This is a genomic window from Campylobacter massiliensis (assembly GCF_014253065.1).
Taxonomy (GTDB): Bacteria; Campylobacterota; Campylobacteria; order Campylobacterales; family Campylobacteraceae; genus Campylobacter_A; species Campylobacter_A massiliensis.
Genome location: NZ_JACLZK010000001.1, coordinates 115,343 through 172,134, shown reverse-complemented (window position 1 = coordinate 172,134; position 56,792 = coordinate 115,343). Strand labels below are relative to the sequence as shown.

Here is a 56,792-nt window from a genome sequence, read left to right as displayed (position 1 = left end):
GATCGAGCTAGCACCGCTGGTCGGGCTAGCCGACGCTATCGTGGACGTCGTAGAAACGGGCACGACGATGAAGCAAAACGGGCTAAGAGTCGCCGAGACCATCATGCATAGCTCTGCGCACCTCATCGCAAACAAAAATAGCTTTATCATCAAAAAAGACGAAATTTTATCGCTCTACGAAAAGATCAAGGCGCAAATTTAAGCTAAATTTTACTTACGACATATATTAAACGAGCCGTGCGCGATAAACATCGCTCGCGCCTCTTTTGTTTATATCAATTTCAACAATCTTACTTGGGCTGCAAAACTTATTGCCACAACAAATTTGACAAAATTTGAGCTTAGCGCGTAGTTTATAAGTGCATTACAGATGAGTGGGCGCAAATCAAACAAGAATACAGCACTGCGTAATTTTAGGCGCTTTAAATATACCGCCAACTCCATTAAATCAACATCAAGGGTGTTTAAATTTAGCCACTTTCCGCCAAACGAGCTTATTTTTGCCTCATCAAATTTACCTACACTCACCGCGCTACGCCAAGTCAAATTTGCAAAATCTGCGCATTGAGATAAATTAGTCCACAACTCGAATTCCTCACCAAATTTAGCGATAAAATTTAATCCGCTCCGTATTTGCGACTATTTGCAAGGAGTAATTTAATAAACTCCAAAGCCAGGCTTTAGCGCAGGCTATCGCTAGGTTCGCCCAGATAAAAGCCCTGAAATTCATCCACGCCAAGCTCCACGCAAGTATCATAGACCTCTTTTGAGCGGACGAATTCAGCGATCACCGTGATATCAAGCTTCTTTGCAAATGCGATGATAGCGCCCGTTATGACGCGAGAGTCCTCGTTCGTGTCGATATTTTTGATGATGGAGCCGTCGATTTTGATGTAGTCTGGCTTTAGTTTTAGGATATACGAGAAGTTGCTGTATCCAGAGCCAAAGTCGTCTATAGCGATCTTTGCACCCATCCTGCGCACGCGGTCGATAAATACTCCGATGCGCTCGATGTTTTCGATATTTTCATCTTCCAAGATCTCAAATATCACGCGTCCGGCGACTTTATATTTGTTCATTTTTTCGATGATAAACACGCTCACGTCGCCGTCGGTCATATCGCGTCCGGATAAATTTATCGAAATCATCGCATCAGGCCTCTCGGCGATCAGCTTAAAGCTTTTTTCGATCAGCATTTTTTCGATATCGGTGTAGCGTTTGATGCGCTTTGAAACCTCCAAAAAGACGCTCGGAGAGATGATTTCGTTACTGTTTTGGATGCGGATTAAAGTTTCATACTTTACGATTCGCTTTTCTTTATTAAATATCGGCTGATAAAACGGCACGATCTTGTCGTTTATGATGGCGTTTCGTATCATATTTGAGCGAGTGATCTGCTCGGCGTATTGCGGCGTATCGTCGATGTTTTTAAAGTAGCAAAAATAATCCTTACCGCTTTGCTTAGCAAACTCAAGCGCCGTCATCGCCTTTTTAAGCGTGTCTGATTCATCTAGCGCAAAGCCCACCGTACAGTGGATCTCGATCTCGCTTTGTTCGCCGTCCTCGGCTATCACGTCGATGACTAGGCCTTTGATGTTATCTAAAAGCTCGTTTGCCAGATCCTCGTATCTATCGATAAAGAGCTCCGCATCCTCGACCAGCGCAAACTGATCTGGTCCGACGCGGTAAACGGTCATGCCGTTATCCTCGGCGAATTTTTTCGAGACTTCCGTCATTTTTATCAAAATTTGATCGCAAACCGAGGCGCCGAAATAGTTATTCATCTTCCTAAACTCATCGATATCCATGACGATGACTTTAGGATTTTTCATATCCGCCGTATCGCGCTCGAGGGCTACTTTATTTGGCAAGCCGGTAAGATCGTCGCTATAAAGACGCCTTTGCATTTCGGCATTTTTTTCCAGGAGCTTTTCGTTGCTTTTTACTAGCGAAATTTGATTATCACGGATACCTCTATAAAAGAGAAAATACTGAAAAATACAAATGAACGCCATAACGCCCGTCACGATGAACGTATTTTTCATATTTACGATAAACCACTCTCCAAAAAGCGGATCGTCCAAGCCTGAAATTTTGACGTTGTGAATCATGTTGTAGCCAAGGATCACGTCGCCTATTTTCTTAAAATAGCAAACCTCGGCCTTGTTGTCCTGTATGAGATTTATGCGCTTATATACGCCGTTTTGTTTTAAATTTACGTGAGCTTTGCCGTCCATCTCGCAAAATTTATACGGCAAAACTTCGCCTATCAAATTTGGATGCTGCGAGCTAGCTAGGACTAGGAGTTCGCCTTTTTCGCCCGCTTGTTTAAATATCCAAGACGGCACGGCCTTAGTAGCCTCAGAGTAGCGCTGAAACTCCTTTATATCGCCTTTTGCTATATTTTTATATATGATTTGAATTATATTCATAAAGGCCTCGGCCTTCTCGTTAACGGTTACGTTTGACGGGTAGTTAGTCGAGTCCTGAAATTTATTATAAAATATAAAAGATATTACCAGAAACGAGCAGATCACGAGCACGGCGATCGGCAGGACGATGAACTGAGTCATCGATTTTTTAATATCAAAATTTTGCATTAAACTTCTCTAAAAATTTGTTGCCATTTTATCATTATTTACTTAAGTTAATTATAAAAACTCTAATTTATAAAAATATAATTTATAAAGTAAAAAGAAAGCAAACCCCAGCAAAATGACCGCACACACGTAGTTTAGCCATTTTGCGACGTTTTGCGAGATAAATTTGGCGCTTTTATGCACGGCAAACGGCATAGAAACGATCCAGATAAATATCGCCGCGACTAGCCCCGCTACGACCGCGCCCGCGTTTTCAAAGCTTTTGGCAAAGCCTGCCACGCTAAGCCAAAATCCGACGGTGTACGGGTTTGCAAGCGTGGCAAAAAGGCCTTTTGCGTAGTTTTTACCAAATTTTACTTCACCACCCTGTGCGTCCGCCGTTACAGGCCTATTGGCATTTTTAAAGATGACGCAAGATATGTAGGCTAGGTAGCAAAATCCAAAAATCCCGATGAATTTTTCTACCGTTTCGCCCTGCAAATACTCAAGCACGCCAAACGCCAAAAGCAGCAGATACGCCACGTCCGCGCTCATAGCACCCAGCCCGATAGCAAACGCCGACCAAAACGACCTTACCGCAGCGCTCATTATCATCACGTTTACGGGCCCCAGCGGTACCGCCGCGCTAAAACCTAGCAGCAAGCCCTGCAAAAACGCGTCCATATTCATCCTTTTTGATTTTTGTATTTTGGATTTTACCTAAATTTGAGAGATTTCTAGGTCGTTAAATTTGACGAGATGGGCGGATTTAAATTTGAACTAAATATGCAAATTTGACTTTGGGATTTGGAAATTTACCCGCCGAGACCTGCACCTTTAAGATGCTAAATTTGGTTTGGTTAAATTTAGTGTTGCAAATTTGGCTTCCTAGCGTAAAAAACAACCATTTAAGGTTGTTTTTTACTTTGTTGTAAAGGAGGTGGGGGCTTGAATTGCGATCGCTCCCACCCCTTTAATCCTCCCCTACGACGCTTTTAGGGTGGCGACGCTGCTTTGCTTGCGCAAAGCGTCGCAGGTTTTAACTCTAAATTTGAAGTTTTCAAGGTGCGGGTCTCGGCGGGTAAAATTTACAATTGAACGTAAAAAGTTAAGGCGAAGTATCGTGAGATGATTTTTGAGTTTTTAAGCAAAAATGAGCGTGCGCTAGGCATATAGCCTGCGGAGCGAAAATTTTGCGAAATCTCGGAAAAGCGCTCGCGAGACGAGCTGTAAATTTTTAAATTTACAGCCGCACTATCTGCGCTCCAAATCCCCCCTGCCCCGCCGGCGCGTCAAAAAACTCCTTCACGCTCGGATGCTCGCGCAAGAAGTTTTTGACCGCGTAGGCGAGCTTGCCCGTGCCGATGCCGTGATACACCTGCACCTCGTCAAAGCCCATCACTAGGCTATCTGAGATAAATTTATCCAGCTTTTGCACCGCTTCGTCAGCGCGCAAGCCGTGCAGATCGAGCGTGACGCTAGCGTTTTGCGGTTTTTGCACGCTTAGATTTATGCCCGATTTTTTCGCGGGTGCTGGCGTTTCGCCGCTGATTTTTAGCTGATTTATCGGTACGCGCATGCTCACGTTGTCGGTTTGTATCACGGCATCGTTTTTACCGAGACTTGTCACGACGCCTTTGATCTTGCCGTATTTGACGCGGTCGCCGACTTTTAGCTCGGGTGCGGCGGAGATTTCTGGCTTTTGCACGGCGCGTTTAGCCTCGTTTGCGCGGTTTAGGGCGCGCTGTTTTTCTTTGGTATCGTCTAGATTTATCGCTCGCCTAGCCTCGTTTATCGCCTTGAAATACTCCCGCTCTAGCCGCGTTATAACCTCGTGTTGCTCGGCCTCGGCGCGCTCTTTTTGCTCTTTTAAATTTTCGATTAGAGAGTCTAGCTTTTGCTCTTTTTTCTCGGCGCTTTCGAGCTTTTCTTTGAGCTGCACCTCTAAATTTAACGTCTTTGTGATGATTTCGTTTAGATTTTCTTTGTCTTCGCCGTAGATTTTTTTCGCCTGGGCGACCAAATTTGCCGCGATACCGTATCTAGCCGCGGTCTCAAAGGCGTATGATTTGCCGATCGTACCCTTTAAAAACTCAAATTTAGGCCGCGAGTTTTCCTCGTCATATAGCGCGGCGACGAGCTCGACGTCCGGGTTTTTAGCTAGCAGCATCGCAAGGCGCTTGTGGTGGGTGGTGATGATCATCTTGATATCCTGACCCATCAGCCGCTCGATCATCACGCCGTACAGGCTCGCCGCCTCCTCAAAATCCGTTCCAAGCTCAATCTCATCGACTCCGATGAGCAGATTTTTCTTCGTAAAAAGCTTGGAAAAATGCACCATGCGCCCGGCAAAGGTCGATATGTCGTTTTTCACGTTTTGCGGATCCTCGATGATGGCGTCAAATTCCTTGAAATTTCCGATCTGCGAATTTTGCGCGTTTATGCGCATCGGAAGTAGGTATTTAGCTAGAAAGGCTGCGGCTATCAGCGATTTTAGCAGCATCGATTTACCGCCTGCGTTTACGCCCGTGATAAGTAGCACCTTTTTGCTAAAGTCGATGCTGATGCTTTTTGGATTTTTTAGCGCGGGATGGGCGAAATTTGCTAGCTTTAAATTTGACCCGCCGCTTGGCAGCACGAACTCAAAATCAGCGCTTTTAGCCGTAAAAACCCGCGCGCAGTAGGCGTCAAATACGTCAAACGCGCCGTTTATAAATTTCAGAAACGGCAAGCCCTTGTGCATCGCGGAGCTAAAAATTTTGCAGTGTTCGTAGACGATCTGCTCTTTTTTATCCAGCAACTCGCTTTGCTCTTTTTTGAGTTTTTGGATGTTTTCGGGCGCGACGTAGAAGTATCCGCCCGAGCTTCTAGCCACGACCGTGCCCTTTAGCACGTGGTTAAACCCGCCTCGCACGAGCAGCGCCTCGACCGAGCTGATGTAGTGCACCTGCGTATCGACGAGGTAGGGCGCGATAGATTTTGAGTAGATGAGGCGGCGTAGATCGGCGTCTATTTGCGCTCTTTTGGCGCTAAACGCGTCTCTGATACCACCTAGACGCTCGTCTACTTCGTCTTTTAGCTCGCCGTTTTTGTCAAATGAATTTGCGAGCTTTAGCATCGGCTGCGGGATCTCGATTTTAGCGAGCCACTCGCCTAGTTTGCCTTCAAATTTGAGCGTTTTTAGGTAGGTAAAGTAGCTGATTATCTTAGCAAACTCGAAAATCTCGCTCACGTGCAGCGTGGCTTGTTTGCTAAGGCGCATAAGCGCGTCGTCTAGGTTTTGAGCCGGTGCGGGCGGATCAAACTGCTTTTGCGAGAGTTCTAAAATTTTCTCATAATGCAACCTGCTGTCGCCCGCCATAAAAAGCGGCTTTGGGCGCGCTAGAAAGGAGTTAAACCGCTCCATATAGCCTTGCAGGTCTAAAATTTTTATAAGCCGCTCAAAGCCTTCCGCGTTTGTAAATTCTTTTTGCTCTCGGTGCGCCGCGGCGTCAAAGACATCGCCGTTTCTTTGCTCGCGATAGACGTTATTTTCGAGCCCGTTCGTCTCCCAAACGCCGCCTTGGGTCAAATTTTGATTATCTTTAAAATTTCGCAATTATTCGCCTTTAAATTCGCAGCCATCAAGCGCGATCTTGACGCTGTTTAGCTCCTTTGCCGCGCGTTTAGCGACAAAAGAGGATGTACCGAACTCATAGTTAAATTTAGTGTTATTTACGTCGAAATTTCCGCATTTTAGGGTTTTGCCTTGGTTAAAAAGCGCGACTAGCTCCAGCCTTTTGCCCTGCTCGCTTTCTAGTCTGATCTCGTAAAAATACAGCGCCGCCGCGACAAAAATCACCGAAAAAGTGATGATAAATTTCGCCTTTTTGCTTAGCTTCTCGTCGCTCACGCTAAATATCGCGATCGCGGCAAGCACGCCTAAAAGTACGATTATGACCCTCATGCGTCGCCTCGCAGCTGATACGTGATGTCGCCCGCGCCAAAGCCGATCACTAGGCCGTCATCGAGCAGGTTTTTCACGCCAAACTCGTCCGTAAAAGCAATCCCCTCGCCCTCGCGCGCGACTTTTTGCGTCATCACTGGGTTGTAGCGTTTAAATTCCTCCTTTAAATTTATATCTATCGGCGTCTCGCCCGCGGCGTAAACAGGCAGGATAACTAGCTCGTCTATACCGTCAAAGCACTCCTTAAAGCCCTGCAAATTTGCGCTCAGACGCGTAAATCTGTGCGGCTGAAAGATCGCCGTGATCTTGGTGATGCCTAGTAGTTTGGCATACTCAAAGACCGATTGCAAAGTAGCCTTGATCTCAGTAGGATGATGCGCGTAGTCGTCGATGAGTACGAATTTCCTGCTCGCTGTTAGGATATCGAAGCGCTTTTTGATACCTTTAAAATTTAGCAAATTTTGCCTAATTTGCGCCAGAGAGGTTTCATTTAGCGCCGCAAGTATGGCTAGCGACGCGTCCACGGCGATGTGCTCGCCCATGCCCAGTACTTCAAATTTGCCTAAATTTTTTAGATTAAACGCGGTATAGGGCACGAAATCGCGCACGATCATACTAAGCTCGGTGATATCGACGCTCGGATAAAGGCGCACGGCATCTAGCTTGAGCGTGCCTAAAAACTCGTCCTCGGCGTTTATCACGCGCACCTTGGCTCGCTCCAAAAAGCCTCGATACGCCGCGTGAAATTTCTCCAAATCATAGCCGTAATGCTCCATATGCTCGGGTTCGGCGTTGGTCACGACGGCTAGATACGGGTTTGAGTTAAGAAAGCTACTATCGCTCTCGTCGGCTTCGAAAATGACGTTGTCGCAGGGCTCGTATTTCATATTTGAGCCAAACTGCTTGGCGATCGCACCGATGATGACCGAGCCCTCCACGAGGCTAGAGAGCATCGCTGAGGTCGTGCTTTTGCCGTGCGCGCCCGCTACCGAAAACACGCGCTTGCCCTCAAGCACCATCGGCAGCGCCTCTTTGCGCGATAGGCACTGCAAGCCTTTGCTTCGCGCTTCGACGAGCTCGATGTTGTCGGGCTTTATCGCGGCCGAGTAGATGACGAAGTCCTGATCCTTGATCGCGGCCTTGCTGTGCGGCGTGATGACGTCGATGCCCTGCGCGGCTAGCTCGCGCGTGGTCGGGCTTTCTTTGATGTCGCTACCGCTGATGATGAAGCCTTTTTCATGCAAAAACCGCGCGATCGCCGAGATGCCGATACCGCCGATACCGATAAAATGGACCTTTTTACGCTCGATTTTGAAATTTTTTTGACTTGAATTTTCCATTGATTTTCCCTTAAATTTATTAGGGCGATTTTAGCAAAAATGAAATTTTGGGATGCTGAAAAGATGAAATTTATGTGGATTTTAGCAGTTTTACGGCGGCGCTTAGGACGCGGCGGAGTTTGAATTTAGATTCAAATTTGACCCGCCATATAAAGAACTAGTTCGCTTTAAATTTAAGCCTCGGCGGGTCGTTGATATAAAATTAAGCTTCAAAAACGGGTTAAATTAAAACAGCGCCTCGTCCATCTCGGCGGGTTTTTCGATGCCCATCAGTGCTAAAACGCTCGCGGCTATATTGTTTAGACCGCCCGCTTTTACCGCCTTTACGCCCTCGCCCATCACGAAACAAAATACGTCAAAAGTCGTGTGGTTGGTTAGCAGATTGCCCTGCGCGTCCTTCATCTGCTCGCAGTTGCCGTGGTCGCTCGTGATGATTAGCGCGTAGTTTTTCTCTTTAGCCTTTGCCACGATGCGTCCCAGCGCCGCATCCACGGCCTCGACCGCCTTTACCGCCGCGTCAAATTCGCCCGTATGCCCGACCATATCGCCGTTTGCAAAATTTACCACGATAAAGTCTTGTCCGTCTTCCACCCCTTTTAGCACTGCTTCGCACACGGCCTGCGCGCTCATTTCGGGCTTTTCGTCGTAGGTTTTTACTTTGGGGCTTGGCACCAGCACCCTAGTTTCGTTTTGGGCGAGCTCCTCGACGCCGCCGTTAAAGAAAAAGGTCACGTGCGCGTATTTCTCGGTCTCGGCGGTGTGCAGCTGCGTTAGGCCCGCGTTTGCGACGACCTCGGCAAGGGTATTTTTTAGCTTTTCGTTTTCAAATAGCACGGGAAAGGCGAAATTTGCGTCGTATTCGGTCATCGTGAGTAGATTTTTAACGACGAACAGGCGCGCAAATTCGCTAAAATTTTCATCGCCCAAAGCCGCCGCGATCTCGCGCACGCGGTCGTTTCTAAAATTTATAAATATCACGCCGTCATCCTCGCCTATCCCCTCAAATCCGCCAAAGCTAGCCGGCACGATAAACTCATCCGTCACGCCCGCCTCGTAGCTTTGCATGACGTATTCTAGCGGCGAGATGGTTTGCGCGTTTTCTCCGCGCGCCATCGCGTCGTAGGCCGTTTTTACCCGCTCCCAGCGCTTGTCGCGGTCCATCGCGTAAAATCTACCGCTAACGCTAGCTAGCTTAAAGCCCACATTTTGCGCCTTTTCTTGCAGTGATTTTATGAAAGCCAGCCCGCTTTTTGGACCCACGTCGCGACCGTCGGTTATCGCATGAGCGCATACTTCGCAACCGTTTGCGACCGCAAGAGAGCACATCGCGTCAAAGTGGTTCATGTGCGAATGCACGCCGCCGTCGCTGTAAAGCCCGACGACGTGGACGCACTTGCAGGTTTTAAACAAATTTAAAAGCTTTTGGCTTTTAGCCAGTGAGCCGTTTTCAAAACCGAGCGAAATTTTTACCAAATTTTGATACAAAACCCGCCCGCTACCGATGCACATGTGTCCGACCTCGCTGTTTCCCATCTGTCCGTCGGGTAGGCCCACTGCTAGGCCCGAGGTTTTTATGAGCGCGTTTGGGATGTTTTTAAACAACCAGTCGTATGTGGGCTTTTTTGCCGCCGCAAATGCGTTAAATTCGCTACTTTCATTGTATCCGATGCCGTCGGTGATCACCAAAATAGTTTTTTGCGCCATTTTTAAATTTTTGCCTTAAATTTAGATATTTTTTAACGGCATTATACTAAAATTAGTTTTTTTTAAAATAAAGGTCTTTATGTTTTACTATATTTATGAATTCTTAAATTTTAATATCTTTCAATACATCACCGTTCGCGCGGGCTTTTCGTTTTTCATCGCATTTTGCTTGACCGTTTGGGCGCTGCCTAAATTTATCGCGTGGGCAAAGGCCAAAAACGCCGCCCAGCCCATCTACGAGCTAGCTCCGCAAACGCACCAAAAAAAGGCCAAAACGCCGACGATGGGCGGGCTCGTCTTTATCGGAGCCGCACTTGCGGCGAGCGTGATCTGCGCGCGTCTTGATAATGTTTTCGTCTTCGCCTCGCTTATCTGTCTTGCGGGCTTTACGGCGCTTGGGTTTAAAGACGACTATCGCAAAATTTCAGGTGGCAAAAACCACGATGGACTAAGCCCTAGAGCCAAGCTCGCGGCGCAAATTTTGATCGCCTTTGCAGTTTCTTCGATGCTGTATTTGCAAGGCGAGCTGGGAAGTAAATTTTACCTACCGTTTTACAAATTTCCGGTGCTTGATCTAGGCGTTTTTGCGGTGGCTTTTTGGACGCTCGTCATCGTCGCAGCCTCAAATGCGGTAAATTTAACCGACGGCCTAGACGGGCTAGCTACGGTGCCTGCGGTGTTTTCGCTGCTGACTTTGGGCGTATTTGCCTACATCTGCGGACACGCGGTGTTTAGCTCGTATTTACTTTTGCCCAAGATCGCGGGCGTGGGCGAGACGGTCGTAGTAGCCGCCGCTCTGATCGGCTCGCTGATGGGATTTTTGTGGTTTAACTGCCATCCGGCCGAGGTTTTTATGGGCGACAGCGGGAGCCTCAGCGTAGGCGCATATATCGGCCTCATGGGCGCGATGACGAAAAACGAAATCCTGCTCATCATCATCGGCTTTGTATTCGTGATGGAGACTTTGAGCGTGATTTTGCAGGTCGGAAGCTTTAAAATTTTTAAAAAGAGAATTTTCCTAATGGCACCGATACATCATCATTTTGAGATAAAAGGCTGGGTGGAAAATAAGATCATCGTGAGATTTTGGCTAATCGCCGTTTTGGCAAATTTGATCGCCATGACCGCGTTAAAAATCAGGTAAATTTAGCGCAAGCAAAACGGCTAAAAGCTGAGCCGGGCGCAGACGAGAAACGCAAATTTTAGGGGCAAAGGGGAGAAAATGAGAAAATCGCTATTTGGCTACGGCGGCACGACGCGCGCGATCGCGAAAAACTTCGGCAAAGAGGGCAGCTGGGACATCTACGACGATAAATTTAGCGAGATCTCGAGCGACGAATGGGACAACACTCTACTGCCGCCAAACCTTTTCGTGCCAGAAAAAAGCAGCCTAGAGATCCCGAGCCCCGGCTTTCCGCCAAGCCACGAGCTGGTTAAAAAAGCGCAAAATCTCATCAGCGAGTACGACTATTTTTACAAAATTTACGGCACCAAAATGCCCTTTACCGTCTGGATCAGCGGCACGAACGGCAAAACCACGACGACGAAGATGGCACAGCACCTGCTGGAGCGCTACGGCTCGGTAATGGGCGGCAACGTCGGGGTTCCGCTCGCAGACCTTGACGTAAACGCCAAAATTTGGGTGCTAGAGACCAGTTCCTTTACGATGCACTACACGAACGCCGCGACGCCCGGCATATACGCGCTTTTGCCTATCACGCCCGATCACCTCAGCTGGCACGGCGACTTTGCCGAGTATGAGCGCGCCAAGCTAAAACCGCTAGCTATGATGGGCGAAAACACGGTCGCGATCCTACCCAAAATTTACGCCGGGACGCCGACTAAAGCGAAGGTGATAAGCTACGAAAACGAGGCGGATTTGGCCCGGTTTTGCGGCGTAAATCTAAACGATATCGCCTTTAAAACTCCATTTTTAACGGACGCTCTTTTGGCGCTTGCTATCCAGAAAATTTTGCTCGATAGGTGCGACGCACGGCTACTAAACGACTTTATCATCGAGGGCAACAAGCTCGAGGAGTTTCGCGACGCGCGCGGACGCACGTGGGTCAACGACACGAAGGCGACCAACATCGATGCGAGCATCCAAGCCGTAAAGCGATATGAGGGCAAATTTTTGCATTTGATTTTAGGCGGCGACGATAAGGGCGTAGATATGCGGCCGCTTTTTGAAGCCTTGCGCGGCGCTAAGGCGCAAATTTACGCTATCGGCTCAAATACGGACATGCTAATGAATCTTGCGGGCGAGTTTAAAATCCCGGCCGTAAAATGCGAGCTTTTAAACGTCGCAGTCGGCGAGATAGATAAACGTTTTAAATTTGACGGAGCTGCTAAGGCTAGCGCAAACAGCGAAAATTTGGACGAGATAGCGCTCTTAAGCCCTGCTGCGGCGAGCCTAGATCAGTTTAGTAGCTACGTAGAGCGGGGTGATGAATTTAAAAAAGCGATCTTAAATTTACAAATTTGACGCGATATTTGCGCCGTAAAGCCGCTAAATTTGAGTGACTGCCTTTAAAATAAATTTCGTATTTTAAAAAATAGCCGAATTTTACGCATTTAACCAAAATTTAAGTATCAAGTGGCTAAAATCACATTTCTTTTTAACAGCGTGGTTGGATAGCTCAGTCGGTAGAGCAGCAGACTGAAAATCTGCGTGTCGGCAGTTCGATTCTGCCTCTAACCACCATTACCCATTTTTTACAATCTAAAGCACTTTTTAAAACCCCCTAAAATACGCCCTTTGAGCAATTTTACCCCTAAAAAACAGTCTAAACTAGTCAGGCAAAGCTAAAGATTTAAAAGTATTTTAAAAGTATTTTTGGCAAAATTCTAAAAGTCAAGCGAAAAAATATTTTTAAAACTCTCCAAATACCCTATTCATCGGGCTTACAAAGCACTCCAAAAAATATTTTAAAACGCTTGAAACGCTTAAAATAGCGATATTATGTATCAAACGCACCTAGACCTATATAAATATTTCAGCTAAAATTTAGCTAAAAATATCTTGCAAAGGTCTAAGAATAAATATGGCTCAATCTCACGTAATCTCTGCATTGATTGAAAAACATTCCGAACTTCAAGGAGAGATACGCTACTATCAAGATTTACTGCAAGAACTAAAAACCAACCTAGATACCATAACTAAATCCATAAGAGTATTTGATCCTAGCTTTGATACTAAGCAAATAAAGATAAAACTACATAGAAAGAACTATTTTGGACATGGTAGGCTTATGAGAAATGTAATAGAGATAGTAAAGAATAATAGTAAGGTAACACCACAACAAGTAGTAGATAAAATCAAGGAACAACACGACGCCATAAACATCAATTACATAAAAACTACCGTATATGGAGTGATGTATAAACTTGTGGATAGAAGAATTTTTAAGTTAGAAGTTGTTAATGGAGTAAAGTTGTATTCAATAAACAATGACTAGCCATAATATTTATCAATAGCGTGGTGCAAGAATCAGATCAAGCTCCCAATCTCTCCGCTACCCTATGATTACCTTGCCAGTATCCACAGAATTCATTTGAAATCGGAGCTTCTAAGCACTTTCTTAATATATCTCTGCTTATATTTGCATTATTCATTCTCCTAGTATCCTCACGATATGCTATCTCGTTAGCATAGTTTGAGAGATAAAGAACTCCGATCTTATGAACTTGTCCGTATTGCATACGTCTAAAACGAGCGTTATAGCTCTCTGATTGATTATTATTTTCTCCTTGCGGACCACTGTATTCTATTTCATGTGTTACTACTTGATGATTATAATGAGCTGATAAATCAGAGTATCCATTGTTCTCATCAGTATGAATTTCACTTCCTACTTGTATAAATTTCCTTGTGATTTTATTAATATCAATAGGGTTTTCACTCTTTAAAACAAACGTCCTGGTTCTGTTTGCTCCACTTCCAAATTCGTTTCTTTGACGCAGTGATATTACCACTCTCTTGCTAGGTTTTACTACTTTTCGCCTATCTATTCTTTTGCTTCTATGATTTTTAGGTCTTATGTAGTGTCCCACATATACTCCATCTAACTCACAAATTCCTTGAAACTGCTTATCATCTTGATACTCCATTAAGCTTTCTCTTATTTTATGAAGCAATACAAAAGCTGTTTTATATTGCACGTTTAACTCCCTACTTAATTGAAGTGCCGATAAACCTTTAGCAGAATTTGTAAAAAGAGCGATCGCCATTAGTATAGCTTGAAGTGAGAGTTTGTGACCGTGAAAGATAGTGCCACTAGTTACGCTAAATCTCTTTTGGCATTCCATACATTTAAACTCATTTCTAGTTTTTATGAAGCAAATTTTGCTGCAATTCCCACATATAGGACATATCGGGTTGCCGTCATTCTCAAACCATCTTATCTTGGCAAAATGAGCTAATGCTTGTTTATCTGTCATCTTGGCGATTTGAATTAAGGAGAGACCTCTTGCAGAGGCGGATAGTAAGAAGTGTTGTGCCATTGTGTCCTCCTTTTTGTTATAAATTTAGATCATAGTAGAGCCTTTTTATATTTTTGAGATTGTATTATATTCTATTATATATTTAAAAAAGCTTAATATCATATATAATCGGGTATTTTATTAGTGCTATAATATATGATAAATTAAAAATAAATTTATTAAGTTAAATTTAGATAAAATCACATACTAAACAAGGGGCGATAGTAAATGACACTAGCACAAATGCTTGAAGAAATTCATAAGCAAATAGAGATAAAAGAGCTTAAAGACATCACTAAAAAAGAGATGTCTGATAGGCTAGGCATTGCAAATATAACATATATAGAGTGGCTAAGAGGAGTTAATAGTCCGCAAGGAATGAGCGCTCTTTTAAAAATGCTTGCAATGCTAAGAGACGATAGAATACCTATGGTCGTTAGAAGCTGGCAACATAATAGACGAATTTTAAAGCTATGCCATATTATCCATAAAATTCATAAGCAAATAGAAGATCTTGAAATGAAAGACATATCTCAAAAAGAGATGGCTCAAAGACTAGGAATTTCACTAAGTGCTTATGCCTCTTGGCTAGGAGATACTAAAAAACCAAAAGCTATGAGTGCACTTCTTGATATGTTGGCTATGCTTGATGATGAGGATATGGTTATGGTTGTTAGGGAGTGGGAGAGTAGCAATGTGGGTTAGAGGTAAAATCTTATGAATCTTTTTGATGATAGAAGTTTAGTAATCAAGCAAATAATGCTAGATGAATTTAGTGTTTTGGAAAGGTATAATGCACTCAAGGCATATCAAACAAAGAAAAATTTTATAAAGAATGTAAAAGAGGAAAAATTTCAAGAAAGTTTTTTAAAAGATATTTTTGTAGATTGTCTTGGATATACACTAGATACACAAAATCCAAATAATTTTAACCTAACAAGAGAAGAAAAAACTAAGATTGATGGTAAAAAGGCTGATGGTTGTATAATTATAAACAACAAAGTTGTTGGAATTATCGAGTTAAAAGGACAAAATACCAAGGATTTAGATAAAAGAGGATCAAGAGATTTTAGCCCAGTAGAACAAGCTTTTAGCTACTTATCTTCATTTGACAATAAATTTGCAAAATACGTTATTGTTAGTAATTTTGATGAGATTAGATTTTATATCAAAGATAGATTAAAATTTGAAAGTTTTAATCTGCTTGAGCTAGATTTTGAAAATTTTAAATTTTTGCACGCACTAATCTCGTTTGAATCCATCAAAGAAGATTTGCCTTTCTCACTAAAAGAGCGTAGTAGCTCACAAGAGACCTCAATTTCTAAAAAATTTTATGATGATTATTCAAATTTTCGTATAGAGCTTTTTGAAAATATATGTAAAAATAATAGTGCTTTTACAAAACAAGAGGCTCTAAAATTTACTCAAAAAATATGCGATCGATTGATATTTATATTTTTTGCTGAGGATTGTGGACTTCTTGCCAAAGATACTATTAACCGTATAATAGATGGATTTTCTAATGATATTTTGAATCATAGTTTATATGATTATTATAAGGTTTATTTTAAATCAATAAATTCATCAAATGAAAAACTAAAAATCCCCGCTTACAATGGAGGGCTTTTTGCAACTGATACCATATTGGATAGCTTAAATATAGATGATTACATCTTAAATGAAAAAGTAAAAACATTAAGTAGTTATGATTTTAATAGCGAAATTTCAGTTAATATTTTAGGACATATATTCGAACAAAGTCTTAGTGATTTAGAGCATATTATTTCAAGCAACTTCAATAAAAGAAAAAAAGATGGAATTTTTTATACTCCAAAATTTATCACTAGCTATATTTTAAATCAAACTCTTGGAGAAATTTGTAATGCCAAGAAAGAGGAATTAGGGCTAAATGATATCACAGAACCCGCAAAAAACTTAAAAAAACTAAACAAAGGTGAACTGAAAAATCTAGAAAATTTAAATGTTTATAGAGATTTTTTATTAAATTTAAAAATATTAGACCCAGCTTGTGGTAGTGGTGCATTTTTAAATGAAGCACTAGACTTTTTAATAAAAGAACATGAATTTATAGATAATAAAAGAAAACTGCTTGAAACTGACGATTTAGGGCTTTATGATATACAAAAGACTGTTCTTGAAAATAATCTTTATGGAGTAGATATAAATGCTGAGGCGGTAGAAATTGCAAAACTATCGTTATGGTTACGAACCGCACAATTTGGAAGAAAACTTGTAAATCTAGGTCAAAAGATAAAATGTGGTAATTCTCTTGTTGATAAGGAATTTTACTGGGAAAAAGAATTTAGTGAAGTGTTTGAAAAAGGTGGTTTTGATATAATAGTAGGCAACCCTCCGTATATTAGTTATCAAAGTAATTTATTATCAAAACTTGATATGCAATATTTTTCTGATGTTTACGAAACTCCTTATAAGATATACGACACCTATGCCTTATTTATAGAAAAATCAATAAAGCTTTTAAATAATAATGGTAAATTTGGGTTTATAGTGCCAAGCACACTTTTGCAAAATGAATCATTTTGTCTTATGCGCGAGTTTATAGCTAAAAATACCAATATTGATAAGATTGTATTTTGTGCAGATGGCGTTTTTAACGATGCTGTAGTTCCTACAATCATTCTATTGTTAAATAAGAACAAAGAGAAACAATTTGTTGAAATCTTAAAGAGCGAAAAAGATTACATCTATCCAAAATCACTCATCTCCTATAATGATTTTATTAAAAATCCAAGACATGGCTTTAATATTAGTTTAATATTAATGGATAGGCAAATTTTAGATAAATGCAAGACCGATGAATGTATACAAAATTTCTTAGATATTAAAGAAAGTATTAAAACTGGCAATGACAAGCGTTTTATATCTGATATAAAAACAGATACTCATACATTAAGAATTGTAACTGGAAAAGAAGTTTCAAAATTTAAAATCAAAGGGTTTAAATATTTTGATTTTAATGAGAAAGAGTTAAAAAGACCGACAAAAGCTGAATATTATACTAATAGTAAGCTTTTTATAAGGCGTGTAGGAAAAAATTTAGAATGCGTTTTTGACGATAATGGATTTTTTTCCACCCATGTATTGTATGTTGGCATACAAAAAGACAGTTCATTTGGATTAAAGGCAATAATGTGTATTCTGAACTCCACTCTTTTTAACTACCTTTATCAAACATTATTTCCAGCAAAAGGTGATATTTTTCCTGAAATTAGAATAGGTAATCTAAGAAGCTTGCCAATAAATAATAATATAAAAAAGAAGTCCAACGAACTTGAAAGCCTAGGAGAAAAGCTGATGGTTTTGTATTCTAGGCTTGATCAAGAACTTCACAAATTTTATAGTTCTCTAGAACTTGATAATATTTCAAATAAGATTAAAAAATTTTATACTATAAATTTTGATGAGTTTATAAAAGAACTTCAAAAAAGTAAAAAGATTAATTTCAAAAATAAACTAGAAGAAAGAAATTTCAAAGAGCAGTGGCAAGGACTTTTTGAGCGTGATAAAACAATAGCAATAAATTTAGAAAAACAGATATTGCAAATGCAAGCTAATATAGATGAAATAATATTTGATAGTTTTGAGCTAGACAAAGATGAAAGAGAGTATATTTTAAATGGTAAATAATACAAATATTGATGATATTATAAAATATATATCTGTCCTAGAACACCAAATAACTTTTAATGTAATTGAGATCCAAACCTCAATAGGCATTTTTAATGTCTTAAAGGTTAATTTTGATTTTAATTCAATTTTAAAATCGATAGTTCAATCATTGATAAAAAGCGAATATACAATGGATGCTAATCAAAATACTTCATCTAGACTGAGATCAAAAAAATTCGATAAGCAGCTAGAAGGTATACTTGGAGAGATAGCAGTAGCTTTATATTTAAAACAGTTCATATCTTGCAAGGAAAAAGGCGGTTGCCCTATTGATGTCATAAGATATGATGATGTTAGACAAGATGGGTTTAAAAGTGGTAAGGGGGAATTTGATATTAAAATTGTAACAAAATCTTTTAAGGAATTCAGATTGGAAATCAGGACATCTGTTAACTATAAATATCCATTAAACGAGGATACACTTAAAAGACTAGATACTATATGCGGGTACACAAATTATAAAAAACAAAACGAGTTAGGTTCTGATTTCTACATAAGGCCACTATTCCAGGTTAAAAACTATGATTTAAATCTTAATCTGGATCATATTCATATATTAGACATGATATTAGATAAAAAAATTGAACTATATATCACTGGTGGAGTAGACCAACAGGTGATTCTAGAAAAGGGAAAAATAAAAACAATGGGGCAAAACAATACTAAATATAACACAGTTGCCATTATTGATAGCTATGATATAAAAACATTAACCAAAACAATTCGGGCTATTGTATGTAAAGATGGCTAATCAAGTTTCAAATAATATTAATTTATGCTTAATTAGCGGGTGCGTTTGCTACATAATATCGTAAAATAGGTATTTTTGAAGCTTAAACAGCGAAAAATATTTTTAAACCTCATCATACCACGTATTTTAGGCACTTAGCGAGCACGCGGCGGCGATTTTAAAAGTATTTTTACGGCGGATTTTGATCCAAAAACTCCAAAAAATATTTTTAAATCGTTTCAAATAACGTATTTTAGGGGATTGAGGCGTAATGGCTAGGATAGTAAAACCGCTTACCGATAAGCAAATCAAAGAGGCAAAGCCTAAAGACAAAGACTACAAGCTCACGGACGGCGACGGCTTAGGGCTAATAGTAAGCAAGACCGGGCGTAAACGTTGGGTATTTTCCTTTATTAGCCCGGATAGCGGCAAGCCAAATAGCACCGGGCTAGGCAATTACCCTACATTGTCGCTAGCCGAGGCAAGAGAGAAGCGAACCGAGCTTAAAAAGCTAGTGATGAACGGCGCAGACCCGATAACGGACAAGAAGCGCGCCAAAGCTCAAAGAATAAGCGATCATAACCGGAGCTTTGAAAAGGTCTTTAGCGAGTGGCTAGAGATTGAAGCTAAAAACGTTTTGCCGCAGACGCTCAAAACCAAGCGCGGGCGCATAGAAAATCACGTAATGCCGTTCCTAAAAGATAGAGGCATAAAAAGCATAACTCACGGCGAGATAGCGAGCATACTAAAAGAAGTATCAAAGACGACGCCCCAAACCGCCGAAATAATCAATCAAATTTTAAACCGCGTCTTTTTATTCGCAGTATCGAGCGGCTACGCCGAAATTAACATTATGGCAAATATCGACGCTAAAACGCTCATACCCAAAACCAAAGTAGAGCATTACGCAAAACTTACCGAGCGCGAGGACTTAAAAGCATTTTTTAACGCTATTTACGATTACCCTCATTTTGAGACGATTAAAAACGCGATGAAGTTATGCCTACACCTGCCGCTAAGGGCTGCGCCGTTATCTCGCTTAAAATGGCAATACGTAGATTTTGAAAAGAGACTATTAACCATACCGCGAGCCGAGCAAAAAATCAAGCGTAGCGAGATAGGCGACTTCAAATTACCGATTAGCGATGAGGTTATGCGCATATTGCAAGACCAGGCGAAATTAAGCAGGGCATACGAGCACATTTTTATTAATTCCCACTTTACCGACCATATCCACAAAGACACCGCCACGAATGCGATCAAGGGCTTTAATTTTAGAGATAGGCAAACTGGACGCGTAGTAACTTTGCATAGCCTAAGGGGCATATTTACGACGCAAGCATTTAACAATATGCAAAAGCACGGAGTAAGCAAAGAGGCTATTAAAAAGGCGTTGGACCACCTACACGGCGACAAAGTAGATTTAAGCTATTCGGAAAAAGCCGATTTTTTGGACGAGCTTAAAATCTTGCTTGACTGGTGGAGCGGTTACATTCTCGAAATAAAAGACAACTAGGAGGCAAGAAATGGCAACAGGTAAGACGCAAGGCAAAAGCGCAAAGGGCAAAAGCAGAGATAAAGATCTAGAAGCCTTTGACAACAACAAAACAGATAAAACAAACGCGCGAGCCGAGGCGGTAGAGGAAGTTATTTGTAAAATTTTAAATAGATACTCTTTACCATACCGCGAGAGGCTTTTTTTTGAGCAAATGATTGACGACATTAAGGGCTACAAAGTGGACGGCTTTACAATAGACGATTTTTCGCTAATAGCTAAATTTAACAATTCTCAAAAAATCGCAGACGAGGCACGCAGTATTTTATGCCATTATTTTTGCCAGCTTTGCGACATAGCCGAACAAGAAGCCAAACAAAAAGACGAACAAGAGATAATCGCGTGCTATGAGAATTTTAAAAGAGCAAGAGGGCTATTAAGGCTAGCACTACCGACAAACCATTATTGTGGAAGCATTAAAGAGCTAGAGGAATACAAGGATTATTTAGGCATAAAAAGCGACGATGAAAGCTATTTGCACACAAAGGATTTTAAAAGAATGGAACTAAACGCTTATTTTTTTGAATTTCTAAAAAGGGCAAATAATTATTTTCAAAGCGAGCCATCAATAATACACTATCTAAAAAAAGACGAACTAAAACAGCGAGAAAAGGATAAATTCCGCGATAATTTGCGCGATTTAGCCGATTTTTCTAGTACAAGGGCACTGGACGACATTAAAAACAGCACATTAACCCAAAATATTTACGATTACGTTATGAAAAATTTCGCCGATTTTCTAGCAGAATACAAAGAGCCTGAAATTAATTTCCGAGCGCTAATAGCAAAATAATAAAATCCCATAAATGCGCGGTTATCCCCGAGAAATAAGACCGCGCTAAACTCCATACAAAACCACGTAACTTTTAAAAATTTACCCCAAATTTCCCATTTTTCAAAAAAAACGGAAAACAAAATCCGTAGACATAAGCGTCTCACCTTTGTAATATTAGCCTAATCTTTGCAAAGATAATACGAACAATAAAGGGTAAAGCGTGAAAACACACGAAGTTAAACCGAAGTATTTAAGAGCGTCGCAAATCGCCAAGATTTACGGCATAGGATTAAGCACGGTGTGGTATTTTGCCAAGCAAGGTTTTTTAAGCCGATAAAGTTTAGCAAAAATATTACCTTTTTTGACCCCTCCGAGGTAGAGGCGTTTTTTATGAGGAAAGGCGCGTAATATGAAAGCCTTTGAAAATGAAGCCGAAAAAGGGCTTTATTCAGACTTTGCGCGAATGCTGGGTGACGTTTATCCAGACGTCTTAAAATCTGCGACAAGCGATGAGCCTAGCGACTACAAAGAGGGATTAAATCAAGGGCTGGCAGTAGCCTTTAATTTATTTCAAGTCCTACACGAACAGCGCGATCAGCTCCAAGCCCTCCACACCGAAAATCAACGGCTAAGAGAGCGATTTTTTCAAAGGAGCGCAAATAATGAGTAAGCTAGTATTTACGCCTAGCAAACTTTGCTTTAGCGCAGGCGATGAGGTTATGCTAAAGGCTTTTAAAAAGCATTTGCATACTTACAAGGTGGCAAGCTTAGACGGTGTCGCCCAACCTTTGCTAGATTGCGCTTATGATTTGTTTCATATCGTGCAGACGCAAAGCAAGAGCATAAAAGAGCTAGAAATAAAGCTAGGCATAAGAGAGGAAAATAACCGATGATACAAAGCAGGCATAAAACAGCGTTAATAAAAATGATGTGGGATGGAACGGAAATAACCGCGGGGCGAGTATTTGGCATAAGTAACGCCAATCAGTATTTAGTAGAGCTTTTTAGGGAAAAAATAGTTAAATTTAGATGGTGCACGGACGCAAATACCCCTAAAAGGCGGTTTAAATTATGGCGTATCGACGATTTTCAAAAAGCTAAAAGATATTTAGGGGGCAAAATATGAGCGCAATAGTAGCATTTAACGATCTAAATTTAGAGATTTTAGAGTATCAAGACACGTGGAGCTTATCAAATAAGCAAGTAGCCGAGGGTTTTGGCGTAAGCGAGGAAGCTATCCGCTCACAAAAAGCTAGGAACGAGTTTAAAGAGGGCGTGCATTTCTATCTGTCGCAAAATGCAACAGGTAACGCAAAGCAGACTTTTTGGACTAAAAAAGGCGTAATAACTCTAGGCTTTAAACTGACGGAAACGCCCCAAACCGTAGCCTTTAGAGATTGGGCTAGCGATTACATCTTAACCGGTCACGATCGCCCCGTTACTATTCAAAGCGTATTAGCAGACCCGCGAGCCGCGGCCGATATTCTTTTGAGGCTAGCCGATACGCAGGACGAAGTAAAACGCCTAGAATACAAAGTAAAAGCCGATGAGCCTTACGTAGATTTCGCGCGAGCCGTTGAGGTTAGCAAGGGCGATATTAAAATAGGCGAATATGCGAAAATCCTTTGCGATAAAGATAAGGGCATAGACACGGGCGGAAAACGGCTGTTTGAAATAATGCGCGAACTGAGGATTTTAATGTTTAATAACGAGCCTTTGCAAAAGTATCTAAATATGGGCTATTTTAGACGAAAGCCGCAGACGTTTACAAAGCCAAACGGCGAGCGCGGGCTAAACCTCATCACTCTAATAACGCCAAAAGGTCAAGTAAAGTTAGCTAAAAAGCTAATCGAGGCGATAAAAGCTAAAAATGCGCCTCAATTAGCAGAGGGTTAATTTTAAAGATTTCTAGGGGGGGGGCGGTTAGTGTCAAGCGAGCCGCCTCCTTTGGATTGTAAAACGTGGAAATATTACCTCAAATTACCCAAATACTAGCTGAAACGCCTAGCATAGCCGTAGACACCATACGCGCCGATTTTCGTAAAGATAGGCGAAGCAAAGACGGATCGAAGCTTGACCGCCTGAACCTCATCGCACGGACATACCGCAAAAGTTGGCGTAAAATGGATAAAAGCGACTGGCGATTTAAAACGATTGCCAAAAAATATCGATACGACACCGAACTAAATTTGACAAATATTTTTGAGCTTGACGACCTAAATATCTTTTATGCCAATACGGCGCAAGATAGCAGGCATAGGGCGCGTTTAGAAATATTTGGGCTAAAACAATACGGCGACGAACAAACGCCCTCTAGTCTCATTGCAGAGCTTTTAAAAGCGGTTGGCAATGTTTCAAGCGTTGATTTATGCATTGACAGCTCCTCACCTTTTGACGTGCAAAAACTAGCCGAATATTTTCATCTGCGACGATATGAGAATGCTTTTTACATAAATCATACCGGGCTATCCTCGCTAAGTAAATTCTACATCTACGATAAAAAAATCAAAGACGGGTTAAAAACCGACTTATGGAGGCTAGAGGCGACCGCTCCGATCATTGATTTAAATAAACCTGCATTGCTACCTAGAGCCGAACGGCTGGAGCTACAACTGCGCCAAGCCGTGCGCGATTTCTCGCAAATAATCGACACTGCAACCAAAGCGCAGCCGGCAAAGCTCGCATACAAAGCGCACAATAACAAAAGAGAGCTAAGGGCGTAACAGCCCCCGATCTATCCGTAACACGCCGTAACGTTACATTGTAACGCCCGTAACCTCATCGCATATTATTCCGCCTATTTTTGACACAAAAACCGCCTGAACCTTAAGCCATTTTTTGCCCGTTTCATTTACTTTAAGAAACAGAATTTTTGCGCCCTCCATACTTCTCCAGCAAGTCTAAAGGAAAATTAATACATTATTAATCAACTTGAAAAATAAAGGGCGCGATAATACACACGCATACGAGCATAACTCATATTTTTTCAAGACGACGAAAAACGCGTTTTAAGAATTAGACCCCTTAGTGTATTCCCCCTCCATTTACTTTTCCCCCTCCTCTCCTCTCCAAATTTCCCCTCTTTTCCTTAAAGTAGCGAGCGAGTGAAACAAGCGAGCGATAATCTAATAGCAAAGAGAATAAATTAACACAATAACCCATAGAATAAAAATAAGGGGGCTACGCTCAAAAAAGAGCCTCCAGGACATACAAAGACACCAAAAAGAGTTAAAATCAAATAGCGGGCTTTATTTTGCGTTTAAATAGGGTGAGGTTAATTTGATGATACGCCCCGCCCCTCCAAGGGCGTAGGCGGATAGCTTGACGCGATCAAAAGCTTTTTAGTCCAGTGCGTGCGCTTAATTTTCGGCTTACGTAGCAATGCCCTTAAATACGCGCTTTGTCCGTATCCTTAAAAATAAGGCAACAAGCCGAGCCTCTAAAATCGTCATCCCACAAAAAAATGGAACGCATAACCAAAGCGATGAGGTAGCAGTAGCCGACGTCATAGGCGAACTTATGCCCTAAGCCAAACTTAGCCCATAAGCGCAAAGTAAAAGGGCGTAGCCACTACCGACACCTCCCTGGGATAGAGGGCGGGGGTATTCAATCCGCCCTTTTTGGATTTCACGAAAAAATAAAAACGGACTTATTCAAAAAACCCTAAAAGCTAGGTGAGTTTAATTCATAGAGCTAGACGCATTTTTGCGCTGCGTGAGCTAGGGGAATTAAATACCGCCAGCTGGGTAAATTTAACTTAGGTAGCTAGATCTAATCTAAGTAGCTATCGGAGAGAGCTTTAAAGCGGTGTGATCTAAAGGGAGTTTGGAGGCGATGAGGTTAAAGGTCTTTAGTTAATTCTTTGATTTTTTCGTAGCGAGTGGATTTTTCGTAGCACATTAAAAACGGCTCAACCCAAGACGGAATAGGTTTTTTTTCGTCATTCCAATTGTAAATACTACCTGCGCTTAGTTTTGTTAAATTTGCAAAATCATTGACCGATAAGTCCAAATCGCTCAATCTCTTTAAAAAATCGCTTTTTAGCATTTTTGCCCCTTTGTAAAATTTGGCTAATTGTAACATTTTTAATCAAAAATGTAAAATATTATCAAAATATTTCATCAAAGATTGTAAAACCACTTGACTTATTAAATCAAAGATGATATTATTACGCTAGTTATTTAATCAATAGTGAAAAAATATCAACCAAAAGGAGACCCAATGACACTAAGTTTTGACGATGCATTCGACGTAGAGAATGAATTGCCCGATGCGCTTTGCGCAATAGCATACCTCGTAGAGGCTTTGCCGCATTATCAGAAAGCCGTAGGAACGAACGAGAAAGCAGAGCAGAACGTAAATTATTTTCTATCGACGCTAATAGGCGGAGCTGCAATAGCTACCCAAGGATACATTGACGAGAAAATGAAAGGAGCAAAGAAATGAAACTCACATTTGAAATAAATGATGAACTAGACCTAGCAAATGAAGTGCCAAGCACGCTAAACAACATCAGCACGTTAGTATTAGCTTTGCCGCACCTCCAAAAGGCTACAAATATGAATAGCGACGTGATGATAAATGCAGGCTATTTTTTAAGCGGCGTTATCGATGATATTGCTGAGGCTGTAAGCCAATATGCAGAAAAAAAGCTAACCGAGAAAAGAGAGGAGATAAAGAAATGCTAATACTAGCCAACCCGGACAGACCGACGACCAAAGAGAGCTTTAACGCCCTTATTAGGCAAAATAACGGCGGTAGCGATGAGGTAAGCGAGCAAATAATATACAACGTGGGCTATTTAGTCTATTGTAGCAATATTTACGCGCTAAGACAGCTAAAAGGCTATCAGGATAAAATCCAAAGCCTGCTAGCCGATAAGATGATACTACAAAGCAGACTAAGCGAACTAGAGCAAGCCTACCGCACTGCGTCGGATAAATGGGCTGAAGTATCGGACGAAGCATACGAGCTAGAGCAGGAATTAATCAAACTAAAAAGCAAGCAGAGCCAAAGGCGCGACGCGTAGGCGAAGCCAATAAAATCACACCAAAGGAAAGGATACGTTATGCAAACAAATCAAGAATTAAACCAAATGAGCCATACTGCTTTAACGGACGCCCTGATCGGAGCAAACGAGATAATCGAGGATTTATCAAGCAGGCTAGATAGAGCGGAGGAGAGCGCGGAAGCTTTATTAAGCGCGCTTGAAAAAGCAGAGCAGGAGCTAAAGACCGCAAAAGAGCAGAACGCGAAGCTAGGCGAGATTAACTCGCGCTACCAGTTTATCCAACTTACGTTAGCGCAGTATCGCGAGGGATTGATAAGTGCAGACGACTTCATCAAGAAAATAACCGCTTATGATGATAAGGGTTGGGAAATAGTCAAGAGGTGAGCAATGAACAAAAGAGACTTTAACCAAGCTTTGAGATATTTAGCTAAGGGCGCAGACGCACCAAGCTACTCTCAGTTAAAAGATTTCGCTTTTAGGTTATGGACTAGCTTACATAAGCGAGGTATTGAGCTAGACCGAGCAAGAGGCGACAAGGCGCGCGAAGCGTTTCAAGCCGAGGTGGCAAAGAGAGAAGCAAAGGGAATTGCGGACGCATTATTTGAAACGGGCTTACAAGCATACCGATTATTTAATTATTATGCTAGCGAGTGCGAAAAGCTAGAGGAGCGCGTAAAGTATCTTTGCGAGCAATTAGACGCCTTACAAGCCAAAGGCGAGCCTAAAGGTAGCTACACGTGGCATAGCAATCTAAAAGGCGCATAGGTTTATCAAAGGGGGCTTAATCGCCTCCTTGAATAAGTCTATTTAACCGGCTCAAAATTGAGCGCGCAGCCACAACCTCATCACAAACCAATAAACACCACAATACGCGTTAAAATACTTCAAAACACTACAAAAGGCAAGCAATGGAGCTATTAACGCCAAAGCAGGTAGGGCAAATTTTAAACCTATCGCAAAGCACGCTTACTAAGATGAGAAGCGACAAATACAAAGACCGCTTTAACTTCGCTTTACCCTTTGTCAAGATAGGGCGCGCCGTAAGATATGAATGCGAAGCGGTAAATCAAGCCGTAAGCGAGCTAAAGGCGGTAAAATGAAAATAACGCCCGAAGTAAGAGCGCAGATATTAGCCAAACATAAAGCAGGAATGAGCCAAAGAGCACTACAAAAGCTTTTTAACCTCAGCGCAGGCGCGATAAATAAAATTACTAAGGGCATAAGCCAAAACCTAAAAAGCACGATAGCTAAAGGCACGCAGTATCTAACCGAACTATCCGATCTAAACGAATACGAACGCGAAGCCGTGACGCAGGTAGTAAGCGACAACGCAAGGGCGGTAACTTTTTTTAAGCAAACTGCGATCAAAAACCAAATAATGGCTAATAGACTACTACAAGAAGCGGGCGACCTGGGCGACATTGAACTACACAGCAGGATAACGGCTAGAAACAAAGAGACGATACTAGGTAAAAATTACGAGCTACAAGAGCAAGGCGGCGCGCTATTTGCCCCTACTCAAATCATAATAAAGCGCGACGATTGAAAATGTACGACATAGACCTATTTTACGAGTTATCGCTATTTTTCAAAGACGACTTACGCCTAATGGCTCACGCCGCGGCATACAAGCTAAATTTAGACCCTAAAACGATTTACAAGGATTTTTCATTCGGGTGATACAAGGACGAGTATTTAAAGGCTTTGCTAGACGTGAGCGATAACCCAAAAGAAGCTTATTTAAATTTACTGATGAGGTTTAGAGATAAAAGCCCGATATTTGATCGCGACGACTTTGCGAACGCGGAAGCTTACAGCGTGTTTAATAGGGAATACAAAAAGAAGTAAAAGCAAGCGGTAGAGCCACCTTCCTCTACACAGGGAAACCCCGGGCAGGCTATGCTGGGTCGTTATTGTTTTTGACCGTTCGCTTGCTTTACGGGAAAGCCTTAAGACGTTCGACGCTAAGGCTTTATTCTAAGACGGCTCCCTTAGAGACCCTTTACTAAAATAGGCGGTGAGACCACCCACACCCTCACACAGGTTTCTATCCCCAGGGGCGGTAATGCTTTGCTAAGAAGCTGGGCTGTTTGACGAGCCGTTCGCCTATTCAAGAGCAGATTATGCCATATTTTTACCAAATTTTACCAAAGGCGCAAAAAATTGAACGCTACAACACAGCAAAAACGTTTAAATTTAGCGCGATTAAGCCGTATTTAGCGCATACGGATAGACGAAAAAACGAACGCTAATAAAATCCTAAGCCCCGAGCGGTTAAAATAAGACAGGATTTTAAAACAAAGGCTAGGATATGCAAACTCTAACCATACGAGCAGACGAAACCATAATAAACCAGCTTGTCGCGATAGGCAAGATTTTGGCTAGTAGCGCCAATAAAAGCTTTGAGACGCTGGAGCGAGACGAGGATTACCCGATTTACGACGACGGCAAGACGATGGAGCAAAGGATAGCCGAATACAAAGCCGACATAGAAGCTATCAGACGCGGAGAGCTTGAAACCTATCCACTAGAAACGTTAAAAGCCGAGATGGAAAAATGGTAGTTAGACGCACAGCACGTTTTAACCACGAATTAAAAGCTGCGTTTGACTTCATAGCCAAAGACAGCCTAAACAGAGCGCGAGAGTTTAGAAACGAACTTATTGCAAAGATAGAACGCACAGCACAGACGCCTTTTATTTGTCGTAAGTCCATTAATTTTAACGATGAGAGCATTCGTGACTTGATTTTTAAAGGCTATGTGATACCTTACTTGATAGATGATGAGGTTACTTATGTGCTAGGCATTTACAAGGCTAATGAGTGGGAGATGCAATGATAGACACTAAAGAGCAAAATTTTATTATTTATTCAACTGGCGACAATACAGTCAATATCCAAATATTAGCCGATAAAGAGAACGAAACAATATGGCTAAATCAAAAACAAATAGCCGATATTTTTGAAGTTGATAGAACTAGCATAACAAAGCACATTAAAAATATTCTTAAAGATGGCGAATTAAAAGAGATTTCAGTTAGTGCAAAAATTTCACATACTGCAGATGATGGCAAAAAATATCTAACCACATTTTATAATCTTGATATGATAATCGCAGTAGGCTATCGTATAAACAGCGTAAAAGCAACACAGTTTAGACAATGGGCTACTAGCACGCTAAAAGAATACATCATTAAAGGCTTTGTGCTCGATGATGAGAGGCTAAAACAAGGTAATAACGTATTTAATAAAGACTACTTTAAAGAATTATTAGAACGCATACGAGCCATAAGGGCTAGTGAGAAGTTATTTTATGAAAAAGTTAGGGAGTTATTCGCGCTAAGCGTGGATTATGATAAGACATCGCAGACGGCTAAAAATTTCTTTGCTAATATCCAAAATAAACTAGAATATGCAGTAACCAAAAAGACATCGGCGGAGATTATCAAAGAGCGTGCAGACCATACAAAGCCAAATATGGGCTTAACGACTTGGAGCGGAAGCGATAGAGGCAAAGAGCCGATAAAGTCAGATGTCGCTGTAGCTAAAAATTATTTATACGAGGACGAGCTAAACGGACTTAATAGATTAACTGGCATGTTGCTTGACTATGCAGAAAACCAAGCAGAACAAGGCAAAGTAATTCAGATGAAAGATTGGGATATTAAAGTAGATAATTTTTTAATCTTTAACGGATATGAAATTCTAAAAGGCTTTGGTAAATTTAGCGCTGATAATGCAAAAGCTAAAGCAGAATTAGAATATACGAAATTTAAAGAACTAAAGCAAGATGATAGTTTTAAAGACGAAGTAAAACGAATAATTGCTAAAGGCAAAAAATAGAGCCTATGGTAGCGAAGCGTGAAACGAATAAAAACGGCTTTTATTTTCACAAACGAACCTTAATTAAGTTTCGAGCAAAAAATCCGTGAAACATACCCTATTCTTAAGAAAATTTAGCCGTTTAAGCGTTTGAAACTTAAAAACGGCGAATGCTTAAATCGCAAAGTGCCTATTTTAGGGCATATCTACGTTTTTGTATTGAAAAGTAAAGTTTTCATTACCATTTTTTCGAGCTTTAAAAACTGAATTACCCAAAAATATTTTAAAAATATTTTTATCATTTTTATTAAAGAAATAGCGTAATACCAGGTCTTTTAAAGACATCGTCAAGTCGCCTCTAACCACCATATTCATTTTATACTACAAAATAAAATACATAATTGCATTTTTTTAGATTCCACGACAAATTTAGCTTAATCGAATTTTAGACATAATTTTTCCAACAAATCTCTGTCCTAGAATAGGTCATCCGTTTATCGCGGACATCGCGGGGCTTTGCCTGGCTTGCTACTTTTTAAACCGCCGGTTTCCAAAACGTTAAATTTATTCGACGCAAATTTTCACCCAAACCGAGCTCAAAATTTAAGCTTATTTTTTATACAATCGCCCCTAAATCCAAAAAGTGGAAATTTAATATGAAATTTATCCCCAAAGCCTTGCCTTTCGTAGAATTTGTCGCGCTTATGGCGCTTCTTACCTCGCTTGGGGCGATGAGCACCGACGCGATGCTGCCAGCACTCATGCAGATCGGCCTGGATCTTGGCGTGACGCAGATAAACCAAACCCAGCTCGTCATCTCCTCGATGTTTGCGGGTTTTGCCGTCGGACAGATATTTTACGGGCCGCTTAGCGACTTTATCGGGCGACGAAACGCCGTGCTGCTAGCGCTTGCGATATTTACGGCAAGCTCCTTTATTTCGGTCGTCACGAGCGATTTTACCGCGCTTTTAGCAAGCAGATTTTTCCAGGGACTAGGCGCTGCGGGCCCTAGGATCATCGCGATGGCGCTTATCCGCGATCTTTACGAGGGGCGCGCGATGGCTCGCGTGATGAGTTTTATCGCGGCCGTCTTCATCATCGTGCCGGCACTCGCCCCGATTATCGGCGGCTTTATCTTTAAAATTTATAATTGGCGCAGCATATTTTTGATGCTTACTTTTATGGGGTTTGCGTGTCTAGCGTGGTTTGGACTGCGTCAGAGCGAGACTCTGCCTGCGCAAAATCGCAATAAATTTAGCCTAAATTTGATAAAAAGCGAAGCCGCGCAGGTCGTGAAAAATAGGCGCACCGCAGGCTACACCATCGTTTTGGGGCTGATTTTTGGGATGTTTTTGAGCTATATCAGCACCGCTCAGCAGATTTTTGAGGTGAGTTACAAGCTAGGCGACGAGTTTCCTATCTATTTTGCGATAAACGCGCTGGCTCTTGGCGTCGCGTCGATGATAAACGCAAAGCTCGTGATGATCTACGGCATGCGCTACCTTAGCATGCGCGCCATGGGAGCGTTTTGCGTTATCGCGGTCGCGTTTTTGCCCGTCGTTCTTGCGTATGACGGAGTGCCGCCGCTGTGGACTTTTATGGCGTTTTGCATGAGTAGCTTTTTTTGCGTGAGCATACTTTTTGGCAACCTAAACGCGATGGCGATGGAGCCTATGGGCAAGATCGCTGGCATGGCGGCTGCGCTGATCGGCTCGGTTTCGACCTTTATCTCGCTTCCTATCGGCGTCGCGATCGGGCAGATGTTTCGGGGCACGCTACTGCCGATGGTTGCGAGCTTTGCGCTTATCGGAGCGACAGCTTTTGCGCTACTTTACAAGACTTCAAAGATTTCTGATGAGTGAAATAAACTAGCCGAGTTTTATCAAATTTGAGCGGCAAATTTGACTACGTTTTTGTTTATTTTCACTACCTGCACCGACTGCAAAAGCCCCTTATAAAGCAAATTTACGATATGATTGCACAAATTTAAAGGCAAAATATGAAACCCAAATACAACTTTTTCAAAAACTCCAAATTTGCATTCGAGGGGCTTGCCGCGATGCTAAAAAACGAGGCGGCGTTTCGCTTTGAGCTTTGCATAATCATTCCGCTCGCGCTAGTTTCGCTATTTTTACCTGTTTCCGCCGCACAGCACGCCCTACTGATCGCCGTTTTCGGACTAGTTTTGATCTGCGAGTGCCTAAATACCGCGGTCGAAGCGGTAGTGGACCTTGTTTCGCCGAACTTTCATCCGCTAGCTAAAATCGCCAAGGACTGCGCCTCAGCCGCCGTTTGCCTCTCTATCGGTACGGCTGCGATAAATTGGGCATGGACGCTATTTGCGCTTGCCTTTAGCAAGTAATTTGAGAACCGAGCGGCTATCAAATTTGTGCCCGAAAACTAAATCTAGAAGCTTGAATTTTATGCCGAACGACTAAAGCTTTAAGCTTTTTTTGGATAAAGTTTCACTCTTATTATCAATATTAGGAAAGCTATGAAGCTACGTATTTCTTGGTTTAAATTTACGCTTTTAAACGCCGTTTTTATCGCCGCGCTAAATTTCGCATTATTTAAATTTGCCTACTCAAAGCTTAGTTTTGACGCGGATGCGCCGATGGCCGCGAGCCTGCCGATCATCTATTTTTCGCTACTTTGCGCGCTATTTTCGCTCGTTTTTTTGCCCTATCTAGCTAAGCCCATTAGCATCGCTACGATTGCGATTACATGCGGTAGTAGCTACTTCATGCAAAGCTACGGTATCATAATCGATAGCGAAATGATAAGAAACGTCGCGCAAACTGACGTCGGCGAGGCGTTAAGCTTTTTAAATCCAAAACTCGTTTGCTACATGCTATTTTTGGGCGTTTTACCCTGCTTTTTGGTCGCATTTGCGAGGATCGAGTACGGCGGCGCAAGGCGGCATCTAAAGGTCAAATTTGCCGCATTTTTCGGATTTTTAGCTCTCGCGGCGGCGCTGTTTTTGCCCCAGACTAAGTCCATAATCCCGTTTTTTCGCGAAAATAGCTTCATCAGAGCCTACAACCTGCCGTTTTATCCGATTTACGCGGCGCAAAAATACGTAAAACTCGAGTTTTTTAAGCCCGAATTTAAACAAATCGGTCTAGACGCGGCTATGAGGCCAAGCAATGAGCGACGACTAATGGTGCTAATCGTCGGCGAAACGGCGCGCGCGAAAAACTACTCGCTCGGCGGATATGCCAAAAACGATACGAATTTTTACACGAAAAAGGAGCCAAATTTAGTCTATTTCAGCAACGCTCGCTCGTGCGGAACGGCGACGGCGGTCTCGCTACCGTGCTTGTTTTCAAAATCGACAAGGAGCGAATACAGCAGCAAAGAATTCAGCGAAAACGCGCTTGATATCTTAAAACGCGTCGGCGTCAAGGTCGTGTGGCTAGGCAACAACTCGGGCAAGTGCAAGGGCGTTTGCGGTCGCTTGGACGCCGGCGACGTCGAGTATTTTGATGCCGGATACGATACGAATATGCTGCCCTCCTTCAAAAAACGCCTCGAAAATCTCGCGCAAAACGAGATCATCGTCCTGCACCTGCAAGGCTCGCACGGCCCGGCATATCACGCCCGCTATCCGAGCGAATTTCGCAAATTTACCCCGACTTGCGACACGAGCGAGCTTAGCTCCTGCGATAGCGAGAGCATCGTAAACGCCTACGACAACACGCTGCTTTTTACGGATTTTTTTGTTGGCGAGGTCATAAAGGCTGTCAAGGACGCGGGCGGCGATAAAAGCGCGGTTTGGTACTTCTCAGATCACGGCGAAAGCCTAGGCGAAAACGGCATCTACCTGCACGGTATGCCCTACGCCATCGCGCCAGAGACGCAAAAGCACATCCCGATGATGGCGTACGCAAGCGACGAAGCGACGCTAGCTCGTCTACGCGCGCAAAAAAACGACGCCGTCTCGCACGATAATGTTTTTAGTTCGTTGCTGGGGTTTTTTGGAGTAGAGACAAAAGAATACGATAAAAAACTCGACATATTTAATTAAGCGATTTCGGCGGCTTGTCTTTTTCCGCCATACGTCGTTAGCGGCTCAGTCGGCTTCAGTCACGTATTATATATACGCTCCCTCGCCTCGTTCGCCACTGCCTCGTCTGACGAAAAAATACGGCGCCTTGACTTCTTATATTCAAATTTGAAGCTGAAATTTACAAATTTAACTGTAAATTTGGAAGTAGAGCAACAAGGCAAAGTATCGCGAGATGATTTTAAATGTTTTGAAGTAAATTTCGTCCCAAGACTAGACATGTAGTCTGTCGCAGGGCGAAATTTACGAAATCATTTAAAAGCGCTCGCGAGACAAGCCGCAAATAGCAAAGATCAATCTCTTTGCCAGACTATTTTCCTCCCAAACCCCAGCGCATTATGCGTAAATTTAACCCAACCCAGACTCAAACTATAAAGGCTCGGGTTCATCGCCAAAGCGTAAGGAAAGCGAGTGAAGTAGATTTTGCTTTGCTGCGCGGCCGCGGGAGCGGCTAGAGCGCGAAACTGCACGCCCTCTATCTTGCCGACTATTTTGGTATCAAGCGCTACCGTGCCGGCCACGCAGGGCTCTGCTAAAAATGCCTTCACGTGAGCGCTCTCTTTGCCGCCAGCTACGATAAAAGCCAAATTTGCTTCGTCAAAGGCGTAAAAGCAGCTTGCGCAGTATGGCTTGCCCTCGTCTAAAACGGCAAGGCTAAGCAGGTGCATTTTGCGGATAAATTTTAAAATTTTCTCATCCATTTTATCCGCCTTAAGCGCTAAAAATTTGGGCCAAATTTGCCGACAGCCGGCTAAAATTTAGCGCCAAAAAGCAAGCCAAAATCAGCCAAAAAACAAAGATAAAAAGCTCGGTTCTAATAAATTTAGCCCCCGCTTTTTCGCGTCTAAGCAAAGCCACTCCAAGCCCCGCCGCAAAGCCGCCGATAAAGCTAAAATAGTGTACCGCCGCGGGCTTAACGAAGCTTGGCAGTTTGCCAGTAAAAAATAGCGAAAATATCGTAAGTGAGATCAAATTTGCCAGCAAAAAATAAAATGCGACGACGGGAATTTGCGGAAAAAATCCGTGCAAAACAAAACTCAAAACGGTCGCGCTAATGAGCAAAAATACGCGCGCGGCAAAACAGCACATTTTCATCCTTTTTTTGAGTGATTTTAGCGCAAGGGGTATTAAGAAAAAAGAAATTTAGCCGATATAAAGCCAAAAGGACGGCAAAAATCATGAAACCACAAAACTACCAAAGCGCGAGCCTAAACAGCTTTGATTTTAGCTTTAAAACCAGCGGCGGCGATGAGATAAATCTAAAAATGTACGACAACAAAACAGTAGACTACGCTAGCGCCAAAACAGCCGGCGCATCGGCATCCGTGCTCACTCTCACGCACGAGTACGGCTATAGCTTTTCGTATAAAGGCGACGGTCTGGACGCTCGCGATAAAGAGGAGTTGGCAGCCGCTCTAGAAAAGATAGCGCCTAGCATAGATAAATTTATGAAAAACGTCAAAGATGGCGAGGATCCGATATTTTCTCGCGTGACGAATCTCGCAAACTCCCTTCGCAAGGAGCTTCCGGAGGTCAAAGACGCAAATCACAAAAATTTTATCGCAGACGGCACGCTAAAACTTTTTGATAGGCTGATGGAGCAAAATAAAGCGGATAACAGGCTACTTCAAAACTCCAAAAAGCTCTTTGACGAGCTTATTTCTCAGCTGGATAGCTTTAAATTTTACGTTTAGTTCGCGGTTTAAAATTTTCGCTATAATTCATAAATTTTAAAAATAGGAAAATTTATGAACGCGAATGAAAAAATCACCCAAATGCTAAATCTCCAGCAGAGCCTAAACGACGATACCAACGGCATCGGCTGGGAAAACGGCGTCAACAAAAACGGCAAACTCATCAGCTGGAAACGCTGCATATATATGGAGTGCGCCGAGCTCATAGATAGCTTTGCCTGGAAGCACTGGAAAAGCATAAACGCACCGACAAATGAAGAAAATCTGCGCGTCGAGGTCGTGGATATCTGGCATTTTTTGATGAGTTTGATGCTTGAGCAGTACAAGCTAAATAATCTGGGCGATATCGCAAAGCTTTCAAGCGATATCTGCGCTAGCAGCGGCTTTGAGGCGTTTTGCCGCGAGCCGTTTAACGTCGCTGACGAAAATATCTACGAGATCATAAACGACGTCGAAATGCTGATAAACAAGTGCTCGGGCTTTGAGTATTCGCTCTTTGATCTGCTTAAAATTTACTTCACGATGAGCCTAAAATGCGGCGTGAATCTCAGCTCGCTTTACGAGTGCTACGTCGGCAAAAACGTGCTAAATCGCTTCCGCCAAGACCACGGCTACAAAGAGGGTGTGTATAAAAAGGTCTGGAACGGCAAGGAAGATAACGCCGTGATGAACGAGATCCTCGCTCGCGGACTAAAAAGCGTGGACGAGATATACGCCGCGCTAGAGGCCGAGTATCAGGCGGTAAAATAAATTTTGACGGTTTTGCGGGCTAAATTTGCGCTTAGGTCGTTAAATTTAGCCAAAATTTTTGCGATTTAGTTTGTTTTTTGGCACCTTAAGTCAAGGACGGTTAAGTTTGAGCGCGGTTTAGCCGTGCTAGCTAAAATGCCGCCGTTTAGTCGGCAAAATTTACGCAGCTAGCAAACTCTCGCGCCGATAGCCCAAACGAGTAAAAAGCGGGTCAAATTTGATAAATTTAGCTAAATTTGCGACCGAATTTAAATCGGTCAAATTTAGCCGCGAAGTCTATGCACGCGTTAAATTTGTACGTCATTAAAAGCATTTGCCGCGCCGCTTTGCGCAAAGCAAAAAATGCGCGTCAAATTTAAAAGCCGTCGCGCCCAAACGCCCTTTTGCCGCATGACGGCTATAATTTTAAACAAATGGAGATTAGTTGTTCGCTGATATTTTACGCCTTTCGCTAAAGGACCTTTTTACGCCCAAATTTATCGCGCTTTCTATCCTGCCTCTCGTTTTTTCCGCGCTTATTATAGCGGCTATTGCGATGTTTGGCGGCCGCGAACTATACGAGGCGCTAAACGCCGCCGTATCGGGAGAGGCAGGCGCTCTGGCCGAGTATCCGATGGCAGCTAAAATCCTTAGCCTAGGCATCGCAAAGTGGCTCATCGGCGCGATATTTTACGCGGTCGGCGCCTATCTGGTCGTCATGCTCTCGGTTTTTTGCGCGCTAGCGGTCGCGGGCTTTCTAACCCCTACGATCGCACGCGAGATAAACCGCAGGCACTACCGCGTGGACGAGGCACAGCTGGCAAACGTTAGTCTAGCGCGCCAAACGGCTCTTATGGGCAAAATTTTGCTCAAATTTATCCTGATCGCGCTTATTTGCTTGCCGATTTTAGCCGTGCCCGCGCTAAATTTCCTCGCCCTGCACCCGGCGTTTTTTTACCTTTATTATTCGCTGCTTTTCATCGACGTCGCGCCAAACGCCCTCTCGCGGCACAAATTCGAGCTTTATTTGCTGGACTACGGCGGATATAAATTTAAAGCCGTCGCGCTATGCTTTTACCTGCTATGTTTGGTGCCTATTTTCGGGCTTTTCTTGCAGGTTTTTTTCGTTATTTATTTTTCGCATTTTTTCTTTTTACGCGAGACTTCGCGCTTGACGTAAATCATTTCAAATCAGCGAAAAACTAAATAAAATAAGCCGAAATTTTAAAAAAGGAAAACAAATGAGAACTGAAAATATCGTAGTTTGCAACGTCTGCGGACAAAAAAGCACGGAAAACGAAAACGCCGTATTTATCCGCGCCCACAAAAACGGCGAAGAGGTCGATATCTGCACGGCGTGCATACCTAGCGTCATCCACGGCTCGGGCCTAGTCGTTCGCAGTAACGACGAAATCAAAGAGGATATGTAACCGATTTTAGCCCGCTTTGGGCTAAAATAGATTTTTTACTATTTTAACCCGCCCAAATTTACTCCAGCATTTTTAAATTTACCGCTTTAAATAGATTAAAAACAAGCCTACAAATCTAATCCATATTTGCAGTAAACTCAAATTTAGCTAAAAATAAATTTAACGAAACCGACCGCAAATTTGCCGATAAATTTAAAATTTAACTAAAGCTCGTCCAAATACGCAAAATCCCGCCGCCATAAATTTCAAGCTCCTAAATTTAACACAACCGTATCCGAGCCGATCAAAATTAACGCTAAAGCGCAAAATAATGTCACGATAAAATTACCAAAAAGTTACGTTTGATAAATTTAGTTTCGATACGTAACACTTATCGCCTAAAATAAAAATATAAAAATAAATTTAAATAAAAATTTTTTCTAGGAGAGTTAATATTCAACTACGAAAATTTGACGAATAGGAGCTAAGATGAGCGAGTACATCGAAAAAACGATGGAGTGGATAAAAAGAACCAATCCGGGCCAAGGCGTGTTCGTACAGGCTGCGACCGAGGTGCTAAACAGCCTTGAGCCGCTTATAAAAAAAGAGAGTAAGTACCAAAAACACGCGATCCTAGAGCGTATCGTGATACCCGAGCGCACGGTGATATTTCGCGTCACCTACACGGATGACGACGGCAGACCGCAAGTAAATAATGGCTACCGCGTGCAGTTTAACTCAGCCGTGGGCCCCTATAAAGGCGGCATCAGACTCCATCCTAGCGTGGATCTTGGCGTGCTAAAATTTTTAGGGTTTGAGCAAATTTTCAAAAACTCGCTCACGGGCGTAAATATCGGCGGCGCAAAGGGCGGCAGCACCTTTGATCCAAAAGGCAAGAGCGAGGGCGAGATAATGCGCTTTTGCCAAGCATTTATGAGCGAGCTATACCGCCACATCGGCAACACCGTGGACGTACCCGCAGGCGACATCGGCGTGGGCGCGCGCGAGATCGGCTATATGTTTGGGCAGTATAAAAAACTCACGGGTAGATTTGACGGTATACTAACGGGCAAGGGGCTAAACTGGGGCGGCAGCCTAGCTCGCACGGAGGCGACGGGATACGGATTAGTCTATTTTACGCAAAATATGCTCAAAAGAGCGGGCCTTGGGCTAGAGGGCAAAAAATGCAGCATAAGCGGTAGCGGAAACGTCGCCATATACACGGTAGAAAAGCTCTATCAAGTAGGCGCGCTGCCTATCACGGTTTCTGATTCAAACGGATACGTTTATGACGCAGAGGGTATCGATTTGGCCCTGCTTAAAGAGCTAAAAGAAGCAAGACGCGCGCGCCTTAGCGAATACGTCAAATTTAGACCGAACGCAAAATACGTAAGCGTGAGCGAGTACAAAGAGGGCAGAAACGGCGTCTGGGACGTGCCGTGCGATGGAGCGTTTCCGTGCGCGACGCAAAACGAACTGCACCTAGCCGACATAAAGACGCTCTACGCTAACGGCTGTCGCTTCGTGGCTGAGGGGGCAAACATGCCAAGCACGCTTGATGCGATAAATTTTATGCTAGCGCAAAAGGATTTTTACTTCGCTCCGGCAAAGGCGGCAAACGCGGGCGGCGTGGGCACGTCAGGCCTTGAGATGATGCAAAACGCCGGCATGACCGCGTGGAGCTTTGAAAAGGTCGATCATAGACTGCACGGCATCATGAATCATATCTTTGAGCTTAGCTACGAAACTAGCAAGGAGTTTGGCGACGAGGGAAATCTGGTGCTTGGCTCAAATATCGCAGGCTTTAGAAAAGTAGCCGACGCGATGATAGATCAGGGATACGTGTAAATTTTGCCCTAAATTTTGGAGGGATTTTGCTTCGCTTTAGCAAGACTGCTTTAACGAAGCAAATTTTAATCATTTCCGGCGCACAATGCGGGAGAAAAATAAAAGCCGCCCAAATTTGCGAACCTTAAATTTAACGCCGAATTTACTAAAGGCGCAAACCCGCAGCCGTCAAGTTTACAAAGCCGCGCCGACTAAAACGCGCCAAGGCTCGGTTAAATTTATAAGCCTCAAATTTGAGCTAAATTTGAGAGCAAATTTTACCAAACGACGAGCCGAGCCGAAGCCGTCAAATTTGCAAGGCGGATACGCGCCTCGCGCCTGCGACAAATTTACCCGCCCCGCCGCGTGCGCTCTCGCTTGCGCCTTTTTGGTTTCGCGTAGCGCAAATTTACGCCGCTTCTCGCGCGCCGCAGTCACAGCGGATACGTCAGGCAGCACTTTCTAGTTACTTGCTCGATATACTCTACGCTCAAATTTAACCCGTAAAGCTTGCTTAGATGCTCGCTTTCTATGATTTCATCCACCGTGCCGAAAGCCACCTCGCCCCCACCCTTAACCAGCGCCACATAGCCGCCTAGAAGCACGGCAAAATCGGGATTGTGAGTCGTTAGTACGATGGTATAGCCTTGCTCTTTTAGCTGCTTAACTGTGCGCAGGAATTTATACTGATTGCCAAAGTCCAGCGCCGAGGTCGGCTCGTCAAACACGATAATCTCGGGCTTTGCGGCCATCGCGCGTGCGATCGAGCACATCTGCTTTTGCCCGCCGCTCATCTGAGTGATAAATTTATCCTCGAGGTGCGTGATTTCAAGCTTTGCGGTAAATTCCTTCGCGATCGCCGTGTCCTCTTCGCTAGGCCGCGCAAAGATACCAAGATGCGCCGCTCGCCCCATCATGATAAACTCAAGGCCCGTGTAGTCGTACTCGCAGATCTCGCTCTGAGCGACGTAGGCCATGATTTTGGCGCGCTCTTTGTTGCTAAGCTCCGCGCTATTTTTACCGCCCAGCCAAACTTCGCCCGAGTGCGGCGTCTGCGTGCCGCTGATTAGGCTTAGCATGGTAGATTTGCCCGCGCCGTTTCGCCCTAGTATCGTTAGGATTTCGCCTTTACCGACGCGTAAATTTACGTTTTCTAGCCTACCGGCGCCGTTTGGATAGGCGAAATTTAGATTTTTTACTTCTAACATCACGCGACCTTTTTGTTTCGCCAGAGTACCCAGACGAAAAATATCGTGCCGATAAAGCCCGTAAGTACGCCCAGAGGCACCTCGCTCACGCTGATCGTGCGCGCTAGAGTGTCGACGAATAGCAAAAATATCGCGCCCATAAATATACTCGCAGGCAGGCTGCGGACGTTATTTGCGCCAACCAGCATACGCGCCAGGTGCGGCATCAGCAGCCCCACCCACGCCACGATACCGCTCACGCAGACGCTGCATGCCGTTAGTAGCGTCGCGCAGACGATGATGACGCCGCGTTCTAGCGTCACGTTTACGCCCAGCCTCGCCGCGCTCTCGTCACCTAGTGAGAGTAGGTTTATCCTCCAGCTCATAGCCACCAAAAGCACCGCGCAGGCTATCATCACGAGCGCGATAAATTTAAGATTATCCGCGTCGATCTTGGCTAGGCTACCTAGCTGCCAGTAAACGATGTCGGGTAGCTTGGTCTCTGGGTCGGCGACGTATTTTAAAAAGCCGATCACCGAGGCCATCAGACCGCTAACGATGATACCTGAGAGCACCAGCATCAGCGTGCTAGAGCGCCCCATCAGACGCGGTATGGATAGCGTCATACCTACGGCCGCTAGCCCGCAGACGAAGGCTAACGCCTGCACCCAAAAAAGCGATAAATCAAACATGATCGCAAGAGCAGCTCCTACGCAAGCTCCCGCCGAAACGCCCAGCAGATCGGGGCTAACTAGCTGGTTGCGAAAGACGCCCTGATACGCCGCTCCGCTGATGCTAAGCGCGGCTCCTACTAAGATAGCCGCGATGATGCGCGGTATGCGGATGTTTTCGACGACGTTTTGGATATTTGCCGCGGCGTCCGTCGGCACCCCAAAAAAGCTGCCGATCACGCTAAGCACGTCAGAGGGAGCCACGTAAAACCTGCCGACGCCAAGCGCTACTACGCCGCAAACTACGGTCAGCACGGCTAGCAAAATCAGCGTAAATTTAAAACTAATATTTTTCATCTTTCTCCTAAAATAAAATCTCCGTCAGCAGTAGCACCGCGCAAAGATATCAGCGTAAAGACACACTTCGTCCACAACTAAAACAAACCCGACATGAGCGCCAAATTTGAGCTACTCGGGTCAAATTTACCCGCCGTTTTGCCAAATTTAAACCCAGCGCACTGCTTCGTAAAATTTGAGTGCGAGCTTCAGTCGCGTCAAATTTCGGCTACTTTACGACGCGATCTATCCACTTAAAAAGCTCGTCCAGATCGTAGTCGCCGCCGTGACCTTGCCCCCAAGGAGCAGCGAAATCAACCGTCTTGCCCGCATTTTGTAGCCCCAGCGCCAAAATAAGCGGCACCGCTAGAGCCGTGTCGGAGTCGGCCGCGCCGTGCCTGATGCGGTAAAATTTAGCCGCGCTTTTATTGCCCAGATAGCTCATCGCGTTTACCATTTTTATGATTTTGGTATCCGCACTCTCGCCCGTGCCGCGTTTTGCGCCAAATTCGGTAAAGTGCTTCGCCGCCGCGTCCGCATCGCCGAAAAAGTCGTTTTCGGGATTTTGTAGCTCTAACCCGTCAAATGCGGGCGTAGCTTTAGCGCGCGGCATAGATAGAACAAAGTCTTCAAATTTAAAATCATATCCAAGCGTGCAGCCCTGCGTTTCAAGCGTGAAAAACTCGGGCTTTAGCAGGCTTTTCTCCCGACTTTTCGCAGCCGCGAAAGAGTCTGCGAGCGTCTTTTTGACGTACTCTTTAAAGCTTCCCTCGCCGCTAGGCTCAAGCGTGAGCGCGCGGCCTTTGGCGTCTTTTAAATTTAGCGAATTTACGTAGGGGGGGAAGGCCGATTTTAGCGCGGCGGAGAGCTCTTTTTGCTCTGCGGTTAGCTCGCCTGAGACGGTTTTTGGCTTACCGCTTCGCTCGTTAAATCCCGCCGCATCAAACGCGCTAAAGTCCATTTTCTCGTATTTCGTCTGCGCGCCAAACATCCACTCGTAGGCCGCGTCGGCGTTTTCTAGGTTCGTAACCGGGCAGTAGGCGGAGACGGCGTAGATCTCGTCGCTAGCCTCTGCGGCTCCGAGTGCGGCCAGATACGGCTCAAACTCACTCGCGTCCGCCGAGACGCCGAGCAGTGCCGACATTGCCCCGCCAGCGCTCGTGCCGTTTGATATTATCTTGTTTGCGTCGCCCGCCATCGCCGCGTCGTTAAATTTTAGATACCGCACAGCGGCCTTTAGATCGACGATGGCGGCGGGCGCTTTGCCGCTAAATTTGCCGTTTGCGTCCTTTGAGCTCCTGCCTCTAGCTCCAGGCGCTGCGACGACGTAGCCGCGCTCAAGTGCTGCTAGTACCGCGTTTGAATTGCCGTTTTTATCAAGCGCCGGCGTAAAAGGCTTGCCCGGCATATATCCGCCGATGGAATTTGGCAAAAAGATCGGAGCGCTTGCTGCGTCAAATTTACCCGTCGCATTTTTACTGTTTTTGTCTTTGCCGTCCTCAAAATACTGCGCCGGGACGTAAAAATTTAGCCTCTGAGACCGGCTATCCACGGGGTTTGCTACGTAAACTATCCCCTCGTAGGCTCTAAATTTGACCTCTTTTTCACCCGCTTTTATAGAGCGCGTTTCAAATTTGTTTGGGTCAAATTTTAGATCGGCTGCCTGCGCGCTAATCGCCGCGCAAAGGCAAGCTGCCGCGCTCAATGCAAGCGCCCTTTTTTTCATCTTTGCTTCCTTTTGATTTTGCGGGATTTACCCGCAAACGAGCTCAAATTTGACTATTTGCTACCGTCCGGGTTTAGCCCTTTTAGGATGTAGTCAAACTCCGCGTCGCTAAGGTCGTAGTTCATAAATTTCTTATAAAATGCCTTAGTTTGGGCTTTTACGTCTACGTCTTTAAAGAGCTCCGGCTGAACGATAGTAGCCGCCCACAAAATTTGTAGAGCCGACTCCGCGCCGTATCTATCCCAGCTAAACACGCCTTTTGGGTTGCCGTAGACTTTTTTGTTTTTGACCGCTTTTAACCCTGCAAATACGGGATCGGCGTAAATTTTCTCAACCGCTTTTTGATTGTCCGCGCCGCCAACGATGATGATATCAGGGTCTGCCGCCACGATCTCTTCAGCCGTGATTTCTATCATGCTGCCCTCTTTTTGCACCGCGTTTTTACCGCCTGCGTATCTCACCCATGTATCGATGATAGTTTTAGTGCCGTCGATTTTTAGCAGGTTTGCACCGCCTACGATGTGTAGAACTTTAGGGCGCGCAGCGTCGTCTAGTTTGCTCGTGCGCTCGGTGACTAGCGCGATGTTGGCATCTAGATTTTCGTTTAGTTCTTTTGCCTTGCTAGCTGCGTCGCCGCCGATGATCTCGGCCGTTAGCAGCACGCTTTTTTTCATATCGTCGTAGTCGCGAAATATCAAATTCGCCGCGCTAAAGCCGTTTTTAGTAAGGTTTTCTTGGAAATTTTTGTTTGACACGACGACTACGTCGGGCGCTAGTTTAACTAGCTCCTCGATCTGGATGTCGTTGCCGTTTAGCGCAGCCGGCACCTCTGCGATGCGAGGGTAAATTTTAGCAAACCACTTGTTTTTCTTGATCTGATCGGTCGTAGTTACGATCTTATCCGCGCCGCCTAGCACCAAGATCACTTGGTTGTTTGCGTGCCAGAGCGCGGCTATCTTTTGCGTTTGGGCGGGGATTTTGACCTCGTTGCCCGTCATATCGGTGATGGTTTTGACCTCGGCTCCTAGCGCGACGATAGCGCTTAAAAGCAGAGTCGTGAGAAATTTTTTCATCTTTTGCTCCTTGTGAAGTATAAATTTATAATATCGCAAAAATGCATATTAAAATTTGTGGAATATTACAGAAAAGCATATTAAAACAAGATATATTTTTAAAATTTAATCAAGAAGCGAATTTAAAAGATAAATTTAAAAAGCCCCGCCCGCGGTTTAGCAAGCGGGGCTAAAAATCACTCGTGGTGATAGTCGTCGTAGATGACCTTGTTGGTTTGGAATTTGATGCGTTTTAGCTCGCGAATACGCAAAAATTCATCCTCCTCGATCCTTTGGATCTGGATGGCGGCCTTAAAGGTCGGGGTCTTACTGATGAAGTCCCAGCCGTTGCTCGTTAGCTCGTTGCAGCAGCTCTCCCAGTAGTGATAGGTCATCTGGATGACGCCGTCCGGGACGATGTCCGTGACGTCTGCTTTGATAACGATATAACCGTATCTACTCCACGCTTTGATGAAGTCTCCTTGCTTGATGCCGTAACGCTCGGCTAGCGCAGGGTTCATCTCCGCGATAGGTCCGATGCTGTCGCCGCCCTCTTCGATAGCTTTTGAGCGCCTAGTCATGACGCCACCGGCGTATTGATAGACTTTACGCGTAGTTAGCAGCTGTATCGGATACTCGGCATCGGTCGGCTCGTCCACGCAACCCGCCATCACTTCGTATTCAGGCGGTAAATTTACGCGTTTAGCAAACTCGGCTTTAGCAGGCTCGATATCAGCGACCGTCTTTACGTGCAAGCAAGGGATAAATTTACCTTTGCCGTCCGGCGTAAAGAATTTTTTATCTAGATATAGGCTTTGTCCGCCCATGCTGTTTTCGTCTGGGCACGGCCAGTGTAGTCCGTGGTGCTTTTTGATGCGGTAGTAGCTCATGCCGCCGTATCTTCTAGGGTCGCACTTACGCACCTCTTCCCAAATTTCTTCAGGCGAGTTAAAGTTAAATCCCTCTGTCGCTCCGAGCCTTCGCGCTATCTCGCAGATGATCCACCAGTCTTGTCTAGCGTCTCCAGGAGGCGTGATGACGTGCTCGTTGTGCTGCACGCGGCGCTCGGCGTTGGCGTAGAGGCCTTCTTTTTCGCTACTTGCCACGCCGGGCAGCACGACGTCGGCTTTACGCGACGTTTCGGTTAGGAAGATATCCTGAACCACGTACATATCGACCTTTGAGATCGCTTTTAGGAAGTGGTTGGTATTTGGGTCGGTTACGACCGGGTTTTCGCCCATCGTCCAGAAAAAGTGCACTCTGCCGTCAAGGATGGCGTTTGGTACTTCGGTTTTATGGATGCCGATTTTACCGTTTAAGGAGCCTGGCTCTAGATGCCAAACCTGCTCGAACCACTCGCGCTGTTTAGGATCGGTTACCGAGCCCAAATTCGGGAAGATATTCGGCAACACGCCCATATCGCAGCAGCCTTGGACGTTTTCTTGACCGCGTATCGGTAGGTCGCCGCTTCCTAGCTCGCAGATATTTCCGGTTAAAAGGAATAAATTTGATATATCGCAAACCGCGCCCACGCCGTGGTTAAAGTGCGTTACGCCCATACCGTGCGTGATGACGGCCGGACGGATAGTCGCGTACATACGGGCCGCTTTTCTCACGTCCTCGGGATTTAGGTTGGTGTATCTAGCGATAGCTTCAGGCGAATAGTCCTTAACCGCTTCGCGTACGTATTCTACGCCCTTGGTGCATTCGTTTACGAAGTCCCAGTTAACTAAATTTTCCTCGAAAATAACGTAAATTAGCGAGTTTATAACCGCAATGTTATGCTCGGGCGCTAGCTGCAAATGCACGTCCGCTCGGCTGGCAAATTCCGTTTTTATCGGGTCTACCACGATGAGCTTAGCGCCGCGGTTTAGAGCACGCTGTATGTGCATCGCCGCGATCGGGTGGCCGTTTTCGGGGTTTGAGCCGATCATCAAGATACAATTACTATAAGGTCCGATCTCAGTGAAGCTGTTTGTCGCCGCTCCGTTACCGATTGTTTTGGCAAGACCTGCCACAGTCGGAGCGTGTCAAATTCTAGCGCAGTGGTCGACGTTGTTCGTACCGATTACGGCGCGCATTACCTTTTGCGCGACGTAGTTGTCCTCTAACGTACAGCGAGCCGAGTAGTTGCCTACTAGCGCGTCCGGACCGTATTTTTCCTTTACTTCTTTCATCTTTGAGACGACTAGATCGAGCGCTTCGTCCCAGCTAGCCTCTTCAAAATCTCCGTCCTTGCTAAATACGCCGTCTTTTTTGCGAATTAGCGGTTTTGTTAGTCTGTCGGGCGCCCCCACGTAGTCCCAGCCGTAAAAGCCCTTTAAGCACAGATTGCCCTGATTTACGGGGTTATCCTGCACTCCTAGCGCGCTTCTTATCACGTTGTTTTCGACGTGAAGCTCGACCTGACAGCCCGTGCCGCAGTACGGGCATATGACTTTACCGGTCTTTGCCATTTTTTCTCCTTTTCCGATGTGCAAAATTTGCACATTTATTAGATATGAAATATTCGCATATTTGTCCTTAAAAGATAATAAATTCTCTTAATATCGTAAATCAGTTTCTAAATTTAAGGTTTAATTTATATTGTGCATCTGTAAATAAAGCCGAAATAGCTATAAAATCGCAATTTCTAGCGTATCATTTTAGTTACTTATAAAGGCGTATTGAGAGATTTTATTAAGATTGGAATTAGTTATTGTATTAATGTAACTTAAAATTCTACTTCCATGCTTAATCAAATTTGATCCTTCCGTGAGGCTTAAGGAGAGTAAAAACGGTTAAATTTGCAAGATTAAATTTGAGTCGTTTCTGATAGCGCGAGCGTTTTGGTGTTAAATTTATTTTGAATTATTTTGGAGTGCGGTAAATTTAACGCGGGTTTCGGTCGGTCAAATTTGACTGCCGACTCGGCAAAACAAAATTTGATTTCGCGAGCAAGCCGCGTAAATTTCGTCAAATTTGACTCGTTTGCCAGCCGTCAGTCCGCAAAACAGAGTCAAATTTGACGCGTTAAAGAGCCTGGCGAGATAGTTCACTCCAAGCCCTTAAGCCGAGCAGGTCAAAACCCGTGAAACTTTTTTAACTCCGGATCGATCGGTTTTTTCACGCCGTCCTTGGTCACGCTCACGTAGGTCGCGATCGCGGATGTCACGTGTATGCACTCGCGAAAACCAGCTGCATTTAGCCGCAGCGCCGTGACTTCGATCTTGGTTTTGATCGAGGTGTTGCCCACTTCCGTTATCTTGGCGTAGCAGCTCACGACGTCGCCGACGAAAACGGGCTGTTTAAATATAATCTCTTGCATCGAGATCGTCACGACGCGCTCGGGAGCCACTTCTCGTGCGGCCTGAGCGCCGGCAAGGTCGATCTGGCTTAGTATCCAGCCGCCAAAAATATTGCCAGCGGAGTTCGTGTCTTTTGGCAAGGCGACTTGCTTCATGCGCGGCTCGCCCATGCCTTCTAATGTTTTTTCCATTTTTATCCTTTCTATTTTTATTTAATTTTGCAAATTTAGCGACAATCCGCCGCGTTTAGCTTATCTTGCGTCAATGCGGGGTTTAAATTTGACTCGCAAAACCCGCGTCTTTACAGTGCAAATTTAGCGCCCAAAAGGTGCAGCTCTAGCCCGCCAAAGACAAATTTATAATCAAGCTCGCCGCAAGCCAAGGTTAAATTTGACGCTAAAGGCGCGCCCTATTTTTCTCCCGCTTGCCATTTTTCCCATTCGCCGCTCTCGTCAAGCTCGTTTCCTATAGCCTTGTAGCGGGCATAGTAGTGCTCTACAAAGGCCCTTGCCTGCGCGTGTTTAGGCAGGTAGCTTTTGCCCTCTTTGTCACAAAATCTCGCCAAAAACTCGCCCGCAGGAGTGCGCCTTGCGTAGTGAAGCGCCAAATTTTTGTAGTTTGCGAGGCAGATTTCTTTAAATTTAGCGTAGTGCTCGCGGTCAAATTTGACGACCAAAGCGCCGTCCTCAAAGCTAAGCGCGCCCGAGTCAAACAGCAAGCTAAGGTGAATAAGCCCCTCGCAGTAGTACGCGCGCACCTCATCGACCTCGCGCCACGCGATAAGTCCGACCGCGCGGGCGATCAGCTCGTGAAATACGCTCATCTCGTAGCTCGCGTCGCCGCCGATAAAGAAATTTACGAGCCCGCCCGTAGTCGCCTTGTACTCCTCGATAAATTTAAACTCGCCGTCCGCGTTCATCGCCTTTTCCGTGTCGGTGCCGACGAAAAGTATGTGCCCAAACTCGTGGCCGATCGTGGATATTTCATAGGTTTTCTTCCAAATTTGCGGCTTTTTAAACAAAATTTCGCGCCCGTAGTCCAAAAACTCGCGCGAAAAAATCTCCCCGCTAAGCTTCATAAACGGCCTTGCCTTGGCGCTCTCGTAAACGTGCTCGACGAAAGCAAATATCTTTTTGCCCCGCTCCTTGCTCACGGTCTCGTCGTTTGGCACGACCTGCGCGGAGAAAAGCCCGTTTAGCTCGGCGCCGTAGTAGATCATCGGCACACTGATGTACGTCTGCGTGCGCGCGACGTTTTGCGTGACTTGACGTTCTAGCGCAGTGTCCTCTATCCCGCACTCGCGACAAATTTGCTCGTAGGCGCGGATGACGCTGGCTTTAAATTTCTCCTCGTCAAAGTCGCTCGCACCCGCTAGCCTCACGTCCCACTCGAGCGCGACGGCGTGCGTGTAGACGTCCTCGTAGTACTCGAGCGGATGGCCGGGCTGTAGCGGGCCCTTTACCTCCATCCACGCGCGCTCGGCATCCTGCCACGCGGGGATCGCGCGGTCGTTTTCCCGCTCGCAAAACGCCGCTTTTAGCTTTTCAAAATACTTCACGTAAGCTTTTTGCTCGTCGTTTAGGGCTAGCGTTTTTAGATTTTTGATTAGCTCCTCCAGCGCGTCCACCACGCGTTTTACTTCTTTTTCAAAAGCAGCGGCATACGGCGCGAAGGCGTATTTTTCGCCGTTTTTCATAACCGCGCCGTAGCTTCGCTCGCCCTTTTCGTCGCCGTCTTTTTGATAGAGGCCGTTTTCGCCTATAAATTTGATCGCTTCGGCCATGCTTGCAAATTTAGCTTCAAATTCTTTATTCGTCGTTTGCAAAATTTGCCTGTCCCACGCGCTTTGCCACGCGTTCATCGCTAGTCCCGCGCCGTGCATGCCGCTAAGTAGCGCCGAGTAAAACTCATCTATTATTTTCTCCTCTTTTACCCGCGCCAAAAGCTTTTCAAAGCGCGCCTCGTAAAACTCGCGCACGAGTTCAAAAGCTTCGTCTTTTATGCGCCCTATCGCGGCCTCCTCGCGCCCCTGCTTTTTTAGCTCGTTTTCTAGCGGCTCCGTTTTTAGATCGACTATACGGCGCAAAACCGCGACCTTTTCACTCTTCTCACCCTTAAAGCCCGCGATTTTTAGCATCTTTAGCACGACCTCGTTTGGGTTATCTAGCTGCCTATACATCGCGTTTAGCTCGTCTTTGCCTGCGGCTACTAGCTCGTTTAATCTTTTAAAATCGTTCACGTTTATCCTTTTAAAAATTTGGCCTATTTTAGCTTAAATTTGATGCATATCGCGTTAAAAATGAGTGAGCGGGAGTTAAATTTGACGGTGCGGACGGCGAAATTTGCGCCGTAAGGAGTGCGGTTTATAAAACCTAAATTTGCATTATCTAAAAACAAAGCGCGGACTCAAATTTGAGGTTAATTTTAAGCCCGCGCGAGTAAATTCGGCTAAATTTAGCGCTTTAGCGAACAGCGGTTTAAAAAGTAGCAAGCGGGGCAAAATCCCGTGACGCCCACGATAAAGGGCACGAGTCCAATCAGTCCCCACCAGCTGCCAAACGCAGCTCCGGCGATCATTATCGCTAGTCCGATCAGCGCTCTTATTATCCTAGTTTTTTTACTTAGCATTGCGTATTCCTTTCTTTGTTTTTACATTTTTTACACGTATTTATACCAAAAAACTTATAAAGAGGACAATAACCGTAAACAGCCGTCAGTAGCGGCACGAGACCGACCAGCCATAGCCAGCACTCGCAGACGAACCCAAATGCGTATATCCAAACCGCAGTGATTACTAGGCGGATAGTTTTATCTAAAATCCCGACGTTTTGCATTTTCTCTCCTTTATGCTAGGCCTCTTATCATGCCTTGCATGACCATCGGCTTCATCATATATAGCTTCATCGCCCAGTTTAGGTAGCTCTCGCGAGTCGCGCCCATGCACGCTATCGTAGGCTCGGGCTTGCCTGTCCAGTTAAACTCCACCATCACCGCTTTGCTAAATTTCGTTAGCAGCGGGCAGGCAGTGTAGCCGCCGTATCTAGCACTCGGTTCGCGTCCTTTTATAACGTCGGCTAAATTTTGCGCCAGCACGGGATACATCTTGCGTATACTAGCTCCGGTTTTACCGGCGGGAAATCCGCAAACGTCGCCGATAGCAAATATATTTTTAAATTTCGAGTGTTGCAGCGTTTCGCGCGTGAGGCTAATCCAGTTGCCTGCCGCATCGCCCTTTTCTACGCTTAGCCCTGCATCGGCGTAGATTTTAGAAGCCTTCATGCGAGGCACTAGATGTAGGTAGTCGAATTTTACTTCGACTAGCTCTTTAGCGAGTTTATTTTCGCCGTTTTCGCGGTACGGCATAGCGTGCTCAAATACCGCTATATTGGCACTTTTATCCACCTCAACCAGCTGATGGGAAGTAAAATACTTCACGTCTCGCTCCTCCAGCATCCCTTCTATCATTTTAGCATAAACAGGAGCGGAAAATATCGTCCGCGCACCCGAGTATATCGAGATATCAAGCTTATCTCTGTTGCCTAAATTTCGCGCCATATCTTCGGTTAGCAGCGTTACTTTTTTATTTGCGCCCGAACACTTCATCGGTGTTTTGTTGTCGCTAAAGACTATCTTGCCGCCTTCTTTGCCGACTTTTTTCATTATGCCGGACATAGCAACGGCGCCTGGGATCGTATAGATAGAAGTCACGTTGTCGCTACCGATATCATCGGCGCTAAGCCCTTTTACGCTCTCAAACTCATACTCTGCTCCGCTAGCTATCACGAGGTAGTCGTAGCTTAAATTTGACCCGTCCTCTAGCTTGACGGAATTTGCCGCCGGATCGATGGATACGGCATTTTGCTTTATCCATTTTACGCCGTCTGGGATCAAATTTGATTTTTCGTAGGTTATGTCTTCGGGCAGATAGTGACCGGCTGCGATGAGTGTAAAGCCGGGCTGATAGTAGAAGTACTCGTCCTTATCAAGGACAGTTAGTTCGGCGTTTGGCATATCTCGTCGTAGTTTCGCCGCCAGGCTGATGCCGCCTAGACCGCCGCCGATTATTAGGATATTTGCGCGGATGTCCGCATTTTCTCCCGCATTTAGCTTGCTAGCGCCTGCGACTCCCGCCGCCGCTAGCCCCGCCGCGCCTAAAATTTTCAAGACGCCTCTTCTGTCGATGCTTTGCATAAAAGCTCCTTTTAGAAGTTATTGTCAAATCATAGCGCATTTTAAAATTTAAATATGTAACAAAGTCACCTTAACGTCACGACTCCGCGCTTTAGCTCGACGAGCCCCTTTTTCTGCATCTCTTTTAGCGCTCTTGATACCGCTTCTCGCGCACTGGCGATGTCGTTTGCGATCTGTTCGTGCGTGATCTTTAGCCCGTCTTTCGCGCCGTTTTGCTCGAGGAAATTTATTATTCTCCGAGCTAGAGGTAAAAACAGCGTCTGATCCATAGCGGTTATCGCCGAGCTAAAACGCGTCGCCATGAGCTCTAGCGCGTGATTTGCCACCTGCGGATATTTTTCGCGTAGCCTCTTAAAGATCTCTCTTGGTATCAAAATCATCCGCACGTCATCTTCGATTTGTAAATTTATCTCCGCTTGTAGCGCTCCTAGCGAACAAAAGCCGCACAGCATGCAGCTATCGCCGCCTTGCAGATTAAAGACGGTGATCTCTTTAAAATTACTCGTGCTAACCAGCCCGCGCGCACGCCCACTTATGATGATCGCGTAACCAAGGCAGCCGTCTTTTGGGTATATCCTCTCGCCTTTTTTAAAGCTTCTTAACGTCGCGCTTTTTAGCACCGCCTCTTCATCCTGCGCACTAAGCGTAAATTTAGAGGTAAACCGCTGCTTTAGCGTATCTTTTAGCTCGTCTCCAGGCATATGCACTCCTTGATTAAATTCGGTTTTGTTTAATTATATTTTCTTTTACGTAAAAGCGCGGTGATAAAATTTAGCTACAAAATATTTTAAGCATTGATTTATTTCGTGACTAACTCACCGAAATTGCGCTAAAATTCGGCTAAAATTTAGAAAAAACGAGGAAAAATATGAAAACGCAGGACGAAAAATCAAGCTGGCTACAGCACTTTCCGATTATGTTTTACACCGTAGTTATGGGGCTTGGCGGGCTGGCTCTCGCATACGAGCGGCTAAATTTGATCTTTGATATCTCGGGTGCGGTTTTTGAGATTTTACGCGCCGCGGCGAGCCTAGCATACGCGCTCATCTGCGCTTGTTATGCGGCAAAGCTGATCAGATATCCGCAAGCTTGCAAGGCGGAGTTTTTCCACCCGGTGCGGGTAAATTTTTTCGCCGCATTTTCGATCGGCACGCTATTAGTCGCCTCGCTCTGGCGGGACTTTGCGCCCGTTTACGACGCGCTTTTTTGCGCAGGCACGGTGTTTCAGACCTTTATCACGCTGCACGTCGTCTCATTTTGGATCAAAAATAACGTCCAGATCGCGCACTCAAACCCCGCGTGGTTTATCCCGATCGTGGGCAACCTCTTCGTCCCGCTAGCAGCGCCCGCCGCGAGCGAGCTTGCATGGTATTATTTTGCGATCGGGATATTTTTTTGGCCCGTGCTTTTTGCGGTTTTGTTTTACCGCATCATCTTTCACGATCAGATGCCGCAGAAATTTATCCCGACGCTTTTTATCGTGATCGCGCCGCCCGCGATGGCGTTTTTGGACTACGTCAAGCTCACCGGAGGATTTGACGCGACGGCGAAGATCATGCTCTACGTCACGCTATTTTTCGCGCTTCTTATCCTTTTTATGTTTAAAAGCTTTTTGCGGCTTAAATTTTTCCTCTCGTGGTGGGCGTTTACCTTCCCGACGGCTGCGGCTAGCATAGCGTTTTTACGAGCGTTCGAGTTTAACGGGATCAAATTTTTCTTATTTGCCGGAGCGGCAGGTTTTGCTATCTTATGCGTTTTTATAGGTATCGTGGGCTTTTATACGGTAAAAGCGATGCGGCGCGGCGAAATCTGCGTGCCTGAGTGATAGTTTTGTGAAATTTAAAAATCCGCGCTCAAATTTGACTTTTAAACGCGGATTTTGGGAGCGTAAATAAGCCGAAGCCGCTTAAATTTACTTTATCGCTCCCATCATTTTTAGCATATTTTCAAGCTCTTTTACCTCGGCTATGCCTTGATTGCACGTAGATTCTTGCTCCTCTTTGCTCATCTTTTTTATGCTCGCGTAGTCGGCCTCAAACTCTTTTTTCGTTGCAGCAGCGTCAAAGTCCTTTTTACCCTGAGCCTCGGCTTGTTTTGCCATCGAATCGATGAAATCGTAAGAAACCTTTTTGTACTCCTCGCAAGCAGCGGGCATATCAGCAGCCGCAAGCTGTCCGGCAAAAGCGCAAAGCGCAACGAAAAGCAGTGATTTTTTCATATTTATCCTTTTTAAAAAATGCGGCGTATGATAGCGAAATTTGGATAAATTAGCCATGACGAGCGATAAGTTCGCTAAAAGATATCTCCTGTGCGTAAAATTTAACTCCGAGCGAGGCGAGTTTGTCTTGCAGCGGTAGCGCCAGCTCCTCTATGCCGCTAAAGAGGCAAAGCGGCAAATTTTGCGCCCTCTCTTTAGTCGCCGCAAAGCTCCCATCTTCAAAAAATTTCTTTAAAAACACGAGCGTTTTTAATGGGTCTGCGCCCAAGTCCCCGATGAAAACGCTGAAATATCTATATCCCGGCTCCTCGCGCGCTTCATCTTTCCGCGCGTAGTCGTCTGCTAGTTCGCGGTAAAATTCGTTATCCAAATCAGCAAGCGGCACGATCGCATCAAGCGAGCAAGGCGCCTCAAGCGCGGCAAGAGCGGTTAAAATTTCTTCAAATTTGACGGATACGAAAGAAAATGGGCTTAACAAAGAGATAAATTTTACGCTCCCGCTCAAACGGATGTGGCGCCTGACTTCGTCAGCACGAAAATTTCGGCTCGCCTTCGTATCGCCTGAAATTTTCGGCGCATATGTTTTCGCTAGAAGCGCAAAATTTCAGCAAAAGGCGATGTTTGTTGAAATCGGCTGATTGCAAATTTGAGCGCAAAAATACAAGACGAGACGACACGCCGCCCAAAAAACCTAAGCGGAAGTATTTTAAGATGGATTTGAATGTTTTACTTCGCCTGCAGCTCGTAACTGCAAGCAGAAGCGACGAAAATTTAGGCACAAATAGAACATATCGAGTAAAAATTTTACTTATCTCTGCAAAAAGCGCTCGCCAAAGGTCGCAGAATCAAAAAAACATAAGCGGAAGTATCGCGAGATGATTTTGAGAGTTGTGCAGAAATTTTAAGTCAAGGCTAGACAAATAGTCTGCCGCAGACTTAAAATTTCAAATCTCTCTCAAAAGCACTCGCGAGACGACGCGTTAAATGCTTTGTAGGATTTTAGGTTTGCTAAACGCTTGTATAGGTTTAATCTCCCCCTTAAATTTCTCGATTTGGGCAAGCACGGTGTGAGCCGAGTTACTTTGCGCGAGACTTGACGTGCCTTTGTCAAATGTTAGCACGTTTACGCAGCCGTGCTGGCAGAGGCTCTTTTCGCCCCATTTTTCAGGGTCATACCACGCGCCCTCGCAGATAGCTATGACGCTAGGCGGCACTACGTCGGTTACTAAAACGCCCGTTAAAATTTCGCCTCTATCGTTAAATACGCGCGCAACGTCGCCCGTAGCTAGTCCGCGCTCTTTTGCGTCTTTTGGATTTATTAGCACCGGCTCTCTGCCGCTAACTTCGGCGAAATTTCTAATTATAGAGTTGTTTAGCTGACTGTGCAAGCGGTAGCGAGAGTGTGGGCTAACGACGTGTAGCGGGTACTTTTTGCTAGCATTGCCTAGCCACTCTTTAGGCTCGATCCACGTAGGCATCGGCGGGCAGTCTGCGTAGTTCATCTTCGCTATCGTCGGCGAGTAGATCTCTATCTTGCCAGACGGAGTGCCTAGGCGGTTTTTGGCAGGATTTTCGCGGAAGGCCGCTAGGCGCGTGTATAGCTCGGTTTCCGTGTTGTCTTTTTCAAACCTCACGTAGCCTTTTTCGTAAAATTCATCAAAGCTAGGCATGCTCAAATTTAGCCCCTTCGCCTGCTCGGCCGCGTCGGCGTAAAATTCCTTCATCCAGCCTAGCTCATCCTTGCCCTCGCTAAATACCTCGCCTCTGCCCCAGCGTTTGCAAATTTGCTCGCAGATCCAAAAGTCGCTCTTGCTCTCGCCCATCGGCTCTATCGCCGGCCTATAAGCCACGATGTATTCGCCCGTAGCGCCGGTTTGGTTGATGTCGTTTCTCTCGACCTCGATAGCTACCGGCAGCACGATGTCGCTAAATTTTGCGGTGCTAGTCCAGTACGGCTCGGCGGTGATAACGGCGTCAAATTTACGCCACTGTTTTACGATGTTGTTTACGTCCTGATGGCGCGTAAACATCGAGCCTGAGGCCATATATGCCACTCTCATATGCGGTAGCTTGATCTTAGTGCCGTCGTAGTCGATCTCTTTGCCCGGATGCTCTAGCGCCTCGATGCTGCGAGAGGACGGGATAGTGATGTTTTTAGTCGTTTTCCACGGCGCGCCGTCTACGTTTTCGTATTTCTCGTCGATGCGAGTACTTAGGCCTTTTAGCACCGGAGCGATCTTATCAGTAGCGCCCGCAGAGCCGTATCCTAGGCTAAACTCAAACCCAAGCCCCTCTTTACCCACGTGTCCTAGCATCGCATTTAGCACCACTAGCGCCCAGAAAGGCTGCTCGCCGTGGTCGGCTCTTTGTAGCGCGCGGCCGATCAGCACGGTCGTAGGCTCTTTAGCCAGGCGCGTCGCAAACTGCGCTATCGTGCCAGCAGGTACGCCGCAAATTTTGCTCGCCCACTCGATGTCTTTTACGACTTTATCTTGCGTACCGAGGAAGTAGTCTTTAAATTTATTAAATCCGACCGTGTATTTTTTGATAAATTCCTCGTCGTATAGGTTGTTCGTAAACAGATAATGACACATGCCGATGATGAGCGCGGTGTCGGTATTTGGGCGCACGATTATATTTTCGCTGCCGTAATAGCGCGCGGTGTCGTTTACCATGACGTTTACGCTATAGGTTTTGATGTCCGATTTTTTGAGCTCCTGCATGCCTACGTAGCCGTCGTGAGTC

63 protein-coding genes and 1 tRNA gene (2 of these 64 running past the window's edge) are annotated in these 56,792 nt (G+C 44.7%); 36 read left to right on the top strand and 28 right to left on the bottom strand.

Annotated elements, in window-relative coordinates; translation table 11 throughout:
- On the top strand, positions 1-202 hold the final stretch of the coding sequence (gene hisG / locus H7R39_RS00830) for an ATP phosphoribosyltransferase (RefSeq protein WP_122862610.1). 407 nt of this gene lie to the left of the window's left edge; only the last 202 of its 609 coding nucleotides appear in the window; the start codon falls outside the window, past its left edge; it ends in the stop codon at positions 200-202.
- 68 nt (positions 203-270) lie between these two features.
- Here the strand turns inward: hisG and H7R39_RS00825 are convergent, their stop codons facing one another.
- From H7R39_RS00825 to gpmI, 7 genes are all read right to left on the bottom strand, one after another.
- On the bottom strand, positions 271-585 hold the full coding sequence (locus H7R39_RS00825) for a hypothetical protein (protein WP_185897551.1): 315 nt from the start codon (positions 583-585) through the stop codon (positions 271-273).
- A 95-nt stretch (positions 586-680) separates the two neighbouring features.
- A complete protein-coding gene (locus H7R39_RS00820) occupies positions 681-2,600 on the bottom strand; it encodes an EAL domain-containing protein (protein WP_185897550.1) in 1,920 nt (639 codons plus the stop codon).
- Positions 2,601-2,651: 51 nt separating this feature from the next.
- On the bottom strand, positions 2,652-3,263 hold the full coding sequence (locus H7R39_RS00815; RefSeq protein WP_185897549.1) for a LysE family transporter: 612 nt from the start codon (positions 3,261-3,263) through the stop codon (positions 2,652-2,654).
- A 559-nt stretch (positions 3,264-3,822) separates the two neighbouring features.
- A complete protein-coding gene (locus tag H7R39_RS00810; RefSeq protein WP_407644565.1) occupies positions 3,823-5,985 on the bottom strand; it encodes an endonuclease MutS2 in 2,163 nt (720 codons plus the stop codon).
- 192 nt (positions 5,986-6,177) lie between these two features.
- On the bottom strand, positions 6,178-6,525 hold the full coding sequence (locus H7R39_RS00805) for a hypothetical protein (protein WP_185897547.1): 348 nt from the start codon (positions 6,523-6,525) through the stop codon (positions 6,178-6,180).
- Complete coding sequence (gene murC / locus H7R39_RS00800; RefSeq protein ID WP_185897546.1) at positions 6,522-7,865, bottom strand: UDP-N-acetylmuramate--L-alanine ligase; 1,344 nt, start codon at positions 7,863-7,865, stop codon at positions 6,522-6,524. Before murC ends, H7R39_RS00805 begins: the two co-directional genes overlap by 4 nt.
- A 225-nt stretch (positions 7,866-8,090) precedes the next feature.
- Positions 8,091-9,569: a 2,3-bisphosphoglycerate-independent phosphoglycerate mutase gene (gpmI, locus tag H7R39_RS00795; RefSeq protein ID WP_185897545.1), complete on the bottom strand. Its 1,479-nt coding sequence runs from the start codon at positions 9,567-9,569 to the stop codon at positions 8,091-8,093.
- A gap of 79 nt (positions 9,570-9,648) precedes the next feature.
- Here gpmI and mraY point away from each other — a divergent pair, with 79 nt between their 5' ends.
- From mraY to H7R39_RS00775, 4 genes are all read left to right on the top strand, one after another.
- The gene (gene mraY / locus H7R39_RS00790; protein ID WP_185897544.1) at positions 9,649-10,713 is read left to right on the top strand and encodes a phospho-N-acetylmuramoyl-pentapeptide-transferase; all 1,065 of its coding nucleotides are present in this window, start codon (positions 9,649-9,651) and stop codon (positions 10,711-10,713) included.
- 78 nt (positions 10,714-10,791) lie between these two features.
- The gene (gene murD / locus H7R39_RS00785) at positions 10,792-12,054 is read left to right on the top strand and encodes a UDP-N-acetylmuramoyl-L-alanine--D-glutamate ligase (RefSeq protein WP_185897543.1); all 1,263 of its coding nucleotides are present in this window, start codon (positions 10,792-10,794) and stop codon (positions 12,052-12,054) included.
- 143 nt (positions 12,055-12,197) lie between these two features.
- Positions 12,198-12,273, top strand: a tRNA-Phe gene (locus H7R39_RS00780).
- 340 nt (positions 12,274-12,613) lie between these two features.
- Positions 12,614-13,027, top strand: coding sequence for a hypothetical protein (locus tag H7R39_RS00775; protein ID WP_103585693.1), 414 nt, complete (start codon positions 12,614-12,616; stop codon positions 13,025-13,027).
- Positions 13,028-13,064: 37 nt separating this feature from the next.
- Here H7R39_RS00775 and H7R39_RS00770 read toward each other — a convergent pair whose 3' ends face one another.
- Positions 13,065-14,072, bottom strand: coding sequence for an IS1595 family transposase (locus tag H7R39_RS00770; protein ID WP_185897542.1), 1,008 nt, complete (start codon positions 14,070-14,072; stop codon positions 13,065-13,067).
- Positions 14,073-14,279: 207 nt separating this feature from the next.
- Between H7R39_RS00770 and H7R39_RS11135 the strand changes: the two genes are divergently transcribed.
- The 9 genes from H7R39_RS11135 to H7R39_RS00725 all read left to right on the top strand — a co-directional run bounded on the left by H7R39_RS11135 (position 14,280) and on the right by H7R39_RS00725 (position 23,545).
- Positions 14,280-14,756: a helix-turn-helix domain-containing protein gene (locus H7R39_RS11135; RefSeq protein ID WP_228724694.1), complete on the top strand. Its 477-nt coding sequence runs from the start codon at positions 14,280-14,282 to the stop codon at positions 14,754-14,756.
- Between the two features lie 12 nt (positions 14,757-14,768).
- Entirely contained in the window at positions 14,769-17,720 is a 2,952-nt protein-coding gene (locus H7R39_RS00760) for an Eco57I restriction-modification methylase domain-containing protein (protein WP_185897541.1), read from the top strand.
- Entirely contained in the window at positions 17,710-18,513 is an 804-nt protein-coding gene (locus H7R39_RS00755) for a hypothetical protein (RefSeq protein WP_185897540.1), read from the top strand. The genes H7R39_RS00760 and H7R39_RS00755 overlap by 11 nt, the downstream gene beginning before the upstream one ends.
- 250 nt (positions 18,514-18,763) lie before the next feature.
- On the top strand, positions 18,764-20,008 hold the full coding sequence (locus H7R39_RS00750) for a tyrosine-type recombinase/integrase (protein ID WP_185897539.1): 1,245 nt from the start codon (positions 18,764-18,766) through the stop codon (positions 20,006-20,008).
- A gap of 10 nt (positions 20,009-20,018) precedes the next feature.
- Entirely contained in the window at positions 20,019-20,840 is an 822-nt protein-coding gene (locus H7R39_RS00745; protein WP_185897538.1) for a hypothetical protein, read from the top strand.
- A 391-nt stretch (positions 20,841-21,231) separates the two neighbouring features.
- A complete protein-coding gene (locus H7R39_RS00740; RefSeq protein WP_185897537.1) occupies positions 21,232-21,492 on the top strand; it encodes a hypothetical protein in 261 nt (86 codons plus the stop codon).
- Positions 21,485-21,715 carry a hypothetical protein gene (locus H7R39_RS00735; protein WP_185897536.1) on the top strand — a complete coding sequence of 77 codons (231 nt, stop codon included), beginning with the start codon at positions 21,485-21,487 and terminating at the stop codon, positions 21,713-21,715. Before H7R39_RS00740 ends, H7R39_RS00735 begins: the two co-directional genes overlap by 8 nt.
- Positions 21,716-21,944: 229 nt before the next feature.
- The gene (locus H7R39_RS00730; protein WP_185897535.1) at positions 21,945-22,718 is read left to right on the top strand and encodes a phage antirepressor KilAC domain-containing protein; all 774 of its coding nucleotides are present in this window, start codon (positions 21,945-21,947) and stop codon (positions 22,716-22,718) included.
- A gap of 65 nt (positions 22,719-22,783) precedes the next feature.
- Positions 22,784-23,545: an aspartate carbamoyltransferase gene (locus H7R39_RS00725; RefSeq protein ID WP_185897534.1), complete on the top strand. Its 762-nt coding sequence runs from the start codon at positions 22,784-22,786 to the stop codon at positions 23,543-23,545.
- A 1,117-nt stretch (positions 23,546-24,662) separates the two neighbouring features.
- Here H7R39_RS00725 and H7R39_RS00720 read toward each other — a convergent pair.
- On the bottom strand, positions 24,663-24,869 hold the full coding sequence (locus H7R39_RS00720) for an XRE family transcriptional regulator (RefSeq protein ID WP_185897533.1): 207 nt from the start codon (positions 24,867-24,869) through the stop codon (positions 24,663-24,665).
- A gap of 174 nt (positions 24,870-25,043) precedes the next feature.
- Between H7R39_RS00720 and H7R39_RS00715 the strand changes: the two genes are divergently transcribed.
- From H7R39_RS00715 to H7R39_RS00655, 15 genes are all read left to right on the top strand, one after another.
- Entirely contained in the window at positions 25,044-25,268 is a 225-nt protein-coding gene (locus H7R39_RS00715) for a hypothetical protein (protein WP_185897532.1), read from the top strand.
- A complete protein-coding gene (locus H7R39_RS00710; RefSeq protein WP_185897531.1) occupies positions 25,265-25,510 on the top strand; it encodes a hypothetical protein in 246 nt (81 codons plus the stop codon). The genes H7R39_RS00715 and H7R39_RS00710 overlap by 4 nt, the downstream gene beginning before the upstream one ends.
- Positions 25,504-25,851 carry a hypothetical protein gene (locus tag H7R39_RS00705; RefSeq protein ID WP_185897530.1) on the top strand — a complete coding sequence of 116 codons (348 nt, stop codon included), beginning with the start codon at positions 25,504-25,506 and terminating at the stop codon, positions 25,849-25,851. The genes H7R39_RS00710 and H7R39_RS00705 overlap by 7 nt, the downstream gene beginning before the upstream one ends.
- Positions 25,852-25,890: 39 nt before the next feature.
- The gene (locus tag H7R39_RS00700) at positions 25,891-26,217 is read left to right on the top strand and encodes a hypothetical protein (protein ID WP_185897529.1); all 327 of its coding nucleotides are present in this window, start codon (positions 25,891-25,893) and stop codon (positions 26,215-26,217) included.
- 3 nt (positions 26,218-26,220) lie between these two features.
- Positions 26,221-26,598, top strand: coding sequence for a hypothetical protein (locus H7R39_RS00695; protein ID WP_185897528.1), 378 nt, complete (start codon positions 26,221-26,223; stop codon positions 26,596-26,598).
- A gap of 143 nt (positions 26,599-26,741) precedes the next feature.
- Complete coding sequence (locus H7R39_RS00690) at positions 26,742-26,933, top strand: helix-turn-helix domain-containing protein (RefSeq protein ID WP_185897527.1); 192 nt, start codon at positions 26,742-26,744, stop codon at positions 26,931-26,933.
- Positions 26,930-27,379, top strand: coding sequence for a hypothetical protein (locus tag H7R39_RS00685; protein ID WP_185897526.1), 450 nt, complete (start codon positions 26,930-26,932; stop codon positions 27,377-27,379). Before H7R39_RS00690 ends, H7R39_RS00685 begins: the two co-directional genes overlap by 4 nt.
- Before the next feature lie 2 nt (positions 27,380-27,381).
- Positions 27,382-27,513 (top strand): hypothetical protein, encoded by a 132-nt coding sequence (locus H7R39_RS11390; RefSeq protein WP_267454436.1) that lies wholly within the window; start codon positions 27,382-27,384, stop codon positions 27,511-27,513.
- 33 nt (positions 27,514-27,546) lie between these two features.
- Positions 27,547-27,681 carry a hypothetical protein gene (locus tag H7R39_RS11385; RefSeq protein ID WP_267454434.1) on the top strand — a complete coding sequence of 45 codons (135 nt, stop codon included), beginning with the start codon at positions 27,547-27,549 and terminating at the stop codon, positions 27,679-27,681.
- A 463-nt stretch (positions 27,682-28,144) separates the two neighbouring features.
- Complete coding sequence (locus H7R39_RS00680) at positions 28,145-28,396, top strand: hypothetical protein (RefSeq protein ID WP_185897525.1); 252 nt, start codon at positions 28,145-28,147, stop codon at positions 28,394-28,396.
- Positions 28,390-28,671, top strand: coding sequence for a type II toxin-antitoxin system RelE/ParE family toxin (locus tag H7R39_RS00675; protein ID WP_185897524.1), 282 nt, complete (start codon positions 28,390-28,392; stop codon positions 28,669-28,671). Before H7R39_RS00680 ends, H7R39_RS00675 begins: the two co-directional genes overlap by 7 nt.
- Positions 28,656-29,675: a virulence RhuM family protein gene (locus H7R39_RS00670; protein WP_323874591.1), complete on the top strand. Its 1,020-nt coding sequence runs from the start codon at positions 28,656-28,658 to the stop codon at positions 29,673-29,675. Before H7R39_RS00675 ends, H7R39_RS00670 begins: the two co-directional genes overlap by 16 nt.
- Before the next feature lie 635 nt (positions 29,676-30,310).
- Positions 30,311-31,516, top strand: coding sequence for a multidrug effflux MFS transporter (locus tag H7R39_RS00665; RefSeq protein ID WP_185897523.1), 1,206 nt, complete (start codon positions 30,311-30,313; stop codon positions 31,514-31,516).
- A gap of 137 nt (positions 31,517-31,653) precedes the next feature.
- A complete protein-coding gene (locus tag H7R39_RS00660) occupies positions 31,654-32,016 on the top strand; it encodes a diacylglycerol kinase (RefSeq protein ID WP_185897522.1) in 363 nt (120 codons plus the stop codon).
- 132 nt (positions 32,017-32,148) lie between these two features.
- Complete coding sequence (locus tag H7R39_RS00655) at positions 32,149-33,681, top strand: phosphoethanolamine transferase (RefSeq protein ID WP_185897521.1); 1,533 nt, start codon at positions 32,149-32,151, stop codon at positions 33,679-33,681.
- Between the two features lie 332 nt (positions 33,682-34,013).
- Here the strand turns inward: H7R39_RS00655 and H7R39_RS00650 are convergent, their stop codons facing one another.
- Both H7R39_RS00650 and H7R39_RS00645 read right to left on the bottom strand, forming a co-directional pair.
- The gene (locus H7R39_RS00650; protein WP_185897520.1) at positions 34,014-34,421 is read right to left on the bottom strand and encodes a hypothetical protein; all 408 of its coding nucleotides are present in this window, start codon (positions 34,419-34,421) and stop codon (positions 34,014-34,016) included.
- A 10-nt stretch (positions 34,422-34,431) separates the two neighbouring features.
- A complete protein-coding gene (locus H7R39_RS00645; protein WP_185897519.1) occupies positions 34,432-34,809 on the bottom strand; it encodes a hypothetical protein in 378 nt (125 codons plus the stop codon).
- Positions 34,810-34,898: 89 nt separating this feature from the next.
- Here H7R39_RS00645 and H7R39_RS00640 point away from each other — a divergent pair, with 89 nt between their 5' ends.
- The 5 genes from H7R39_RS00640 to gdhA all read left to right on the top strand — a co-directional run bounded on the left by H7R39_RS00640 (position 34,899) and on the right by gdhA (position 39,400).
- Complete coding sequence (locus H7R39_RS00640) at positions 34,899-35,414, top strand: ATP/GTP-binding protein (protein WP_185897518.1); 516 nt, start codon at positions 34,899-34,901, stop codon at positions 35,412-35,414.
- 54 nt (positions 35,415-35,468) lie between these two features.
- Positions 35,469-36,164, top strand: coding sequence for a dUTPase (gene dut / locus H7R39_RS00635; RefSeq protein ID WP_185897517.1), 696 nt, complete (start codon positions 35,469-35,471; stop codon positions 36,162-36,164).
- A gap of 424 nt (positions 36,165-36,588) precedes the next feature.
- The gene (locus H7R39_RS00630; protein WP_185897516.1) at positions 36,589-37,323 is read left to right on the top strand and encodes an EI24 domain-containing protein; all 735 of its coding nucleotides are present in this window, start codon (positions 36,589-36,591) and stop codon (positions 37,321-37,323) included.
- Positions 37,324-37,384: 61 nt separating this feature from the next.
- The gene (locus H7R39_RS00625) at positions 37,385-37,573 is read left to right on the top strand and encodes a hypothetical protein (protein WP_002949209.1); all 189 of its coding nucleotides are present in this window, start codon (positions 37,385-37,387) and stop codon (positions 37,571-37,573) included.
- A 468-nt stretch (positions 37,574-38,041) separates the two neighbouring features.
- Complete coding sequence (gene gdhA, locus H7R39_RS00620; RefSeq protein ID WP_185897515.1) at positions 38,042-39,400, top strand: NADP-specific glutamate dehydrogenase; 1,359 nt, start codon at positions 38,042-38,044, stop codon at positions 39,398-39,400.
- A gap of 174 nt (positions 39,401-39,574) precedes the next feature.
- Here the strand turns inward: gdhA and H7R39_RS00615 are convergent, their stop codons facing one another.
- From H7R39_RS00615 to H7R39_RS00550, 14 genes are all read right to left on the bottom strand, one after another.
- Positions 39,575-39,838 (bottom strand): hypothetical protein, encoded by a 264-nt coding sequence (locus tag H7R39_RS00615; RefSeq protein ID WP_185897514.1) that lies wholly within the window; start codon positions 39,836-39,838, stop codon positions 39,575-39,577.
- Positions 39,814-40,587 (bottom strand): ABC transporter ATP-binding protein, encoded by a 774-nt coding sequence (locus tag H7R39_RS00610; protein ID WP_185897513.1) that lies wholly within the window; start codon positions 40,585-40,587, stop codon positions 39,814-39,816. Before H7R39_RS00610 ends, H7R39_RS00615 begins: the two co-directional genes overlap by 25 nt.
- Positions 40,587-41,594, bottom strand: a complete 1,008-nt coding sequence (locus H7R39_RS00605) for a FecCD family ABC transporter permease (RefSeq protein ID WP_185897512.1) — start codon at positions 41,592-41,594, stop codon at positions 40,587-40,589. Before H7R39_RS00605 ends, H7R39_RS00610 begins: the two co-directional genes overlap by 1 nt.
- 208 nt (positions 41,595-41,802) lie before the next feature.
- Entirely contained in the window at positions 41,803-43,299 is a 1,497-nt protein-coding gene (locus H7R39_RS00600; RefSeq protein ID WP_185897511.1) for a subtype B tannase, read from the bottom strand.
- A gap of 53 nt (positions 43,300-43,352) precedes the next feature.
- Complete coding sequence (locus tag H7R39_RS00595) at positions 43,353-44,372, bottom strand: ABC transporter substrate-binding protein (RefSeq protein ID WP_185897510.1); 1,020 nt, start codon at positions 44,370-44,372, stop codon at positions 43,353-43,355.
- A 176-nt stretch (positions 44,373-44,548) separates the two neighbouring features.
- On the bottom strand, positions 44,549-46,807 hold the full coding sequence (locus H7R39_RS11570) for a molybdopterin oxidoreductase family protein (protein WP_407644560.1): 2,259 nt from the start codon (positions 46,805-46,807) through the stop codon (positions 44,549-44,551).
- Positions 46,808-47,242: 435 nt separating this feature from the next.
- A complete protein-coding gene (locus tag H7R39_RS00580; RefSeq protein WP_185897509.1) occupies positions 47,243-47,389 on the bottom strand; it encodes a hypothetical protein in 147 nt (48 codons plus the stop codon).
- A 23-nt stretch (positions 47,390-47,412) separates the two neighbouring features.
- Positions 47,413-47,829 carry an acyl-CoA thioesterase gene (locus tag H7R39_RS00575; RefSeq protein ID WP_185897508.1) on the bottom strand — a complete coding sequence of 139 codons (417 nt, stop codon included), beginning with the start codon at positions 47,827-47,829 and terminating at the stop codon, positions 47,413-47,415.
- A gap of 218 nt (positions 47,830-48,047) precedes the next feature.
- Positions 48,048-49,877: an invasion protein CiaB gene (gene ciaB / locus H7R39_RS00570; protein WP_185897507.1), complete on the bottom strand. Its 1,830-nt coding sequence runs from the start codon at positions 49,875-49,877 to the stop codon at positions 48,048-48,050.
- A gap of 23 nt (positions 49,878-49,900) precedes the next feature.
- Positions 49,901-50,035 carry a hypothetical protein gene (locus H7R39_RS11380; RefSeq protein WP_267454425.1) on the bottom strand — a complete coding sequence of 45 codons (135 nt, stop codon included), beginning with the start codon at positions 50,033-50,035 and terminating at the stop codon, positions 49,901-49,903.
- Positions 50,036-50,092: 57 nt separating this feature from the next.
- Positions 50,093-50,266 (bottom strand): YgaP family membrane protein, encoded by a 174-nt coding sequence (locus H7R39_RS00565; RefSeq protein ID WP_185897506.1) that lies wholly within the window; start codon positions 50,264-50,266, stop codon positions 50,093-50,095.
- The gene (locus H7R39_RS00560) at positions 50,260-50,472 is read right to left on the bottom strand and encodes a YgaP family membrane protein (RefSeq protein ID WP_185897505.1); all 213 of its coding nucleotides are present in this window, start codon (positions 50,470-50,472) and stop codon (positions 50,260-50,262) included. Before H7R39_RS00560 ends, H7R39_RS00565 begins: the two co-directional genes overlap by 7 nt.
- Positions 50,473-50,482: 10 nt before the next feature.
- Entirely contained in the window at positions 50,483-51,829 is a 1,347-nt protein-coding gene (locus H7R39_RS00555) for an NAD(P)/FAD-dependent oxidoreductase (RefSeq protein WP_185897504.1), read from the bottom strand.
- A 65-nt stretch (positions 51,830-51,894) separates the two neighbouring features.
- The gene (locus tag H7R39_RS00550) at positions 51,895-52,530 is read right to left on the bottom strand and encodes a Crp/Fnr family transcriptional regulator (protein ID WP_185897503.1); all 636 of its coding nucleotides are present in this window, start codon (positions 52,528-52,530) and stop codon (positions 51,895-51,897) included.
- A gap of 167 nt (positions 52,531-52,697) precedes the next feature.
- On the opposite strand from H7R39_RS00550, the gene H7R39_RS00545 reads away from it, so the two are divergent.
- Positions 52,698-53,654: an SLAC1 anion channel family protein gene (locus H7R39_RS00545; protein ID WP_185897502.1), complete on the top strand. Its 957-nt coding sequence runs from the start codon at positions 52,698-52,700 to the stop codon at positions 53,652-53,654.
- An 87-nt stretch (positions 53,655-53,741) separates the two neighbouring features.
- On the opposite strand, the gene H7R39_RS00540 is transcribed toward H7R39_RS00545, so the two are convergent.
- Positions 53,742-54,047 carry a DUF5339 domain-containing protein gene (locus H7R39_RS00540; protein WP_185897501.1) on the bottom strand — a complete coding sequence of 102 codons (306 nt, stop codon included), beginning with the start codon at positions 54,045-54,047 and terminating at the stop codon, positions 53,742-53,744.
- Between the two features lie 49 nt (positions 54,048-54,096).
- On the bottom strand, positions 54,097-54,552 hold the full coding sequence (locus tag H7R39_RS00535; protein WP_228724693.1) for a hypothetical protein: 456 nt from the start codon (positions 54,550-54,552) through the stop codon (positions 54,097-54,099).
- 119 nt (positions 54,553-54,671) lie between these two features.
- Here H7R39_RS00535 and H7R39_RS00530 point away from each other — a divergent pair, with 119 nt between their 5' ends.
- Entirely contained in the window at positions 54,672-54,926 is a 255-nt protein-coding gene (locus tag H7R39_RS00530; RefSeq protein ID WP_185897500.1) for a hypothetical protein, read from the top strand.
- Between the two features lie 101 nt (positions 54,927-55,027).
- Here H7R39_RS00530 and H7R39_RS00525 read toward each other — a convergent pair whose 3' ends face one another.
- Positions 55,028-56,792, bottom strand: the 3' portion of a protein-coding gene (locus H7R39_RS00525) for a molybdopterin-dependent oxidoreductase (protein WP_185897499.1). 677 nt of this gene lie beyond the right edge of the window; 1,765 of the gene's 2,442 nt are visible here — the last part of the coding sequence; its start codon lies beyond the right edge, outside the window; its stop codon occupies positions 55,028-55,030.

Coding starts and splice junctions, on each gene's coding strand:
- H7R39_RS00820 (WP_185897550.1), bottom strand. CDS start 2,600: ATGCAAAATTTTGATATTAAAAAATCGATGACTCAGTTCATCGTCCTG.
- H7R39_RS00815 (WP_185897549.1), bottom strand. CDS start 3,263: ATGGACGCGTTTTTGCAGGGCTTGCTGCTAGGTTTTAGCGCGGCGGTA.
- H7R39_RS00810 (WP_407644565.1), bottom strand. CDS start 5,985: ATGGAGCGGTTTAACTCCTTTCTAGCGCGCCCAAAGCCGCTTTTTATG.
- H7R39_RS00805 (WP_185897547.1), bottom strand. CDS start 6,525: ATGAGGGTCATAATCGTACTTTTAGGCGTGCTTGCCGCGATCGCGATA.
- murC (WP_185897546.1), bottom strand. CDS start 7,865: ATGGAAAATTCAAGTCAAAAAAATTTCAAAATCGAGCGTAAAAAGGTC.
- gpmI (WP_185897545.1), bottom strand. CDS start 9,569: ATGGCGCAAAAAACTATTTTGGTGATCACCGACGGCATCGGATACAAT.
- mraY (WP_185897544.1), top strand. CDS start 9,649: ATGTTTTACTATATTTATGAATTCTTAAATTTTAATATCTTTCAATAC.
- murD (WP_185897543.1), top strand. CDS start 10,792: ATGAGAAAATCGCTATTTGGCTACGGCGGCACGACGCGCGCGATCGCG.
- H7R39_RS00775 (WP_103585693.1), top strand. CDS start 12,614: ATGGCTCAATCTCACGTAATCTCTGCATTGATTGAAAAACATTCCGAA.
- H7R39_RS00770 (WP_185897542.1), bottom strand. CDS start 14,072: ATGGCACAACACTTCTTACTATCCGCCTCTGCAAGAGGTCTCTCCTTA.
- H7R39_RS11135 (WP_228724694.1), top strand. CDS start 14,280: ATGACACTAGCACAAATGCTTGAAGAAATTCATAAGCAAATAGAGATA.
- H7R39_RS00760 (WP_185897541.1), top strand. CDS start 14,769: ATGAATCTTTTTGATGATAGAAGTTTAGTAATCAAGCAAATAATGCTA.
- H7R39_RS00755 (WP_185897540.1), top strand. CDS start 17,710: ATGGTAAATAATACAAATATTGATGATATTATAAAATATATATCTGTC.
- H7R39_RS00750 (WP_185897539.1), top strand. CDS start 18,764: ATGGCTAGGATAGTAAAACCGCTTACCGATAAGCAAATCAAAGAGGCA.
- H7R39_RS00745 (WP_185897538.1), top strand. CDS start 20,019: ATGGCAACAGGTAAGACGCAAGGCAAAAGCGCAAAGGGCAAAAGCAGA.
- H7R39_RS00740 (WP_185897537.1), top strand. CDS start 21,232: ATGAAAGCCTTTGAAAATGAAGCCGAAAAAGGGCTTTATTCAGACTTT.
- H7R39_RS00735 (WP_185897536.1), top strand. CDS start 21,485: ATGAGTAAGCTAGTATTTACGCCTAGCAAACTTTGCTTTAGCGCAGGC.
- H7R39_RS00730 (WP_185897535.1), top strand. CDS start 21,945: ATGAGCGCAATAGTAGCATTTAACGATCTAAATTTAGAGATTTTAGAG.
- H7R39_RS00720 (WP_185897533.1), bottom strand. CDS start 24,869: ATGCTAAAAAGCGATTTTTTAAAGAGATTGAGCGATTTGGACTTATCG.
- H7R39_RS00715 (WP_185897532.1), top strand. CDS start 25,044: ATGACACTAAGTTTTGACGATGCATTCGACGTAGAGAATGAATTGCCC.
- H7R39_RS00710 (WP_185897531.1), top strand. CDS start 25,265: ATGAAACTCACATTTGAAATAAATGATGAACTAGACCTAGCAAATGAA.
- H7R39_RS00705 (WP_185897530.1), top strand. CDS start 25,504: ATGCTAATACTAGCCAACCCGGACAGACCGACGACCAAAGAGAGCTTT.
- H7R39_RS00700 (WP_185897529.1), top strand. CDS start 25,891: ATGCAAACAAATCAAGAATTAAACCAAATGAGCCATACTGCTTTAACG.
- H7R39_RS00695 (WP_185897528.1), top strand. CDS start 26,221: ATGAACAAAAGAGACTTTAACCAAGCTTTGAGATATTTAGCTAAGGGC.
- H7R39_RS00690 (WP_185897527.1), top strand. CDS start 26,742: ATGGAGCTATTAACGCCAAAGCAGGTAGGGCAAATTTTAAACCTATCG.
- H7R39_RS00685 (WP_185897526.1), top strand. CDS start 26,930: ATGAAAATAACGCCCGAAGTAAGAGCGCAGATATTAGCCAAACATAAA.
- H7R39_RS11390 (WP_267454436.1), top strand. CDS start 27,382: ATGTACGACATAGACCTATTTTACGAGTTATCGCTATTTTTCAAAGAC.
- H7R39_RS00680 (WP_185897525.1), top strand. CDS start 28,145: ATGCAAACTCTAACCATACGAGCAGACGAAACCATAATAAACCAGCTT.
- H7R39_RS00675 (WP_185897524.1), top strand. CDS start 28,390: ATGGTAGTTAGACGCACAGCACGTTTTAACCACGAATTAAAAGCTGCG.
- H7R39_RS00665 (WP_185897523.1), top strand. CDS start 30,311: ATGAAATTTATCCCCAAAGCCTTGCCTTTCGTAGAATTTGTCGCGCTT.
- H7R39_RS00660 (WP_185897522.1), top strand. CDS start 31,654: ATGAAACCCAAATACAACTTTTTCAAAAACTCCAAATTTGCATTCGAG.
- H7R39_RS00655 (WP_185897521.1), top strand. CDS start 32,149: ATGAAGCTACGTATTTCTTGGTTTAAATTTACGCTTTTAAACGCCGTT.
- H7R39_RS00650 (WP_185897520.1), bottom strand. CDS start 34,421: ATGGATGAGAAAATTTTAAAATTTATCCGCAAAATGCACCTGCTTAGC.
- H7R39_RS00645 (WP_185897519.1), bottom strand. CDS start 34,809: ATGTGCTGTTTTGCCGCGCGCGTATTTTTGCTCATTAGCGCGACCGTT.
- H7R39_RS00640 (WP_185897518.1), top strand. CDS start 34,899: ATGAAACCACAAAACTACCAAAGCGCGAGCCTAAACAGCTTTGATTTT.
- dut (WP_185897517.1), top strand. CDS start 35,469: ATGAACGCGAATGAAAAAATCACCCAAATGCTAAATCTCCAGCAGAGC.
- H7R39_RS00625 (WP_002949209.1), top strand. CDS start 37,385: ATGAGAACTGAAAATATCGTAGTTTGCAACGTCTGCGGACAAAAAAGC.
- gdhA (WP_185897515.1), top strand. CDS start 38,042: ATGAGCGAGTACATCGAAAAAACGATGGAGTGGATAAAAAGAACCAAT.
- H7R39_RS00610 (WP_185897513.1), bottom strand. CDS start 40,587: ATGTTAGAAGTAAAAAATCTAAATTTCGCCTATCCAAACGGCGCCGGT.
- H7R39_RS00605 (WP_185897512.1), bottom strand. CDS start 41,594: ATGAAAAATATTAGTTTTAAATTTACGCTGATTTTGCTAGCCGTGCTG.
- H7R39_RS00600 (WP_185897511.1), bottom strand. CDS start 43,299: ATGAAAAAAAGGGCGCTTGCATTGAGCGCGGCAGCTTGCCTTTGCGCG.
- H7R39_RS00595 (WP_185897510.1), bottom strand. CDS start 44,372: ATGAAAAAATTTCTCACGACTCTGCTTTTAAGCGCTATCGTCGCGCTA.
- H7R39_RS00575 (WP_185897508.1), bottom strand. CDS start 47,829: ATGGAAAAAACATTAGAAGGCATGGGCGAGCCGCGCATGAAGCAAGTC.
- H7R39_RS00565 (WP_185897506.1), bottom strand. CDS start 50,266: ATGCTAAGTAAAAAAACTAGGATAATAAGAGCGCTGATCGGACTAGCG.
- H7R39_RS00560 (WP_185897505.1), bottom strand. CDS start 50,472: ATGCAAAACGTCGGGATTTTAGATAAAACTATCCGCCTAGTAATCACT.
- H7R39_RS00555 (WP_185897504.1), bottom strand. CDS start 51,829: ATGCAAAGCATCGACAGAAGAGGCGTCTTGAAAATTTTAGGCGCGGCG.
- H7R39_RS00550 (WP_185897503.1), bottom strand. CDS start 52,530: ATGCCTGGAGACGAGCTAAAAGATACGCTAAAGCAGCGGTTTACCTCT.
- H7R39_RS00545 (WP_185897502.1), top strand. CDS start 52,698: ATGAAAACGCAGGACGAAAAATCAAGCTGGCTACAGCACTTTCCGATT.
- H7R39_RS00540 (WP_185897501.1), bottom strand. CDS start 54,047: ATGAAAAAATCACTGCTTTTCGTTGCGCTTTGCGCTTTTGCCGGACAG.